The sequence below is a fragment of the Serratia sp. LSHTC3 genome (assembly GCF_057197125.1).
The window spans coordinates 1-54,928 of the sequence record NZ_JBXUNP010000007.1; the positions used below are offsets into that span (position 1 = coordinate 1).

The window sequence follows — 54,928 nt, forward strand, 5'->3', positions numbered from 1 at the left end:
ATACCACGAGCTTTTTCTTCTGGCGCGTTATCGATCTGGTCGAAAGCACGTGCAGAACCGCCGTAGGTTTTAGCCAGAACGGTGGTGATCGCTGCAGTCAGGGTAGTTTTACCGTGGTCAACGTGGCCGATAGTACCAACGTTAACGTGCGGTTTTGTACGTTCAAATTTTTCTTTAGACACGGCTATATTCCTTACTATAGCGCTCTCCCCTTCTGGAGAGAGCACGGGACTTTGGTTTTAACCCTGCGGCTTATTTGCCACGGGCTTCGATTACGGCCTGAGCGACGTTGTTCGGTGCATCATCATACTTCAGGAATTCCATGGTGTATGATGCGCGACCTTTAGTCAGAGAACGCAGCTGAGTTGCGTAGCCGAACATTTCGGACAACGGTACTTCAGCGTGGATCTTAACGCCAGTCACTTCAGATTCCTGACCGCGCAGCATGCCGCGACGACGGCTCAAGTCACCGATAACGTCACCGGTGTTCTCTTCTGGAGTCTCAACTTCAACCTTCATGATAGGCTCAAGCAGAACTGGTTTCGCTTTCTTAAAGCCTTCTTTAAAGGCGATAGACGCGGCCAGTTTAAACGCCAGTTCAGAGGAGTCAACGTCGTGGTAAGAACCGAAGTGCAGACGAATACCCATGTCTACTACCGGGTAACCAGCCAACGGACCAGACTTCAGCTGCTCCTGGATGCCTTTATCAACGGCAGGGATGTATTCGCCAGGAATTACACCACCTTTGATGTCGTTGATGAACTCGTAACCTTTCGGGTTAGAGCCCGGCTCCAGTGGGTACATGTCGATCACAACGTGACCGTACTGACCGCGACCACCAGACTGCTTGGCGTGCTTACCTTCAACATCGGTAATCTTCGCGCGAATCGCTTCGCGGTAAGCTACCTGAGGTTTGCCCACGTTAGCTTCAACGTTGAATTCACGCTTCATGCGGTCAACGATGATGTCGAGGTGCAGTTCACCCATACCGGCGATGATGGTCTGGTTAGACTCTTCGTCAGTCCATACGCGGAATGACGGGTCTTCTTTAGCCAGACGGCCCAGAGCCAGACCCATTTTTTCTTGGTCAGCTTTGGTTTTTGGTTCAACGGCGATAGAGATTACCGGCTCAGGGAATTCCATACGCTCCAGGATGATTGGAGAGTCTGGATCACACAGGGTGTCCCCGGTGGTCACGTCTTTCAGACCGATCGCAGCGGCGATGTCGCCTGCGCGAACTTCTTTGATCTCTTCACGCTTGTTGGCGTGCATCTGAACGATACGGCCGAAACGCTCGCGCGCAGCCTTAACGGAGTTCAGCACGGTGTCGCCGGAGTTAACAACGCCGGAGTACACGCGGAAGAAGGTCAGGTTACCCACGAACGGGTCGGTAGCGATTTTGAACGCCAGCGCAGAGAACGGCTCGTCATCACTTGCGTGACGCTCAGCCGGAGTGTCTTTGCCATCGTCCAGGATACCGTTGATCGCAGGAACGTCAGTTGGTGCCGGCAGGTATTCGATTACCGCATCCAGCATCGCCTGTACGCCTTTGTTCTTGAACGCAGAACCACAGGTAACCAGGATGATTTCGTTGTTCAGCACGCGCTGACGCAGAGCGGATTTGATTTCTTCCTCGGTCAGCTCTTCGCCGCCCAGGTATTTTTCCATCAGCTCTTCGGAAGCTTCCGCAGCGGACTCGATCAGGTTCTGGCGCCATTCTTCAGCCAGATCCATCATGTCAGCCGGCACGTCTTCGTATTCGAAGGTTACGCCTGCGTCTTCTTCGTTCCAGTTGATCGCCTTCATCTTCACCAGGTCGATAACGCCGGTGAATTTGTCTTCTGCGCCGATAGCCAGCTGCAGAGGAACAGGGTTGGCGCCCAGACGAGTTTTGATCTGGCCTACAACTTTCAGGAAGTTAGCGCCCATACGGTCCATTTTGTTAACGAACGCGATACGTGGCACTTTGTATTTGTTAGCCTGACGCCATACGGTTTCAGACTGTGGCTGAACACCACCAACAGCACAGTAAACCATTACCGCGCCATCCAGCACACGCATGGAACGTTCTACTTCGATGGTGAAGTCAACGTGCCCTGGGGTGTCGATGATGTTTACGCGATGCGGTTCGAACTGCTTGGCCATACCAGACCAGAAGGCAGTAGTCGCTGCAGAAGTGATGGTAATACCACGCTCCTGCTCCTGTTCCATCCAGTCCATGGTGGCAGCGCCGTCATGAACTTCACCGATTTTGTGGTTTACACCGGTGTAGAACAGAATACGTTCGGTAGTGGTGGTTTTACCGGCGTCGATGTGAGCACTGATACCGATGTTACGGTAGCGTGCAATGGGTGTTGTACGAGCCATTTGATTCCTCTATTCCTAGGGCGTTCAAGTTCAGTTAACCCAAGCGGGCCGATTTGACGCGCCCGCTTGGTTAGCATGACTACAGCCGGATGATTACCAGCGGTAGTGGGCGAACGCCTTGTTGGCTTCGGCCATACGGTGAACGTCTTCACGCTTCTTAACAGCAGAACCTTTGTTCTCTGCTGCGTCAGACAGCTCGTTCGCCAGGCGCAGAGCCATGGATTTATCACCGCGTTTACGTGCAGCATCAACGATCCAACGCATTGCCAGAGCATTACGACGAACCGGGCGGACTTCAACTGGTACCTGATAAGTAGAACCGCCAACGCGACGCGACTTAACTTCTACAGTCGGGCGAACGTTGTCGAGAGCGACTTCGAAAGCTTCCAGGTGATCTTTACCAGAACGCTGAGCCAGGGTCTCCAGCGCGGTATAGACGATTGCTTCTGCAGTAGATTTTTTACCGTCTACCATCAGGATATTTACAAATTTGGCCAGCAGCTCAGATCCGAACTTAGGATCTGGCAGGATTTTACGTTGGCCGATTACGCGACGACGTGGCATGGAAATACTCCGTTGTTAATTCAGGATTGTCCAAAACTCTACGAGTTTATTTTGACATTAAAGTTAAAACGTTTGGCCTTACTTAACGGAGAACCATTAAGCCTTTGGCTTCTTCACGCCGTACTTGGAACGAGCTTGCTTACGGTCTTTAACACCGGAGCAGTCAAGTGCACCACGGACGGTGTGGTAACGCACACCTGGCAAGTCTTTTACACGACCGCCACGGATCAGGATTACGGAGTGTTCCTGCAGGTTGTGGCCTTCGCCACCGATGTAGGAAGTCACTTCGAAACCGTTGGTCAAACGCACACGGCAAACTTTACGCAGTGCGGAGTTTGGTTTTTTCGGGGTAGTGGTATATACGCGGGTGCATACGCCACGTTTCTGCGGGCAGGCTTCCAGCGCTGGAACGTTGCTTTTAGCAGCCTTCACAGAGCGTGGTTTGCGAACCAGCTGGTTAATTGTTGCCATTAAAAAAGCTCCTGGTTTTTGCTTCGTACTAGCTTCGTAAACATGTGATAAATCCCCTCGTATGCACTACTGGCAAAGTACGAGGACGCAGAATTTTATGGCTGACCAGTATGGGTGTCAAGAAATATACAACATCACTCTCATCACCAGGCCATTTGGCTGCGGTGTTGTTCGGTTAATTCAACGAAGTGATTATAGCCGACGACAGTGATTTTGTGCGAAAAATGACCAACCAATCCCCGGGCTTCCAGGTCGTCCTGCAGCGCATAAAGGGATATGGGGGCGGCGAGCAGCAATTCAAGATGAGCGCTGCCGGCAAGGCCTGCCAGCACGCCGTCCTGCAGCAGCAACAGCGCGTCGCCCTGCGCCGTCAGGCGCAGCAGCGCAGGCAGGTCACATTGGTTTGGCGAATGGCTCAGGGTATACAGCATCAGAGGATCCTAAAACGTCATCACGGCGTCGTAGCCGTCCAGTTCGCGGCGCAGCTCGTCCGGCGCCAGCACCTCGGCGTCCAGCACCCAATCGGTCACCTGGCTCAGTCCGCGTTCCTGCAGTGAAGCCTGGCACAGATAGCACCGCTCCACGTCATACAGCGGCAGCACGCCAAAGGTGGCAATGTAATTGCGCGCCAAAATCTTTTCCGGCTGTTGGCCCGGCAACAGCTGCAATACGCCATCGCCGACAAAAAACACCCCCACATCTTCACTGAGCGCCGACGTGGCGAGCAGCGCATCCAGCCCTTCCCTGCCGCTGGCGCCGCCGTGCGGCCCATGGGTGAAAACAAAAGCGACTCGTTTCATCCTATCCTCAGAACTGCACCAGACGGTCGCAACTTAGCGACGCTTCGGCCAGGGAACCCAACCCGCTCAGGGTAAAACCGGGCTGCAGGTTGGCGCTTGCCAGCCCCTGCTGCGCCGCCTCCTGCTCGTCGGTGACGCCGCGGCGCAACGCGGCGGCCACGCAGACGTTGAGCGCCACGCCGTGTTGCTGAGCCAGCTGCGCCCAAGCGCGCACCAGATCGAACTCGTCGCTGGCGGGTGCGGTCAGCTGGTTGGCGTTCAACACCCCTTCGCGGTAGAAAAAGACGCTGGAAAGCCGGTGTCCTTTCGCCAGCAGGGCCTGAGCGAACTGATAGGCGCTGCTGGCCTGCTGCGTGCCGTAAGCCGGACCGGTGACCAATAGACAATAATCGAGCATCAACGGTCGCTTCCCAACAGATCGCCGCTCTTGAACTGGCGGATGTACAAATACACGGTGTGTTTGGAGATATTCAGGCGATCCGCCACCTGATTGATCGCATCCTTGATGTCGAAGATGCCTTTCTCATAGAGGTTTAGCACTACCTGGCGGTTCTTGGCGTTATTGGATACCGAGCGATCGGCATTCACCTCTTCGATGGTGAACTCCAGCGTCTGCGCCACCAGATCGTCGACTGAAGAGGCGAAATTCACCGACGACGGCACGTCCTGCGTGGCCGGCGGCATAAAGGTCTGCATAATCTGCGAGAACGGCACATCGAGGTTCATGTTGATGCACAGCAGGCCGATTACCCGCTGTTCGCGATTGCGAATGGCGATGGTCACCGACTTCATCAGCACGCCGCTCTTGGCGCGGGTGAAGTAGGCTTTCGACACGCTGCTGTCGTCGCCGGCCATGTCGTGCAGCATGCGCAGCGCCAGGTCGGTGATCGGCGAACCGATTTTACGCCCGGTATGTTCCCCGTTGGCGATGCGCACCGCCGAACTGTTCAGGTCTTCCAGCGCGTGCAATACGATCTCGCAGTGGCCGCCGATCAACATCGCCAGCCCATCGACCACCGCTTCATAGGATTTCAGGATTTCATGATCCGTTTGAGTAAACGGACGTTCATTCAGCAAATCAAGTTCGCTGGCTTCGCTGGATAAAAGCGAATTCGACATCGAAGATACCACCCTCATAGATCGCCTGTGCCAGGGGGCGCAGCTAAAACCGCTCGGACCGGATCGCTGCCGTCGTCGGCACGCCGCAGCGCGGCTGGCTGAGAGCAGCATAAACGGCACGATGACATCCGCGGGCGAGGCGGCCGGGAACAATTTTAGGTACACGCCCTAAGGGGCAGACGCATGACTGATAAGTCAGAATTATTAGTCTAGCAAAGCGGCCGGAGCAAAGTCCTTGCGTTTGCGCGTGGTATTGACGTTAAGCCCGATGCCCGGCAGGCGTCAAGCGTTCAATGGAGAGAGAAGCGGCGGCGGTCGAAATGAAAACCGCCGCGGAGGGCATCCGCGGCGGTGGCAAACAGAGCGACGAGATTATTTCGCTTTAGCGTCTGCTTTCGCGTCAGCCGATTTTTCGGCTTTAGCGTCGGCTTTCGGCGCCGCTTTCACGTCCAGCAGCTCAACGTCGAACACCAGCGTGGAGTTAGCCGGGATGCCCGGAACGCCGGTTTTGCCGTAGGCCAATGCCGGCGGGATCACCAGCTTGATTTTGCCGCCTTTCTTGATGTGCTTCAGGCCTTCGGTCCAGCCCGGGATCACGCCATCCAGACGGAACGACAGCGGCTCGCCGCGGGTGTAGGAGTTATCGAACTCAGTACCGTCGGTCAGGGTGCCTTTGTAGTTTACTACCACGGTGTCGCTGTCTTTCGGTGCTTCACCCGCGCCCGGTTTCTCTACCTGGTACAGCAGGCCGGATTCGGTTTTCTTCACGCCTTTTTCTTTCGCGAAGCTGTCGCGGTACTTGGCGCCTTTGGTTTCGTTGTCCTTGGCGTCCTGTTCCATCTTCGCCTGAGCGGAAGCCTTCACGCGCGCTTCGAAGCCCTGAAGGGTCTTCTCGATGTCGGCGTCGTTCAGCTTGCTCTTGTTGGCGAACGCGTCCTGAACGCCGGCGATCAGCTGATCTTTGTCCAGCTTGATGCCCAGCTTCTCTTGCTCTTTCAGAGAGTTGTCCATGTAACGGCCGAGAGAGGCGCCCAGTGCGTAAGCGGCTTGCTCGTCGTCGTTTTTGAACTTGCCGGTGCTCGGTGCTGCCGCCGCGTCCGCTGGTTTAGCGGCTTCTGCCGGTTTGGCGGCATCGGCTGCCATGACCTGGGTCGCATTCAGAGCAAAAGCCATGGTGGTTGCCAGAAGCGTGACTTTAAACAAAGATTTCATCCATTTCTCCAGTGTCTGAAGCAATGCCCCAAACAATCATTAGGTAAGATAACCGGGCTACTATAGCTGCCTGAAACAAAACAAAACAGTCGCACAGGTAACCAATCGAGTCAAAGTGTGACTCCCGCTTTGCCAAGAAGTTTCCCCCTGTGTGCTACTCGCATGATAAATCAGATTTTTCTTGCAGAATATTCGGCGAGGTTAGCAAAAAACGGCGTATCGGGCGTGCAACTTTTCAGCACTTTACACTGCCGATCGCAACGTTGCGCGCCGCCTGGAGAAATAGCGCGAGCAAACCCGGCGTCAGCTGTTACCATAGCGCCGAATCAGGATTTTATCGCGTCAGAGGTAGCCTCATGCACAACGCCGACATTCAACGCCTGCTACAGCGGCTTGAAGAACTGGAGAGCCGCCAGGCCTTCCAAGAGCTCACCATCGAAGAGCTCAACCAGACCGTCATCCAGCATCAAATGGAAATGCTGAAGATGCGCGAACACCTGCGCATGTTGACCGACAAGCTGCGCTCGACCCAAACCTCAATGATCGCCTCGCAATCGGAAGAAACCCCTCCGCCGCACTATTGAGGGCCCGCTGCGCGGTTATTTCAGGCGTGCCAGCCCGTCGACGGCACGCTCGAGATAGCGGCGCGGGCACCCCAGGTTGATGCGGATAAAACCGCTCCCCTGCGGGCCGAAACCGCTGCCCATCGACGGCGCCAGCTTCGCCACCGCCACCAGCGCCTGCTGTAAGTCAGCATCGTTCAAACCCAGTGCACGGCAATCCAGCCAGGCGAGATAAGTCCCTTCAGCCTGGGTCATCGTGCACCAGGGCGCGGCGGCCGCCAGCGCCTGCTCAAACCAGCGCCGATTCTCCGCCAGGTAGTCGAGCAGCTCATCAAGCCAGGCAGCGCCCCGTTGATAGGCCGCGGTCGCCGCCGTCATCGACAGCGCGTTGAATACATCCAGCCCGTGGGCGTTCAGCCGATCGACAAACGCCTGCCGCAGCCGGGCATTGGGGATCAGGAAATTCGAAATGCGCAGCGAAGAGAGTCCGAAGGTTTTGCTGGCGGACGTCGCCGCAATCACCCGCTCGCGATATTCCTCGTCCAGATGCAACACCGATGTAAACGTCTCGCCGGGCAGCAGCAGATCGGCCCAAATTTCATCGGAGATCACCGTGACATCGTGGGCGTGGCAGATCGCCATGAGCCGCTCCAGTTCCTCGCGGCGCCAGCAACGGCCGGTCGGATTGTGCGGATTGCACAGCAACAACAGCGGCGGTTTGCGCTGCGCCAGGCAGGCGGCCAGCCGGTCGAAATCGATCCGGTATCCCTGCGGGGTTTCCAGCAGCGGATTTTCAATCACCTCTCTGCCGTTCATGGTGACTATCTTGGCGAACGAGCCATAGTACGGCCCCTGCACCACCACGCCGTCCCCCGGCTTGCTGAGCAGTTGGATCAGCATCGCCAACCCCGGCACCACCCCTTCAATCGACGTGAACCACTCGCGCCGCAGCGGCAGGTCGTGCCGCTTGGCAAACCAGTCGATCGCCGCCTGGTAGTAGGCGTCGTCGCGTTCGCTGTAGCCAAAGACGCCGTGGTCCACCCGCTGATGCAGCGCCTGTTGCACCTCCGGCGGGCATGGAAAGTCGAAATCGGACACCCACATCGGCAACAATTCGCTGCCGTCCAGTTGCAGATAGCGGTCGATGAAGTCCCACTTCACGGAGCCGGTATTGTGGCGATCGATGATGGCGTTGAAATGACTCGTCATGTCAGGCTTCCTTACGCTGCAAGTCGTTCTGAGGTTGGAGTTTGGCGATACCGAAGCCGGTGAAGCCATAAATCAGGGCGAACACCACTGCGACATAACATTGGATCGCCCACGGCAGCAGATCGAGCGTGCTCACTCCCAGCGTGGTCGCCATGTAAATACCGGCGGCCGTCCACGGGATCAGCGGCTCGATGACGGTGCCCGCATCTTCGACGGTGCGCGACAGGTTTTTGTTGTCCAGCCCCATGCGTCGATAGGCCCCTTTGAACAGCTCCGCCGGGATCAGCAGCGCCAGCTTGCCGTCGCTGGTCGCGCCGGTCACCAGGATGGTGGTGGCAACGGTAGCGGCGATCAGCTGGCCGGTGGTGTGCACCACTTTCAGCAGCCGGCTGATGATCACCGTCAGCGCGCCGGTCAGCGTCAAGGCGCCGGCGAAGGAAAAGGCGCAGAACACCAGCAGGATCGTACTCATCATCGAGAACATGCCGCCGCGGTTCAGCAGGCGCGGCACATCGGCGACGATCCCTTCAACGTTATGGCCCTGGCTGGCGAACATCGACAGATTGAAACCGTCCATCAACGCATTCAGCCCCTGTTGCAGGCTAAAACCCTGCAGCGCGACGCCGATGGCGATCGCCAGCGCGCAGGCGGCCAGCATGACGGGGATCACCGGCCGTTTGGTCACCGCGCCCCACAGCACCAGCACCGGCGGCAGGATCAACAGCAGATTGAAATGGTACAACCCCTCAAGCGCGCTGACGATTTCGGTCACTTTTTCCGGCGTTGCCACGCTGCCCACCGCGCCGGTGTGGCCGGCGATCAGGTACACCACGGCGGCCAGGATGAAGCTCGGCAGCGTCGTGTACATCAGATGCTGGATATGGCTGTAGAGATCGGTATCCGCGACGATAGCCGCGAAGTTCGTCGAATCGGACAACGGGGAAATTTTGTCGCCGAAGTAGGCGCCGGACACCACCGCCCCGGCCGCGGCGGCCAGCGGCACGTCCAGACCGGCGGCCACGCCCATCAGCGCCACGCCCACGGTGCCGGCCGCCCCCCACGAGGTACCGGTGCACACCGAGATCACGCTGGTGATGAAGAACGCGGCGATCAGAATGTATTGCGGGCTAATCAGCTTCAGCCCCCAATACACCATGTAAGGGATTGTGCCGCTGATCATCCAGGTGCCGATCAGCCCGCCCACGCAGATCAGGATCATGATCACCGGCATTGCCTTAGCCAGCTTGGCCACGATGGCCCCGATGATGTCATCCCAGCGGTAGCCTTGCCACCAGGCCAACGCGGCGGCGATGGCGGCGGAAGCCAGCAGCAGCGGTTCAATGCGCAGGCCAAACTGGCCATAGCCGATGATGAGCAGCAACAGCATGGCCACAATCGGCAGCGTCGCCAGCCCAAGGTTGAGCGTTTTCTTATTATCCATATACGGCTCCTGTTGAAGAGGGGGTACTGCAACAGCGTAATGGCTTCGGTAATCGGAGGATGTGAGCGCAGGCCACTGGCCATGTAATCGGTTTCATGAGATGGCGTTATGTGAGCCGCCTCTCATTCGCCGCGCTTGCTTTGCTCAGTCCTCTCACCATCGGCGACGGAGTCTCGCAGGATAAGTTCGGCCGAAAAGCGGTTGTTCTGCGGCGCGACGTCGCTGCCGCTGTGGATTTGTAGCGCCAGACGCGCGGCGCGGCGGGCCATTTTTTCGATGGGGTAATGCACGGTGGTCAACGCGGGGTGGAGATATTTCGCCAGGGCAATGTCGTCAAAACCGACGATTGACAGCGCTTCAGGCAACTGAACTTGCCGTTGGTGGCAGGTGCGCATCATGCCGGCGGCCATCACGTCGTTGAACGTCACTGCGGCGGTGAAGCGTTGGTCGCTGGCCAGAACGCGCTCGGCCGCCAGTTCGCCCCCTCTTTCATTGAAGGGCACGCTGATGATCCAGCTGCCGGGCACCTCAATGCCGCCGGCGGCCATGGCCTGGCGGTAACCCGCTAACCGCTGCGCGCGGTCGTCGATCGGCAGATCCGTCGTCACGCAGGCGATTCTCCGATGCCCCTGACGAATGAGCAGCTTGGTCGCCGTCTGCGCCGCATTGGCGTTGTCGAGCCAGATGCAACGGTTGGCGATGGCGGGCAGGTAACGGTTGATCAGCACCAGCGCGGGCGTGTGGGCGGCGTAGCGCAGCAGCTCCTCCTCCCCCATGCGCGTGACGTGCGCCACGATGGCTTCGCATCCCTGATTGATGAGAAAGTCGAGGCCGCTTTTTTCCAGTTCGGCCTGATGCCCGCCGCTGCACAACATCAAACGCACGCCGGCCTGTCGCGTGATGTCTTCCACGCCCCGCGCCAGGCGTGAAAAAAACGGATCGTCGAGGTTGCCGGTCAGCAACCCCAGCATATTGCCGCTTCTTTTCGCCAGCGCCAGCGCGGCGGCGTTGCGGTGGTAGTTAAACTCGCGCATCGCCTTCTCGACGCGTTCGCGGGTCACCGGTTCAACGTAGGCGGTATTATTGATCACCCGGCTGACGGTGGCCGTGGAAACGCCGGCGCGCCGCGCAACGTCTTTCATGGTGGCCATGGCATGTCCTGTTGTGCCGTTCGGCGCCCGGTGCGCCGCGCATAAAAAAGGGCAGCCGATGGCCGCCCTCTTGTCTCGTGATCGCGTTCTGCTTAGTGGCAGCCGCAACCGCCGTTACCGCAACCGCCTTTACCGTGGTCGTGACCATGGTCGTGATCGTGGCTGTGGCCGTGACCGCCGCAGCAGCCTTCACCGTGTTCGTGGTGATGGTCGTGCTCGCCGTGTACGTGACCGTGCGCCAGTTCTTCTGCGGTCGCTTCGCGGATCGCGACAACTTCCACGTTGAAGTTCAGGTTTTGGCCGGCCAGCATGTGGTTGCCGTCAACCACCACGTGGTCGCCGTCAACTTCGGTGATTTCAACCGGTACCGGGCCCTGATCGGTGTCAGCCAGGAAACGCATGCCGACCTGCAGTTCGTCAACGCCCATGAAGACGTCTTTCGGTACGCGCTGCACCAGGTTTTCGTCGTAGTTGCCGTACGCGTCGTTCGCGCCGACGTGAACGTCAAAACGATCGCCAACGTCGTGGCCTTCGAGCGCTTTTTCCAGACCTGCGATCAGAGAACCATGCCCGTGCAGATAGTCCAGCGGTGCGCTCACCGGAGACTCATCAACCAAAACACCGTCTTCTGTACGTACTTGGTAAGCCAGGCTGACCACCAAGTCTTTTGCTACTTTCATGATATCTCCTACCGTTGGCTACTAGGACGCGCACCGTTATCGGGATGCGCGCCTTTTCCGGACAGATTGTAACGGAAATCTGCCTCGCTGTACCCTCCGGGATAAAAAAACGCTACTTCGGCTGAAAAATGCCGATCACCTGCTCTTGCGGGCGAACGTGTTTTTCCACCTGTTGCTCGGTCTGGCGCTGGTGATGGCCGCACTTGACGCACTCCACCACTTCCACCTGATCCTCCCGCCACACCGCCAGCGTATCCATGGCGCTACAGCTTGGGCACACCGCCCCGGCGATAAATCTCTTACGTGTTGCAGACATCGTTATGCTCCCGCTTATTCGTATTCATCCCAGCCGTCAAACTGGCGACTTTCTTTTTGCATTTCGCGATGGAACAGCTCTTCCAGCTCGCGCCGCGCCTCTTTCACGCGGGAAATTTGCGCCACGTCGCCCTGATGCGGCGGCATCAGTTCACGCAGCATGCGCATATCCAGGCGGCGGAAATGCTGCTGGGCGCGGAAGGCCTGATGGGGGTGCATGCCCAACTCCATCAACGCCTTGCGCCCCAGTTCCAGCGCGCTGGAGAAGGTTTCGCGGCTGAACTGTTTCACGCCCGCCTGCAGCAACTCATGCGCCTCCACGCGGCCGCGTGCCCGCGCCAGAATACTCAGATTCGGGAAGTGCTGCTGGCACAGCCGCACGATCTCCATGGTGTCTTCCGGCTCATTGCAGGTGATCACGATCGACTTGGCCTTTTCGGCGCCCGCCGCGCGCAACAGCTCCAACTCGGTGGCGTCGCCGTAATAAACCTGATATCCGTAACGCCGCAGCACCCCGACGGCGCTGACGTCGCGTTCCAGTACGGTAATGCGCATTTTGTTGGCCATCAACAGGCGGCCGATCACCTGGCCGAAACGCCCGAAGCCAACGATGATCACCTGAGGATCGTCGTCCTCTACGTACGGCGTCTCCTCGTCTTCGCCTTTGGCGTTATAGCGGCGCGCCAAAATGCGGTCGATGGCCTGCATGAGTAACGGTGTGGTCATCATCGACAGCGTCACTACCACCAACAGCAAAGAGAGTTGATCCGGCTGCAGCACCTTTTGCGCGCCCGCCGCAGAAAACAGCACGAAGGCAAACTCACCGCCCTGGCTGAGCACGCCGGCAAACTGCAGGCGCACCGAACTACGCAGGCCGAACAGGCGCGACACGCCGTAGAGCACGCCAGATTTCACCGCCACCAGCGCCAGTACGCCGATCAACACCTCGGCCAGATGGGTGTAGAGCACGCCGATATTCAACACCATGCCTACCGAGATAAAGAACAGCCCCAGCAGCAGCCCTTTAAACGGCTCGATGGAGATCTCCAGTTCGTGGCGGTATTCGCTCTCCGCCAGCAGCACGCCGGCAATGAAGGTGCCGAGCGCCATCGACAGGCCAAGCGTCTCCATAAACAGCGCCGAGCCGAGCACCAGCAACAGCGCAGCGGCAGTGAAGATCTCGCGCACGCCGGAAGCGGCGATATAGCGGAACAGCGGCCGCAGCAGGAAGCGGCCACCGATCAGCATGCCGCCGAACGCCGCCACCTTGAGCGCGATCTTCGCCCAGTCGTCGCTGGTGCCGCCGGCGCCGGCCAGAATGGGGATCAACGCCAGCGCCGGGATCACCGCCATATCCTGGAACAGCAGCACCGAGAAACCCAACTGCCCGCCTTCGTTGCGATTCATGCCCTTTTCGCGCATCAGCTGCAGCGCCATGGCGGTGGAAGACATCGCCAGGCCGATACCGCCTATCACCGCCGCCTGCCAGGCGAAGTGCGTCAGGTACAGCAACGCGCCCAGCACCGCCGCGGTGATCAACACCTGGCCGGCGCCGGCGCCGAAGATCGAGCGCCGCAGCTCCCACAGCTTGCTGGGGTTCAGCTCCAGGCCGATGATGAACATCAGGAACACCACGCCCAACTCGGAGAAGTGCAGGATCTCGTCAACGTCGCGAATGAAGCCCAATCCCCACGGGCCGATGGCGATACCGGCGATCAGATAGCCCAGCACCGCGCCAATCCCCAGACGACGGGCGATCGGCACCGTCACCACCGCGGCGAACAGGAACAGCAAAATGGCGGTCAGTAAGGTCGATCCTTCCATGATCATCGTCCTCCGTGCGGCAGCGGGTGGCTCAGCCAGTCCCCGTAGGCGTCCGCATGGCTGCGCAGCACCTCCGGCTTTTGCCGCCGCGCCCAATACACCACGAACGGCGTCAACCAATGCATATGGCACATCCCGGCGGTCAGCTCGAACGGCCGCAGGATATCTTCCATCGGATAGTGGTTATAACCGCCGGTACGGTAGGCGCCTTCCGGCTCGCCGGTGGTGATCACCGAGCGCCAGTACTTGCCCGCCAGCGCATTGCCGCCCACGCCGCTGGCGAAGCCGCGCGCCAGCACGCGATCCAGCCACTCCTTCAGCAGCGCCGGGCAGCTGTAGGTATAAAGAGGATGCTGAAACACGATGACCTGGTGCTCACGCAGCAGCTGTTGTTCGTGATGGATATCGATAAAAAAATCAGGATAGTGCGCGTAGAGATCGTGCACGGTGACATGTTCCAACTGCTGCGCCGGTCGAAGCAAAACCCGGTTCGCCACCGAGTCATGAGATTCCGGATGGGCATACAGCAGCAAGACCTTGGGCGGCTGCGACATCATTCCCCTCCAAAGCGTCGTCAGGGTAGCGGTTTTCCGTTACCATGCATCGCAAAGACAAAAACAGCGCGCGGTGCGCGTTCTGTTACCTTAATGATAATTTAACATACTCTGAACATACGGCGCTTTATGATTGTATTCTCCTCGCTACAAATCCGACGCGGCATCCGCGTCCTGCTGGACAACGCCACGGCGACGGTTAATCCAGGTCAGAAGGTCGGCCTGGTGGGCAAAAACGGCTGCGGCAAATCCACGCTGTTGTCGCTGCTGAAGGGCGAGATCGCGGCGGACGGCGGCAGCTTCACCTTCCCCGGCAACTGGGCGCTGGCCTGGGTCAACCAGGAGACGCCGGCGCTGGACGTGCCGGCGATCGAGTATGTTATCGACGGCGACCGCGAGTTTCGCCAGCTTGAAGCCGAGTTGCAGGCGGCCAACGATCGCAACGACGGCCACGCCATCGCCACCCTGCACGGCAAGCTGGACGCCATCGACGCCTGGACCATCCGTTCCCGCGCCGCCAGCCTGCTGCACGGCCTCGGCTTCTCCAACGAACAGCTGCAAAGCCCGGTGCGCGACTTTTCCGGCGGCTGGCGCATGCGCCTCAACCTGGCGCAGGCGCTGGTGTGCCGTTCCGATCTGCTGCTGCTCGACGAACCGACCAACCACCTGGATCTCGATGCGGTGATCTGGCTGGAGCGCTGGCTGAAAAGCTATCCCGGCACGCTGGTGCTGATCTCGCACGACCGCGACTTCCTCGATCCGATCGTCGACAAGATCCTGCATATCGAACAGCAGACGATGAACGAGTACACCGGCAACTACTCGTCGTTCGAACGCCAGCGCGCTACCAAGCTGGCGCAGCAGCAGTCGCTGTATCAGCACCAGCAAGAGAAAGTGGCGCACCTGCAAAGCTATATCGACCGTTTCCGCGCACAGGCCACCAAGGCCAAACAGGCGCAGAGCCGCATCAAGATGCTGGAGCGCATGGAGCTGATAGCCCCGGCGCACGTCGACAACCCGTTCACCTTCAGCTTCCGCCCGCCGGAAAGCCTGCCGAACCCGCTGCTGCGCATGGAAAAAGTCAGCGCCGGGTATGGCGATAAAGTGATCCTGAAGTCAATCAAGCTGAACCTGGTGCCCGGCTCGCGCATTGGCCTGCTCGGCCGCAACGGCGCCGGGAAATCGACGCTGATCAAACTGCTGGCCGGCACCCTGGAGCCGCTGAGCGGCGAGATCGGCCTGGCGAAAGGCATCAAGCTGGGTTACTTCGCCCAGCATCAGCTGGAATTTTTGCGCGCCGACGAATCGCCGCTGCAGCACCTGAGCCGCATCGCCCCAAGGGTGCTGGAGCAGCAGCTGCGCGACTATCTGGGCGGTTTCGGCTTCCAGGGCGACAAGGTCAGCGAAATGACCGAGCGTTTCTCCGGCGGCGAGAAGGCGCGGCTGGTGCTGGCGCTGATCGTCTGGCAGCGCCCGAACCTGCTGCTGCTCGATGAACCGACCAACCACCTGGATCTCGACATGCGTCAGGCGCTGACCGAGGCGCTGATCGATTTCGAAGGCGCGTTGGTGGTGGTATCGCACGACCGTCACCTGCTGCGCTCCACCACCGACGATCTGTACCTGGTGCACGATGGCCAGGTCGAGCCTTTCGAGGGCGATCTCGACGATTATCAGCAGTGGCTTGTCGACCTGCAGCGCCAGGAAAGCCAGCAGGACGCGCCGGAAAAAGAGAGCGGCGGCAACAGCGCGCAGGCGCGCAAGGATCAAAAACGCCGCGAGGCGGAGTTCCGTACGCAAACCCAACCGCTGCGCAAGCAGATCGCCAAGCTGGAACAGCAGATGGAAAAACTGGGCGCCGAACTGGCGGCGGTGGAGGAACAGCTGGCGGATCCCGCGCTGTACGACATCAGCCGCAAGGCCGAGTTGACCGACTGCCTGCAAAAGCAAAGCCAAGCCAAATCCGCGCTGGAAGAGACGGAAATGACCTGGCTGGATGCGCAGGAACAGCTGGAGCAGTTAACGCAGGCGTTCGAAGCCTAAGCCTCAGGCCTTGTAAAAAGGTTTATCCCCCAGAATGGTCGCGCGGTGCATGATGCGCCGCTGCGGCAGATAATCCGCGTTGGCGTAGTGCTGCGTCACGCGGTTATCCCAGATCGCCACGTCATTTTCCTGCCAGCGCCAGCGCACCTGAAACTCCGGCTTAGTGATGTGAGCGAACAGGAAATTCAGTAAAGCATCGCTCTCCTTCGGCTCCACATCCACGATCCGCGTGGTGAACCCTTCATTGACGAACAGCGCCTGTCGGCCGCTGACCGGGTGAGTGCGCACCACCGGATGCAGCAGCGGCGGATTTTTCTGCACCGCCAGTTGCCAACGCTGGTGTTCTTCTTCGCTACCGCGATGTTTGTGCTCCGGGAACGACTTGGTGAAGTCATGCTCTGCGCGCAACCCCGCGAGCAGCGTTCTGAACGGCGCCGACAGCGCTTCGTAGGCCGCGATGCCGCTGGCCCACAGCGTATCGCCGCCGGTGGCAGGCAAGGTCTTGGCCGCCAGGATCGCGCCCAGCGGCGGGTTCTCGATAAAGGTCACGTCGGTGTGCCAGTTGTCGTTGTCCGGCGGATTGTCGTCGTGAGTATCGAGCACGATGATCTCTTCCACGTCGGTGGCATGCGGATAGACCGGATGGATATGCAGATCGCCGAAGCGCCCGGCCAGATCGCGCTGCTGCAACGGCGTGATCGGCTGGTTGCGGAAGAACAGCACCTGATGCTTGAGCAACGCATGATAAAGCTGTTCAAACTGGCCGTCGCCCAACGGCCGGGCCAATTCGACGTTTTCCACCAGCGCCCCGATGTAAGGCCCCAGCGGGGTGATATTCAGACGTTCGTTCATTGCTGTACTCCATGCCACGGGGTCAATCGGCGCTGCAGGGCGCGCAGCCCCAGCTCCAACCCAAATGCAATCACCGCAATCACGCCGATGCCGGCCAACACCACGTCGGTCGCCAAAAACTCACCGGCGGATTGCACCATAAATCCCAGGCCGCGCGTGGCGGCGATCAGTTCGGCGGCCACCAGCGTCGACCAGCCGACGCCCAGCCCGATGCGAATGCCGGTCAGGATCTCCGGCAGCGCGCTCGGCAGCACCACGAAACGCAGCACCTGCCAACGCGTGGCGCCCAACGCGCGGGCGGCGCGCACCCGCACCTGCGCCACGCTGCGCACGCCGGCCACGGCGGAGAGCGTCACCGGCGCGAAAATCGCCAGATAAATCAGCAAGATCTTCGAGGTTTCGCCGATGCCGAACCAAATCACCATCAGCGGCAAATACGCCAACGGCGGCACCGGACGATAGATCTCAATCAGCGGATCGAGGATGCCGCGCACCGTGTCGTTCAACCCCATGGCGATGCCCACCGGAATGCCGACGATCACCGCCGCCAGCAGCGCCACCAAAATGCGCCCCAGGCTGGCCGCCAGATGCTGCCATAGCGTGGCGTCCATAAAGCCTTGCGGGCTGGCGATGGTGATCAGCTGATGTAATACCTGCTGCGGCGCCGGTAGGAACAGCGGGCTGATCAGCTGCAGCGCCGTCACGCCCCACCAGACGATCAACACCGTCAACAGCGTGGCGCCGCTCAACCAAACGTTGCGCGGCACGCTGAAACGGCGCGCCGCTTTGCCCTGCGGCTGGGCTGCAGCCTTCAGAGTGGAATGCAGGCTCATAGCAAGGCCTCGCGCTGTTGGAAAACTTTGCCCAGCACGTATTCGCGCTGCGCGATAAATTCAGGATCGGACTTGATGGCGCGGCAGGCTTCGCCGTCGGCATAGCGCTGGCCGAAGTTCAGCGACAGCCGCTCCACCACCTGCCCCGGCCCCGGCGACAGCAGTAACAGTTCACTGGCGAGGAACACCGCCTCTTCGATATCGTGGGTGATCAGCAGCACCTGTTTGCCGGTATCTCGCCAGATGGTCAACAACAACTCCTGCATCTGCTCGCGCGTGAACGCGTCCAGCGCGCCGAACGGCTCATCCAGCAACAGCAGACGCGGATCGGCGGCCAGGGCGCGGGCAATGCCGACGCGTTGGCGCATGCCGCCGGAAAGCTGCCAGATGAAATGCCGCTCGTAACCGGCCAGCCCCACGCGCTGCAGCATCTGCTCCGCCACCTGGCGGCGCTGCGCCTTGCCGACGCCGGCCAGCTGCAGGCCGAACTCAACGTTGTCCACCACGTTACGCCACGGCAGTAAGCCCTCATGCTGGAACACCACGCCCCGTTCGGCGCCCGGGCCGTGAACGGGCGTTCCATCCAGCGTGATGCTGCCAGCTGAAGGCTCGATAAACCCGGCGATCAAATTCAGCAGCGTGGTCTTGCCGCAGCCCGATGGGCCGAGCACCACCACCAGTTGCCCGGCGGCGATCTGGAACGACACGTCACGCAGCGCGGGCCGCCCCTGATACTCTGCTGAAAGATGATTGACGTTTAGCATCCTGCTTCCTTACGACTGCGGCGCAGCCTGCACCTGTTTCACAAAACGGTCGGTGACGTAAGCGCTGTAGTCGCTGTCGACCTGCGGGATCTTGCCCTGCTGCTTGAGGAATTCGGCGGTATCGCGGATTGCCTTGTCCACCGGCTGGCCGAGTTGGGCGACCTGATCGGCCACCGGCAGATATCGGTTCCCCTTCACCAGTTCCGGCACCTGCGCTTCCGGCACGCCGCTCAGGCGCGCCAGCGTGCTGAGATGGCTCGGATCTTTCAGCCACTGTTCCGGTGCCGCCAGGTAGGCCTTTTGCGCCTGCAGGGCGCTGGCGGCAAAGGCGGTTACTACGTCGGGATGTTTCTCTGCGAAGTCTTTGCGCACCACCCACACGTCCAGCGTCGGCGAGCCCCATTCGCCCACCTGCGCGGAGTCGGTCAGCACCTTGCCCTGTTTGGCCAGTTCGTTGACCACCGGCGCCCAGACGTAAGCGCCGTCGATGTCGCCGCGCTGCCAGGCGGCGGCGATGGCCGGCGGCTGCAGATTGAGGATCTTCACCTGTTCAGGCTTGATGCCCCAATGTTTGAGCGAAGCCAGCAGGCTGTAATGGGTGGTGGAAATAAACGGCACCGCAATGCGCTTGCCGATCAGATCCTGCGGGCTTTTGATGTCATTCTTCACCACCAGCGCTTCGGAACTGCCGAGCTGCGAGGCGATGAGGAACACTTCGATGGGGAGTTTCTGGCTGGCGGCCACCGCCAGTGGGCTGGAGCCGATATTGCCGATCTGCACATCGCCGGAGGCCAGCGCGCGCAGCACGCTGGAGCCGCTGTCGAACTTACGCCAGTCGACGGTCGCGCCGGACTGTTTGGCGAAGCTGTTTTCCGCCTGCGCCACCTTGGCCGGCTCCGCCGACGTCTGGTACGCCACGGTCACGTCCACCGCGTAGGCGCTGGCCGCGCTGAGCGACAACGCCAGCAGCGCCGCGTTGCGTAAAGAAAAGAGTTTGCCCGCCATGTTCCGCTCCGTTGATAAAAATCTGTTCAGTTGCTGACAGTTTTATCTGAGCGATGACGGGCGATAAAAGAATAAAAAAGTCTTCTTTATTACCCTAGGTAATATTAAAACGGATCACAGCGCGATCGTCCCGTGCAAGAACACGTGAGCGTAGCCGCCCAGCAGCGTGCGGTCCCCTTGCAGTTCGCAGAACAGCTCGCCGCCGCGCGCCGAAATCTGCCGGGCGTGCAGCCGATGGCGGCCGAGACGCGCCGTCCAGTAGGGCATCAACGTGCAATGCGCGGAGCCGGTCACCGGATCCTCGCCGCCGTCGAGCGTGAAATAGCGCGAAACGAAGTCCACGGTGTCACCCGGCGCGGTGACGATCACTGCGCGGCCGGCCAATGCGATCAGCGCCGGGATGTCCGGCCGCAGCGCGCGCACCTGCGCCTCGTTTTCAAGCACCACCAGCAGCGCTTTCGCCTGCCACACTTCCTGTGGCTGCACGCCCAGCAGCGCCGCGAGGCCTGCCGGTTCGGCGACTTTCTGCGGCGGCCTGGCGGGGAAATCAAGCACCAGCCGCTCCCCGTCCCGCTCATCGCGCTTGACGAACAGCTCGCCGCCGGCCGATCTGAAGCGAATATCCTTCAGCGCCGGGTTAACCGCGCTGAACATCACATGCGCCGCCGCCAGCGTGCCGTGGCCGCAAAGATCGACCTCGCGTTCCGGGGTAAACCAGCGGATGGCGGTCATGTCGCCGTCATCCCAGACAAAGCTGGTTTCCGACAGGCCGATCTCGTTAGCGATCGCCTGCAGCCGCTCCGCCGGCAGCGGCTGCGTCAGCAGGCAGACCCCGGCCGGGTTGCCGCGCAACCCTTCGCCGGTAAAGGCGACCACGTGATAATAGTTTTCCGCCATCGTTCACTCCTTAATGCCAGATCAGTAACACACAGGCTGCAGTCAACAACCCCATGGAAACGTTGAAGATAACCCAGGCCTTTTTACTGCGCAGCAGGCGACCGATCAGGGTGCCGAACGCCAGCCAGATAATGCCGGCGACGATGTTCACCACCACAATGCCCAGCGCGATCGCCGCAATGGAACCGTTGTACTTATCGCCCGCCAGGCTGAAGCTCGCCACCGCCCCCAGCGCCATCAGCCAGGCTTTCGGGTTGAGGAACTGCAGCAGCCAGCCCTGATACAGCCGCACCGGCTGCGGCGGCGCCACGTCGGTTTCCAGCTTTTCATAGGCGGCGGTGGCGACTTTCCACGCCAGCCACAGCAGGTACAGGCTGCCGAGGATTTTCAGGATCAGGTGCAGCGACGGGTAGACCAGGATCAGGCTGCCGACGCCGAACGCCACCAGCAGCAAGATGCTTTGCATGCCGAGCATGATGCCGACCATCAGCCACAGCGATCGCATAAAGCCGAAGTTAGCGCCGGAGGTGGTCAGCAGCATATTATTGGGGCCAGGCGTGATGGCGGCGACCCACAGGAAGCCCAGCATCGAAAGGAATAAACTCGGTTCCATGGCACGGGTGCTCCTCACCCAAGGCGCTTTTTTGCAGTATCATTGTTAATTCTTGGTATTGAAGCTAACAGTGCGCTAGGGATCTCACAATAGCCGCCCACAACATTTTACTCAGCCTATGCCTAACACCTTTCGCCCTCTGACAGGGGCCAGTAACCCGCACCTGCAAACGCTGTTGCCGCGGCTGGTGCGCCGCCGCGTGTTATTGAAACCGCATTGGCAACGGCTGGAATTGCCCGACGGCGATTTCGTCGATCTCGCCTGGAGCGAGGATCCGGCGCAGGCGCGCGCCAAGCCGCGCGCGGTGCTGTTTCATGGCCTGGAAGGCAGCTTCTACAGCCCCTACGCGCACGGCCTGCTCAACGCCTGGCGCGAGCGCGGCTGGCTCGGGGTGGTGATGCACTTTCGCGGCTGCAGCGGCGTGCCCAACCGCAAGCAGCGCATCTACCACTCCGGTGAAACCGAAGACGCGCGTTTCTTCCTGCGCTGGCTGCGCGACAGCTACGGTGAGGTGCCAACCGCGGCGGTAGGCGTTTCGCTCGGCGGCAACATGCTGGCCTGTTATCTGGCGCAGCAAGGCGCCGACAGCCTGCTGCAGGCGGCGGTGGTGGTCTCGGCGCCGCTGATGCTGGAACCCTGCGCCTACCGCATGGAGCAAGGCTTCTCCCGCGTTTATCAGCGCTACCTGCTGGGGCAGCTGAAACAAAACGCCACCCGCAAGCTGTTGCACTACCCGGACACTCTGCCGCTCAAACTGTCACAGCTGAACGGGTTGCGACGCATTCGCGAATTCGACGACGCCATCACCTCGCGCATTCACGGCTTCAGCGACGCCACCGACTATTATCGCCGCTGCAGCGCCCTGCCGCTGTTGCCGTCTATCCAGACGCCGCTGCTGATCATCCATGCGAAGGACGACCCTTTCATGACCCCTGAGGTGATCCCCGACGTCGCCGGCCTGCCGCGCAATATCGAATATCAGCTGACTGAGTTCGGCGGCCACGTCGGCTTCGTCGGCGGCACGCTGAAAAAACCACACATGTGGCTGGAGCATCGCATTCCGGCCTGGCTTTCCCCTTATCTGGACATTCCGACGTGATTATTCCCTGGCAAGAACTGGCAACCGACACCCTGAACAGCCTGATCGAATCCTTTGTGCTGCGCGAAGGCACCGATTACGGCGAACACGAACGCTCGCTGGAGCAGAAGGTGGAGGACGTGCGCCGCCAGCTGAAAAACGGCGAAGTGGTGCTGGTGTGGTCGGAACTGCATGAGAGCGTCAACATCATGCCGCGCGGCCAATTCCGCGCCGGGCAGGAAGAAATTTAGTGGCGCCCGGTTCTATGACTGACGGAAAAAATCAGGTAACAATGGGACATTGCAAACCAGCGCGCGCCATTTTTTCCTGACATAGAGAGCGTCAACAAGAGCCACAATAATCCCCTGACGCCGGCGCATTCAACACGGAGTGACAACCATCATGTCTGCCAAACATCCCGTTATCGCGGTGACCGGTTCCAGCGGCGCCGGCACCACCACCACCAGCGTGGCGTTCCGTAAAATCTTCCAGCAGCTCAAGATCCGCGCCGCCGAACTGGAGGGCGACAGCTTCCACCGCTATACCCGGCCGGAAATGGACGCGGCGATCCGCAAGGCGCGCGATCTGGGCAGACACATCAGCTATTTCGGCCCCGAGGCCAACGACTTCGGCCTGCTGCAGCAGAGCTTTATCGACTACGGCAAAAACGGCACCGGCCGTTCGCGCAAGTACCTGCACACCTACGACGAAGCGGTGCCCTACAATCAGGTGCCGGGCACCTTCACCCCGTGGGAGCCGCTGCCGGCGCCGACCGACGTGCTGTTCTACGAGGGGCTGCACGGCGGCGTGGTTACTGAGCACCATGACGTGGCCAAACACGTCGATCTGCTGGTCGGCGTGGTGCCGATCGTCAACCTGGAGTGGATCCAGAAGCTGATCCGCGATACCGGCGAACGTGGCCACTCCCGCGAAGCGGTGATGGATTCGGTGGTGCGCTCGATGGAAGACTACATCAACTACATTACGCCGCAGTTCTCGCGCACCCACATCAACTTCCAGCGCGTGCCGACGGTGGACACCTCCAACCCGTTCGCCGCCAAGGCCATTCCCTCACTGGATGAAAGCTTCGTGGTGATCCACTTCCGCGGGCTGGACCAGATCGACTTCCCCTACTTGCTGGCGATGCTGCAGGGATCGTTTATCTCGCACATCAATACGTTAGTGGTGCCGGGCGGCAAAATGGGGCTGGCGATGGAGCTGATCATGGCGCCGCTGGTGCAACGGTTGCTGGAAGGCAAGAAGATCGAATAAATGCGTTGAGCGCGGCGCCGGCCGCGCTCCGCCTCGATTACGCCGGTTGGCGGATCTCGAAGCTGTGGGTTACCGTGGCGGCCTTGTTGAGCATCAGCGCCACCGAGCAGTATTTCTCCGCCGACAGGTTCACCGCACGTTCGACGATCTTGTCGGTCAGATCCTGGCCGGTCACGATGAAGTGCAGGTTGATATGGGTGAACAACCGCGGGGCTTCTTCGCGGCGCTCGGAGGTCAGCTTCACCTCGCAGTCGCGCACGTCGTTGCGCCCCTTTTGCAGGATGGATACCACGTCGATCGCGCTGCAGCCGCCCACCGACATCAGCACCATCTCCATCGGGCTGGGCGCTTTATCACCGGCGTTGCCGTCCATCAGCACCTGGTGGCCGGAGGCCGATTCCCCCAAAAACGTTAACCCTTCCACCCACTTAACTCTTGCCTGCATTCTGGTCACTCCGGTTGATTTCTTAAAATCAGAGTACGCTTTCGCATAGAAACAGGCAACGTAACCTGATGCTAATCATGCTGAAGCGAGACAACACGAGACACCCGCCTTACTCTGTGCTACAAACAGAGCCGCAATAAATCTTTCCGGGACACTGCATTTCAGGGAAACGCCCAGAGAAAGGCTCCTTTACCGGTATGTTAACAGAATGTAGCTTGCAGCGCTTACGGCAAGTTAATATGCTAGAGCGACAGCGTATTTTTATGACACGCCTCAAAACTTGCCGGTAGCCCTCGCTCATAACTGCGGCTACAGGCGGGTTTTACAGGGAACTCTGACCCCTGTGACACAAGGCAGCGATAACAACAGAGGATAACAGCGAATGGTTCTCGGCAAACCGCAAACAGACCCTACTCTCGAATGGTTCCTGTCTCATTGCCATATCCACAAATATCCATCGAAGAGTACGCTGATTCACCAAGGTGAAAAGGCCGAAACGCTTTACTACATCGTGAAAGGCTCCGTCGCGGTGCTGATCAAGGATGAAGAAGGTAAAGAGATGATCCTGTCCTACCTCAACCAGGGGGATTTCATCGGCGAGCTCGGATTGTTCGAAGAAGGCCAGGAGCGCAGCGCCTGGGTTCGCGCGAAAACCGCCTGTGAAGTGGCCGAAATTTCCTACAAGAAATTCCGCCAGCTGATCCAGGTGAACCCGGACATCCTGATGCGTCTGTCCGCCCAAATGGCGAGCCGCCTGCAGGTCACCTCCGAAAAAGTGGGCAACCTCGCCTTCCTGGACGTGACCGGCCGCATCGCGCAAACCCTGCTGAATCTGGCGAAGCAACCTGACGCCATGACTCACCCGGACGGCATGCAGATCAAGATCACCCGTCAGGAGATCGGCCAGATCGTCGGCTGCTCGCGTGAAACCGTTGGCCGTATTCTGAAAATGCTGGAAGATCAAAACCTGATTTCCGCCCACGGCAAAACCATTGTCGTCTACGGCACCCGTTAATCCCCGAAGAAACGGCGCAGTCTGCGCCGTTTTTTTATCTGCTCTCTGCCATGTGGCGCCGCCTGATCTACCACCCGGAAATCAACTACGCACTGCGACAAACGCTGGTGTTGTGTCTGCCGGTGCTGTTCGGCTTGTTAATAGGCCAGCTGCAGCTCGGCCTGATGTTCTCTCTGGTGCCCGCCTGCTGCAATATCGCCGGTCTGGACACGCCGCATAAGCGCTTCTTTAAACGGCTGATCGTCGGCGGCTCGCTGTTCGCCTTCAGCAGCGTGCTGCTGCAACAGGCACTGCTGTGGCACGTGCCGCTGCCGGCGCTGATGCTGGGCCTGGCGCTGCTGCTCGGCATCACCGGCGAAATCAGCCCGCTGCACGCCCGGCTGTTGCCGGCGGCGCTGGTGGCCGCCATTTTCGCCCTCAGCACGGCCGGCACGGTACCCCTCTGGCAGGCGCCGCTGCTGTACGCGATCGGCACCGTCTGGTACGGCTTATTCACCTGGTTCTGGTTCAAGCTGTGGAAAGAACAGCCAATGCGCGAGACGCTCAGCCAGCTCTATCTGGAGCTGGCTGACTATTTCGAAGCCAAATACTCGTTGCTGACCCAGCACACCGATCCGCAAACCGCGCTGCCGCCGCTGCTGGTGCGCCAACAAAAGGTGATGGATCTGATCAGCCTTTTATACCAACAGCTCAATTTCCTGCCGCACGCCAACAACCTCGAACAAAAGCGCCTGCAGCGCGCCTTTCAGGTGGCGATGGATCTGCAGGAGCACATCACCGTCAGCCTGCATCTGCCGGAGGAGGTGCAAAAACTGGTGGAGCAGAGCCAGGCCGAAGCGATCATTCGCCGCAACGCTCAGGTGATCGCCGGCCGGCTGCGCGTGGTGGCGCACGATATTCTCTACCATCAACATTCGAAGCGCTTCTCCATGAGCCACGAACTGGCGGCGCTGGAAAAAATGGCGGCGCAGCATCCCGATAACCCGGTCGGCCAGTTTTGTTATTACCACTTCAGCCGCATCGCTCGCCTGCTGCGCACCCAGCATCCGCTGTACCGCCGCGACCTGATGCCCGGCCAGCACCGCCTGCCGTTTTGGCCGGCGCTGGCCAGCTACCTGTCGTTCAAATCCACCGCCCTGCGCAACGCCGCGCGGCTGGGGGTGACGCTGGCGGTCGGCAGCAGCCTGGGTGCGGTTTTCAACCTGCCGAAGCCTTACTGGATCCTGCTCACCATCATGCTGGTGAGCCAAAACGGGTATAACGCCACCCGGGTGCGTATTCAGCACCGTGCGCTGGGCACGATTGCCGGGCTATTGCTGGCGGCCGGGCTGTTGCAGCTGCAGCTGCCGGAAGGAGAAACGCTGAGCATCATGCTGGTGATCACGCTGCTGGCCTACCTGGTTTCGCGCAAGAACTACGGGCTGTCGGTGATTGGCTTTACGGTCACGGCGGTTTACACCCTGCAGCTGCTGGCGCTGAACGGCTCGCATTTTCTGGTGCCGCGTCTGATCGATACGCTGATAGGCTGCGTGCTGGCGTTCGGCGGCACCATTTGGCTGTGGCCGCAGTGGCAAAGCGGGCTGCTGCGCAAGAATGCCCATCAGGCGCTGGAGAACGATCAAGCCGCGCTGCGGCTGATGCTGAAGCAGCCGGAACCGGATGCCACCGCGTTGGCCTATACCCGCATGCAGGTCAACCAAGCGCACAATGCGCTGTTCACCTCGCTCAATCAGGCGATGCAGGAGCCGGGGTTCGCGTCGAATTATCTGGCGGACATGCGGCTGTGGGTCACTCACAGCCAGTTCATCGTCGAACACCTGAACGCCATGACCATTCTGGCGCGCGAGCACTACATGCTGACGCCGAAACTGGCGGAAGCCTATCTGCAAACCTGTGAAATTGCGCTGCAAAGCTGCCAGCAGCGGTTGGAATACGACGGCCCGAGCAGTGACAACAGCGGCATCATGCAGCCGCCGGATCTGCATCCGGACATGCCCGTCACCGAGATGGAACGTCATTTGCGGCGCATTTTGTCGCACCTGAACGTGATGCATACCATTTCGTCGCTGGCCTGGCGTCAGCGCCCGCACCACGGCATCTGGCTCAAGCGCAAACTGCGCGATCAATAAGGGCGCGGCATGCCGCGCCCCGTTATTCGCCGCACGAGCTTCAGACGTTGATCACATCCTGCACCGCCAGCTCGAACAGCGCCATGCCGGCTTCGATGTCCTGCAGCTCCACCACCAGCGACGGCGCAAAGCGGATCACGTTCGGCCCGGCGTTGAGGATCATCAGCCCACGCGCGGCGGCAGCGGTGAGGAAATCGCGCGCTCTGCCGTGATAATGCGGCGTCAGTTCGGCGCCGATCAGTAACCCCATGCCGCGAATGGCGGTGAAAATACCGTATTTATCGCCGATATCCTGCAAAGCCTGCACATACAGCGCGTGGCGCTGTTCGATGCCGCTCAGCACTTCCGGCGTATTGATCACATCCAACGCCGCCTCCGCCACCGCGCAGGCCAACGGGTTGCCACCGTAGGTGGTGCCGTGAGTGCCCACCTGCATCACCGACGCAATCTCTTCGGTGGTCAGCATGGCGCTGACCGGGAAACCGCCGCCCAACGCCTTGGCGGTGGTAAGAATGTCCGGCGTCACGCCATAATGCATATAGGCGAACAGCTTGCCGCTGCGCCCCATGCCGCTTTGCACTTCGTCGAACACCAGCAGCGCCTGATGTTGGTCGCACAGCTCGCGCACGCCTTTGAGGAAGCCGGCGTCGACCGGCGTAATGCCGCCCTCGCCCTGAATCGGTTCCATCACCACCGCGCAGGTGTGGTCGTCCATCACCGCTTTCACCGCCGCCAGATCGTTGAACGGCACGTGCACGATGTCGGCCGGCTTTGGCCCGAACCCGTCGGAGTATTTGGCCTGCCCGCCCACCGACACGGTGAACAGCGTGCGGCCGTGGAACGCGTTATAGAAAGCGATGATTTTGGTTTTATAGGGGCTGTGGCGGGTGATGGCGTAATGACGCGCCAGTTTGAACGCCGCTTCGTTGGCCTCTGCGCCGGAGTTGGCGAAGAACACCCGATCGGCGAAGGTGGCGTCGATCAGTTTGCTCGCCAGGCGCAGCGCCGGTTCATTGGTAAAGACGTTGCTGGTATGCCACAGAGTCTCACCCTGACGTTTGAGCGCCTCGACCAGCGCCGGATGGCAGTGCCCCAGCGCCGTTACCGCGATGCCGCCGGAAAAATCGATGTACTCTTTTCCCTGCTGATCCCAGACCCGGCTGCCTTGGCCGCGCACCGGCACAAACTGGGCGGGTGCATAAACAGGCAGGATAACCTGGTCAAAGGTGCTGCGGCTCACTGCGGATTTTCCAGTCATTTTTTCGGCTCCACCCTGAAGGTTTTTCAGCGCTATCGTAATGTTAGATTGAAAACATAATCACGAAATATGCATAAAAAACCAATCAAGCGCAAACGCAAAACGCCCGACGAGCGAAAAAAACGCATCGGGATTAACGGTTGAGGAAGTTATCCAGCAGCTGATGGCCCTGCTCGCTGAGCACGCTTTCCGGATGGAACTGCACGCCTTCCAGCGCCAAAGTGCGATGGCGGATGCCCATGATCTCGTCGCGCACGCCGTCGCGTTCGCTCCAGGCGGTCACTTCAAAACAGTCCGGCAGCGTATCGGCTTTCAGCACCAGCGAGTGATAGCGGGTCACGGTCAGCGGATCGTTCAGGCCGCGAAACACGCCGACGCCGAGGTGGCGGATGGCCGACGTTTTGCCGTGCATCACCGCGCGGGCGCGCACCACCTCGGCGCCGAACGCCTGCCCCAGCGCCTGGTGCCCCAGGCACACGCCGAGGATCGGCAGCTTGCCGGCGAAATGACGAATGGCGGCCAGCGAGATACCCGCTTCGTTCGGGGTGCAGGGGCCGGGGGAAATCACCAGATGCTGCGGCGCCAGCCGCTCGATATCGGCCAGCTGCAGCTCATCGTTGCGCTTCACCACCACCTCGGCGCCCAACTCGCAGAAGTACTGGTAAAGGTTATAGGTAAAGGAGTCGTAGTTATCGATCAGCAGCAGCATGTCAGGTCCGGCAGAGAAAAACGCCGCCATAGTTTACTGATTTAACCCGCCGCTGCCGACGATAATTTCCGCTTACTTTTTACGGCCGCCGGTGATCGAGCCCAGCACGCCGCGCAGGATCTGGCGGCCGAGATCGCGCGCCATGCTCTTGGCGGCGGTCTGGACGATGCCGTCGCGTTTGCCGCCGCGCGGGCCGGTGGAACCGAACAACAGCTCGTTCAAACCATCCATCAGGCCGCCGCCCGCCTGCTGTTGTTGCTGTTGCGTCTGCGGTTGTTGCCCCTGCTGCGGGGTGCCGATGGTGGCGAAGCCACCCGACGACAGCTTCTCGTAGGCGGACTCGCGGTCAATCATGTCCTCATAGCGGCCATACAGCGGCGACTTGTTGATCGCGCTGTTCAGCCCTTCCGCGCCGAGCATGCCCATTTTGGATTCCGGCGCGATGACCATCGCACGCTCCACCACGTTCGGCCGGCCCTTCTCGTCGAGGAATGACACCAGCGCTTCGCCCACCCCCAGCTCGGTGATCGCCGTTTCGGCATCGAAGGCCGGATTGGCGCGCAGGGTTTGCGCCGCCGTTTTCACCGCCTTCTGATCGCGCGGCGTGAAGGCGCGCAGCGCATGCTGTACGCGGTTGCCCAACTGGCCCAGCACGCTGTCCGGGATATCCAGCGGGTTCTGGGTGACGAAGTAAATGCCGACGCCTTTGGAGCGGATCAGACGCACCACCTGTTCAATCTTGGTCAGCAGCGCCGCCGGCGCATCGTTGAACAGCAGGTGCGCCTCATCGAAGAAGAACACCAGCTTCGGCTGTTCAGGGTCGCCCACTTCCGGCAGGTGCTCAAACAGCTCGGCCAGCAGCCACAGCAGGAACACCGAATACAGCTTCGGCTGATTGATCAGCTTGTCCGCCGCCAGCAGATTGATCACGCCGTGGCCGTTGGCGTCGGTTTTCATCAGATCGTTGATGTCCAGCATCGGCTCGCCGAAGAACTGGTTGGCCCCCTGCTCTTCCAGCGTCAGCAATCCACGCTGGATGGCGCCGATAGAGGCGGCAGAGATATTGCCGTACTGGGTTTGGAATTGTTTGGCGTTGTCGCCGACGAACTGCACCATGGCGCGCAGGTCTTTCATGTCCAGCAGCAGCAGCGCATTGTCATCGGCGATTTTGAACACCAGCTGCAGCACGCCGCTTTGCACCTCGTTCAAATCCAACAGGCGCCCCAGCAGCAACGGCCCGAGATCGGAAATGGTGGCGCGGATCGGGTGGCCTTTTTCACCGTAAATATCCCACGGGATAATGGTGCAGGCCTGCGGTTGCCAGTCGGTGACGCCAATCGCCGCCAGGCGCGCCTGCAGTTTTTCGGAAGGCACGCCCTCGGCGCCGATGCCGGACAGATCGCCCTTCACATCCGAGAGGAACACCGGCACGCCGATGCGTGAGAACTGTTCGGCCATTTTCTGCAGCGTCACCGTCTTGCCGGTGCCGGTTGCCCCGGTGATCAAGCCGTGGCGGTTGGCCAACGCCGGCAAAATCACCAGATCCTGTTCCGGTTTTCCGTCTTTCATCGCTTTGGCGATAATCCGTGGTTCACTCATTTTCTGTTCCTTTGACGCTGACCGCGGCGCGAAACGCGCCTGTTGATGCAATAAAGCTATAAGCGCCGCGTAACCCCGTCAAGGACAAACAAAAAGGGCACCGTCGGGGCCTGATGAATTCAGATTGCGCTTAGCGTCAGAGCGTCTTTGCTTGAACAATAAAGCACCAGTGTTATAGTGAGCATTACGCTGTATATACGAGGTAAATACCATGTCTGAATCTACCGTGGTAATCCGCGTGGATGACGAGTTAAAAACCGCTTTCGCCAGCGCGGCAAAGGCCGCCGATCGCACGGCTTCGCAACTGCTGCGCGATTTCATGCGCGAGTTTGTCAGCCGCCAGGCGCAGCAGGAAGAGTACGACCAGTGGTTAAAGGAAAAGGTCGAGGTGAGCCGCAAGGCGTTGCGTGAAGGCAAGTTCGCCGACGATGAAGAGGTGGCTGCTTATTTCGCCGAACGCAGAGCTAAATCAACGCAATAAAACACAAAAGGACTTTTGTGAAACTGACATGGACGGTACCCGCCATCGCCGATCGTCTGGCGATTTATGAATGGTTGGAACTTAAAAATCCGGCCGCCGCCGCAGAAAATGATGCAAAAATCGCTGACGCGGCGGCACGCCTCGTGCATCATCCCACCAGCGGGAAAACGGGTCGGATAGCCGGCACGCGCGAGCTGGTCATCTCCCCGTCCTATCTGTTGGTCTATGAATTGGCGGCTCAACGCGTCATCATATTGGCCATCGTGCATACTCGCCGCCGGTGGCCGCCGGCATAGTCACCCCCGCAGCCCCAGTTGCTCCTTCAGCGCCTTCAAATAGCGCCGGCTGACCGGCACCGGATCGCCTGCCGACATGATCATCTCTGCCGCACCGCCCTCTTCGAAGCGGATCTCGCGCACCTGCTCCAGGTTGACCAGATACTGCCGATGGCAGCGCACCAGCGGCGTACGGCTTTCCAGCGTGCGCAGCGTCAATTCGGTGAAACACTCCATGCCGTCGCTGCGCACCACGAATACCCCGCTCAGCTTGGAACGGATCGCCAGCACTTCATCGAACCGCAGCAGATAGATGCGGCTGTGGCCGGTGCAGGGAATGTATTTCAGGTAGCCAGCGCTCTCATCCAGCGCCGTCACGTCTTGCGGCGCACTGCGCTGCCGCAGGCGTTGCAGCGTCTTGCTCAACCGCGTCGGCTCCGCCGGCTTCAGCAGATAGTCGAAGGCGTGCTCCTCAAATGCCTGCACCGCGTATTCGTCGTAGGCGGTCAGAAACACGATGTGCGGCATACGGTTGGGATCCAGCATGCCGACCATTTCCAGCCCGCTGATGCGTGGCATCTGGATATCGAGAAACACCACGTCCGGCTGCAGCCGATGGATCTGGCTGATGGCTTCGATGGCGTTGGCGCACTCGCCGATAATCGAGATCCCCGCTTCAGCTTCCAGCAGGTGGCGCAGGTTGTCGCGCGCGGAAGGTTCATCGTCAACAATCAGTGCGTTTAACATCAGGCTGCCCTCTCCATAGGGACATTAAGCGTAATGCGGGTGTAGGCGTCCGGCCGGCAATCCACCTGCACGCCATAGCCTTCGCCGTAGCGCACGCGAATGCGTTTATCCACCAGGTTCATCCCCAGCCCGCTGCAGTTCGGTTTCGGCTGGAACAGCCCGGCGTTGTCCGTCACCTGCAGCAGCAGATGCTCGCCTTCGTAGCAGGCGCCGATTTCGATGCGGCCTACGCCCAACAGATGCGAGGTGCCGTGCTTGATGGCATTCTCGACGATCGGCTGCAGCGAAAACGCCGGCAGCCGCGCCGCCAGCAGCGCCTCGGGCAGCGATACCGCAATCTCCAGCCGATCGGCGAAGCGCGCTTTCTCTATCTGCAGGTAGGCGTTCACATGTTCAATTTCGTCCGCCAGGCTGACTTCGTCATCCGAGCGCTTGAGGTTTTTACGAAAGAAGGTCGAGAGGGACTGCACCAGATCGCAGGCGCGCTCGCCATCGCGACGGATCACCGCCACCAGGGTATTCAAGGCATTGAACAGGAAATGCGGATTGACCTGCGCATGCAGCAGCTTGATCTCCGACTGCGCCAGCAGCTGCTTGTGGCGCTCGTACTGTCCGGCCATGATCTGCGCCGACAGCAGGCTGGCGATGCCTTCGCCCAGCGTACGGTTGATGGTGCTGAACAGCTGGCTTTTCGGTTCATACAGCTTGATGGTGCCGATGACCCGCTGGTTTTCGCCGCGCAGCGGGATCACCAGCGTCGATCCCAGCTTGCAGGCCGGATTGATCGAGCAGCAGTAAGAGAGCTGATTGCCGTCGGCATAGACCACCTCGTTGTTGTCGATGGCGCGGTGCGAATGCACCGAGGCGATCGGCGTGCCCGGCAGGTGGTGATCGTCACCGATGCCGATAAACGCCAACAGCTTGTCGCGATCGGTGATCGCCACCGCGCCGATGCCCAGCTCCTGATAAATCACCCGGGCGACCTTCATGCTGTTTTCCTGATCGAAGCCCTGCCGCAGGATGCCCTCGGTGCGCTCGGCGATTTTCAGCGCCTTGGAAGAGAAAGCGCTGGTGTATTTCTCGAACATGGCGCGCCTGTCCAGCAGGATTTGCATAAACATCGCCGCGCCGACGGTATTGGCGATCATCATCGGCAGCGCGATGTGTTCCACCAGCTGCAACGCCTCGTTATAAGGGCGCGCCACCGCCAGAATGATCGCCATCTGCAGCACTTCCGCCACCAGCGCCACGCCGCCGACGAACAGCGGATTGAACAGCAGCTCGATGCGCCCCCGGCGCATGGCGATGCTGTGTACGATGCCGCCGACCAGCCCTTCGGACACCGTGGAGATCGCGCAGGCCACGTCGGTCATGCCGCCGAGCGTATACCGGTGCAGGCCGCCGGTCAGCCCGACCAGAAAGCCCACCGACGGCCCGCCCAGCAGCCCGCCCAGAACCGCGCCTATCGCTCGGGTGTTGGCGATCGAATCCTGAATATGCAGCCCGAAATAGGTGCCCATGATGCAGAACACCGAGAAGATCACGTAGCACAGCAGCTTGTGCGGCAAGCGAATGGTCACCTGCATCAGCGGAATGAACAGCGGGGTTTTGCTCAGCAGATAGGCGATAACGAGATAGACGCACATCTGCTGCAACAGCAACAGCACCTGGTTAAATTCATACATGGCAGCAACTCATCCAGAGACAACAAAGGGCGAACGCCGGATTTCCGGTCTGGTTATTGTCTGCCGATTAGAGCATGGGGCGCGGGAGAAAACAGTGATGAAGGCAAGGCTTCGGGAGGAAGGACGGCCGACCCCGGCGGGATCGGCCAAAAAATTTACGGCAGCACCTTGGCCGACAGAATCACCACCGGCTTGGTCGGCACATTCTGGTAAGGGCCGACGTTGCCGGTCGGCACCTGAGCGATCTTGTCCACCACATCCATGCCTTTCACCACTTTGCCGAACACCGCGTAGCCGAAGTCGCGCTGGCCGTGATCCAGGAAGGCGTTATCCGCCACGTTCAGGAAGAACTGGCTGGTGGCGCTGTCCTTGTCGGCGGTGCGCGCCATCGAGATGGTGCCGCGCAGGTTGCGCAGGCCGTTGTCGGCTTCGTTCTTGATCGGCGCCTTGGTGGATTTTTGCTGCATGTCAGCGGTGAAACCGCCGCCCTGGATCATGAAGCCCGGGATCACACGGTGGAAAATGGTGTTGTTGTAGTACCCGCTGTTCACGTAATCGACGAAGTTCTGGGTGGAAACCGGTGCCTTCTGGCTGTCGAGCGCCAATTCGATATTCCCCGCCGAGGTCGTCAGCATGACATGGGTCTCACCGGCGGCGAGTGCGGCTGGTGCCACTGCGGACAGGGAACACAGCGCGACGAAGGTCACTAAAGTACGTTTGAACATTAACGGGTCCTTTCTCTGAGAGACAAACAACGGAAAAGCGCTTTGATTCTAAAGAGCTGTATCGGCAAGTGCCAGCCATTTACCTATATTTACCCAATTACGGGACATATCCTAGGCGGCCCTGAATTTTGCTGCGGAAAGTATGGGCGCAGAAGGCTTTTTTGCCAACCGCATCACGCATTTTTTGCCCCGTGCCGCCCTGGGGCGGTTTTTGCGATCTGCCTCCCAGTTTGCACACGCATTGTCGTTACTCTATATAAATGAGAGCGCTCTCATTATAAAAAGAACGGATATTGAAGCATCCCACGGCGGCATCGCCGCGCAACCCCTGGAGAAATGACGTGAGTGAATTGATGACTGAAGTCAGCCCCGAGTTTGAAAGCACCATCATGGAACTGCTGGTGTTCTCCGGCAGCGCGCGCAGCAATGCGTTGATGGCGTTGCGACAAGCGCGCGCCGGCGACTTCGCCGCCGCGGCCAAACACATGGCCGAATCCAAAGAGTGGGTGAAGAAAGCGCACCTGATCCAGACCGAGCTGATCGGCCTGGACGAAGGCTGCGGCAAGCTGGCGATCAATCTGATCACCGTGCATGCGCAGGATCATCTGATGAACGCCATGGTGATCCAGGATCTGGCCGACGACATGATCGAGCTCTATCGCCGTCAGTCGCTGACGGAGGGCCGCCCATGAGCACGCTCAAAATCGCCGTGATCGGCGGCGGCAGCAGCTACACTCCCGAGCTGGTCGATGGGCTGATCCAGCGCATCGAGGAGCTGCCGGTCACCGAACTGGCGCTGGTGGACGTCGAGCCAGGCCGCCAAAAAGTGGAAACCATCGCCGCCCTGACGCGCCGCATGCTGGCGCGCCATGGGCTGGAACAGGTGAAGGTCAGCGTGCACTTCACGCTGGACGAAGCGATTCGCGGCGCCGCTTTCGTGCTGACCCAGTTCCGCGTCGGGCAACTGCCGGCGCGCGCCGCCGACGAACGGCTGGGCCTCAAATACCAGCTGCTCGGCCAGGAGACCACCGGCGTCGGCGGCTTCGCCAAAGCGCTGCGCACCATTCCGGTGATGCTGGATATCGCCCGCCGGGTGGAAAAGCTGGCGCCGGACGCCTGGATAATCAACTTCACCAACCCGGCCGGTATCGTCACCGAGGCGGTGTCTCGCTTTACCAAAGCGAAGATCATCGGCCTGTGCAACGTGCCGATCAGCATGCATCACATGATCGCCAACATGCTGCAGGCGCCTTACGCCGACGTGCAGCTGCAGTTCGCCGGCCTGAACCACATGGTCTGGGTGCATCAGGTCACGCAGCAGGGGCGCGACGTCACCGCCAAGGTGATCGACATGCTGTGCGACGGCGCGGCGCTGACCATGAACAACATCAAGGAAGAGCCCTGGCAGCCGGACTTCCTGCGCGCGCTCGGCGCGATCCCATGCCCGTACCACCGCTATTTTTACCAGACCCGTGAGATGCTGGCGGAAGAGATGGCCGCCGCCGGCGAGCGCGGCACCCGCGCCGAACAGGTGATGCAGGTGGAGAAAGAGCTGTTCGAGCTGTATGCCGATCCGCAGTTGAACAGTAAGCCGGAACAGCTCAGCTTCCGCGGCGGTTCTTTCTATTCCGAGGTTGCGCTGGAGCTAATTCGTGCTATCCATAATAATCTCGGCACGCAATTAGTGGTCAACACCGCAAACCGCGGCGCAATCCATGGCCTGCCGGACGATGCTGTGATAGAAATCAACTGTATCGTCGATGCCCAAGGCGCGCATCCGCTGACGTTCGGCCCGCTGTCGGAGCCGATGCAGGCGCTGACGCAGCAGGTGAAAGCCTACGAACGCCTGACCATCGAGGCCGCGGTGCACGGCGATCGCCGCAGCGGCTTGCTGGCGCTGATCGCCAACCCGCTGGTGGGCAACGCCAATCTGGCGCAGCCGTTGCTGGACGAGGTGTTGACGATAAACGCGCCGTATTTGCCGCAGTTCAGGTAAGCGCCTGCGCGCGGTATGACAGGGGTTCGGCGCGCCGAACCCATTTTTTTAGCCGTAATCAGGAGTTGGACGATGGTGACACTGGAAGATGTCGCGGCGCTGGCGGGCGTATCGCGCGCCACCGTATCGCGGGTAGTGAACGGCGACAGCAACGTCAAGGCGCCGACCCGCGAGAAGGTTGAACGCGCCGTCGCCCAGCTCGGTTACACCCCCAATCCGGCGGCCCGCGCGCTCGCCTCCAGCCACAGCAATACCCTCGGGCTGGTGACCACGTCGTATCGCGGCGGCTTCTTCGGCGCGCTGATGGACTTCGTGCAAACCGAGGCCGAATCCCACGGCAAGCAGCTGCTAGTGACCCAGGGCCGCAACAGCGCCGAAAACGAATGGCAGGCGGTGCAGCGGCTGTTCAGCCTGCGCTGCGACGGCGTGATCCTGCACGTGCGTTTTCTCAGCGACGATCGGCTGCGCCAGCTGGCGGCGGAGCAACGTCATTTCGTGTTGCTCGATCGTCTGGTGCCGGGGCTGGAAGACCGCTGCGTCACCTTCGATCATCCGCTCGCCAGCCGCATGGCGACCCAGCAACTGCTCGATGCCGGGCACCGGCGCATCGCCTGCATCAGCGGGCCGCGCGAGCGCCCGTCGAGCCGCCTGCGGTTGCAAGGGTTTGAAGAGGCGATGCAGGCGGCGAATATCGAGCCGGTGGCCTGTCTGGAGGGCGTTTACGATCTGGAAAGCGGTTACCGCTGCGCCGATCGCCTGCTGCAGCAAGCCGCACGGCCCAGCGCCATCTACTGCTGCAACGAAGAGATGGCGATCGGCGCGCTGCTGGCGATCAACGAGCACCGCCTGCGGGTGCCGCAGGATATCTCCTTGATCTGTTACGACAGCGGCGAACGCGCGCCTTTTGTACGCCCGGCGTTGAGCAGCGTACATTTTCCCATCAGCGAGATGGCCCAATACGCGGCGCGCAGGCTGATCGACCCCACCACCCCGGCGCACCCATTTGAGCCGACGATCGTCAACCGTGATTCCATTGTGACGGTACGCAAATAGATCACAATAATGCGTACCCTCCCTTCATAGGTTGCATCAAAAAATCGACAACCATCACAAAAAATCCCGTTGTCTGTGCTAGGATCCGCCCCCTGGTGGCCTGATCGGGACTTTTTTCTGCGTTTGCCAGGAAAAGCCAGCGGCCTTATGCCAGCGTTAAAACCTCTAACAGACATATTCAGGCCTATACAATGAATGACAGTAACCGCATACGGCTTACCTGGATCAGCTTCTTTTCGTACGCGCTGACCGGTGCTTTAGTGATCGTCACAGGGATGGTGATGGGAAACATTGCAGAGTACTTTAATCTGCCGGTTTCCAGCATGAGTAACACCTTTACTTTCCTCAACGCCGGTATTTTGATTTCGATCTTCCTCAATGCCTGGCTGATGGAAATCATCCCGCTGAAGCGTCAGCTGATCTTCGGCTTTGTCCTGATGGTGCTGGCGGTCGCAGGGCTGATGCTCGGCAAGAGCCTGACCATGTTCTCGCTGTGCATGTTTATCCTTGGCGTGGTTAGCGGTATCACCATGTCGATCGGCACCTTCCTGATCACCCACATGTATGCCGGCCGCCAGCGCGGTTCGCGCCTGTTGTTCACCGATTCCTTCTTCAGCATGGCCGGGATGATCTTCCCGATCGTCGCCGCGATGCTGCTGGCTCGCCATATCGGCTGGTACTGGGTTTACGCCTGCATCGGCCTGCTGTACGTGGCGATCTTCGTGCTGACCCTGTGCTCCGAATTCCCGGTGCTGGGCAAGAAAGGCGCCGATGCCGGTCAACCGGTCGAGAAAGAAAAATGGGGCATCGGCGTGCTGTTCCTGTCGATCGCCGCGCTGTGCTACATCCTCGGCCAGCTGGGCTTCATTCAGTGGGTGCCTGAGTACGCCACCAAGTCGTTCAACATGGACATCGGCCAGGCCGGTAAGCTGGTGAGCGACTTCTGGACCTCTTACATGGTCGGCATGTGGGTGTTCAGCTTCATCCTGCGCTTCTTCGATCTGCAGCGCATCGTTACCGTACTGGCCGCGCTGGCTACCGGCGCGATGTACCTGTTCGTCAGCACCGACAATCCGGAACACCTGGGCTACTACATCATGGCTCTGGGCTTCGTTTCCAGCGCCATCTATACCACGTTGATCACCCTCGGCTCGCTGCAGACCAAGGTCTCCTCGCCGAAGCTGGTCAACTTTATCCTGACCTGCGGCACCATCGGCACCATGCTGACCTTCGTGGTCACCGGCCCGATCGTGGCGAAAGGCGGCGCGCACGCGGCGCTGACCACCGCCAACGGCCTGTACCTGGCGGTATTCGTGATGTGTCTGCTGCTGGGCTTCGTGACCAAGCACCGCAGCCACGGTCACGTGACGCACTGATTTCTTCGCATCAAATTCATCAAGGGCGCCCGCAAGGCGCCCTTTTTTTGCGCCTTAGCGCCGAAAATCCACCGTCTCATCCTGCTGCAAATGCAGCGTGGTTTCCGCCGGCCGCGTTTCGGCGATCACCGCCCCCTGGCGAATCGAATAACGCACCGGCGTCTGGCGGCGCACCGCGTCGAAACCGCTTTCCGCCGGCAGGATCACCAGGTTGGCGCTGTTGCCGGCCGCCAGGCCATAGTCGCTGAGGTTAAGGGTGCGCGCACTGTGGCTGGTGATCAGCTTCAGCCCGTCGTCGATTTGGCCATAGCCCATCAGCTGGCACACGTGCAGCCCCATATGCAGCACCTGCAGCATGTTGGCGGTGCCGAGCGGATACCAGGGATCGAACACGTCGTCGTGGCCAAAGCAGACGTTGATCTCCGCCTCCAGCATCTCCTTCACCCGCGTCACGCCGCGCCGTTTCGGATAGCTGTCGAAACGCCCCTGCAGGTGAATGTTCACCAGCGGATTGGCGACAAAGTTGATGCCGGACATTTTCAGCAGGCGGAACAGCCGCGAGGCGTAAGCTCCGTTGTAAGAGTGCATCGCCGTGGTGTGGCTGGCGGTGACTTTCGCCCCCATCTCCAGCTTCAGCGCCAGCGCCGCCACGGTCTCGACGAAGCGCGATTGCTCGTCGTCGATCTCATCGCAGTGCACGTCCACCAGCCGATCGTATTTTTGCGCCAGCGCGAACGCCTTGTGCAGCGACTCCACGCCGTATTCGCGGGTGAATTCGAAATGCGGAATGGCGCCCACCACGTCGGCCCCCAGCCGCAGCGCCTCTTCAAGCAGCGCTTCGCCGTTGGGATAAGAGAGGATCCCCTCCTGCGGGAAGGCGACGATCTGCAGCGTCACCCAGGGCGCCACCTCCTGCTTCACCTCCAGCATGGCGCGCAGCGCGGTCAGCGTGGGATCGGAAACGTCGACGTGGGTGCGCACATACTGCACGCCGTTGGCGATCTGCCACTTGAGCGTTTGCCAGGCGCGCTGCTTGACGTCTTCATGAGTCAACAGCGCCTTGCGTTCGGCCCAGCGCTCAATGCCCTCGAACAGCGTGCCGGACTGGTTCCAGGCCGGCTGACCGGCGGTTTGCGTGGTATCTAGGTGAATATGCGGTTCGACGAACGCCGGCAGCGCCAGCCCGCCCTGCGCATCCAACACGTCGCTGCGCCACTCCAGCCCTTCCGGTTGCGGCACCAGATGCGCGATGCGCCCCTGCTCGATCGCCAGTTGCCACAACCCTTCATGCCCGCTTAAACGCAGGTTATCGATAAACTTCAATGGACGTTTCGCCACCCTTCACCTCTGCCGTTGCGCTGGTTTTCTTCATCATACTGGCAGCGGATCGCGCTGACAAAGTCACCGTTTCATGCCTACCCCCTGCGTTTACTCCCTGCGGGGTAATTTGCATGCAAACTGACTCGCTTCAGCTAAAGGTGAATAAAATCCGCAACTTATCAAAAAACGTGAAAAATCATCTATATACCACGTTAGAGGTATATGAGAGTGTGATTGATTTGCATCAATAAATTGCCCCTCGGGAGAGATAAGGTAAGCCTAGGAAACCCGAATTTTGAGGCAATAATGAGCAGAGTCAAACTTGCCGTCGTCGGCAATGGCATGGTCGGCCACCGGTTCATCGAAGATCTGTTGGATAAAGCAGACAAAGACCAATTCGACATCACCGTATTTTGCGAAGAGCCGCGCATCGCTTACGATCGCGTGCACCTTTCCTCCTACTTCTCGCACCACACCGCCGAAGAGCTGTCGCTGGTGCGCGAAGGCTTTTACGAAAAACACGGCGTGAAGGTGCTGATCGGCGAGCGCGCTATCACCATCAATCGCGACGAGAAGGTCATCCACTCCAACACCGGCCGCACCGTTTATTACGACAAGCTGATCGTGGCCACCGGCTCTTACCCGTGGATCCCGCCGATTAAAGGCTCGGATAGCCAGGACTGCTTCGTTTACCGCACCATCGAAGACCTGAACGCCATCGAAGCCTGCGCGCGCCGCAGCAAGCGCGGCGCGGTAGTCGGCGGCGGACTGCTGGGGCTGGAAGCCGCCGGCGCGCTGAAAAGCCTGGGGGTGGAAACGCACGTGATCGAGTTCGCTCCGGTGCTGATGGCCGAACAGCTCGACCCGATGGGCGGCGACCAGCTGCGCCGCAAGATCGAGCGCATGGGCGTCAAGGTGCACACCGGCAAAAACACCCAGGAGATCGTCAACGGCGGCGGCACGTCGCGCAAAACCCTGCATTTCGCCGACGGCAGCCTGCTGGAGGTGGATTTCATCGTGTTCTCCACCGGCATCCGCGCCCAGGACAAGCTGGCGCGCCAATGCGGGCTGGAGATTGGCCGCCGCGGCGGCACCGCCATCAACGACAGCTGCCAGACGTCTGATCCGGACGTGTACGCCATCGGGGAGTGCGCCGCCTGGCGCGATCGCACCTTCGGCCTGGTGGCGCCGGGTTACAAAATGGCGCAGGTGGCCGCCGATCACCTGCTGGGCCGCGAAAACGGCTTCCAGGGCGCCGACATGAGCGCCAAGTTGAAACTGCTGGGCGTAGACGTCGGCGGCATCGGCGATGCCCACGGCCGCACCGAGGGCGCCCGCAGCTACGTCTATCTGGATGAAAGCAAAGAAGTCTACAAACGCCTCATCGTCAGCGCCGACAACAAAACCCTGCTCGGCGCGGTGCTGGTGGGCGACACCAGCGACTACGGCAACCTGCTGCAGCTGGCGCTGAACGGCATCGCGCTGCCGGAAAACCCGGACGGCCTGATCCTGCCGGCCCATGCGGGCAGCAAACCGGCCATCGGCGTGGATTCGCTGCCGGAAAGCGCGCAGATCTGCTCCTGCTTCGACGTCAGCAAAGGCGACATCATCCAGGCGGTCAACAAAGGCTGCCACACCGTGGCGGCGCTGAAGGCCGAAACCAAGGCCGGCACCGGCTGCGGCGGCTGCATCCCGCTGCTCACCCAGGTACTGAACGCCGAGCTGAGCAAGCAAGGCATCGAGGTCAACCACCACCTGTGCGAACACTTCGCCTATTCGCGCCAGGAGCTGTTCCACCTGATCCGCGTCGAAGGCATCAAGTCGTTCGAGGCGCTGCTGACCAAATACGGCAAAGGCTACGGCTGCGAAGTCTGTAAACCAACCGTCGGCTCGTTGCTGGCTTCTTGCTGGAACGAGTACATCCTCAAGCCGCAGCATACGCCGCTGCAGGATACCAACGACAACTTCCTCGGCAATATCCAGAAAGACGGCACCTACTCGGTGATCCCGCGCTCCGCCGGCGGCGAAATCACCCCGGACGGCCTGCTGGCCATCGGCCAAATCGCCAAGGAGTACAACCTCTACACCAAAATGACCGGTTCGCAGCGCATCGGCATGTTCGGCGCGCAGAAAGACGACCTGCCGGCCATCTGGCGCAAGCTGCTCGCCGCCGGCTTTGAAACCGGCCACGCATACGCCAAGGCGCTGCGCATGGCGAAAACCTGCGTCGGCAGCACCTGGTGCCGCTATGGCGTCGGCGACAGCGTCGGCTTCGGCGTCACGCTGGAGCACCGTTACAAAGGCATCCGCACCCCGCACAAAATGAAGTTCGGCGTCTCGGGCTGCACCCGTGAATGCGCTGAAGCACAGGGTAAGGACGTCGGCATCATCGCCACCGAGAACAGCTGGAACCTGTATGTCTGCGGCAACGGCGGCATGAAACCGCGCCACGCCGATCTGCTGGCCGCCGATCTCGATCGCGAGACCCTGGTGCGTTACCTAGACCGCTTCATGATGTTCTATATCCGCACCGCCGATAAGCTGCAGCGCACCTCGGTGTGGCTGGAGAGCCTGGAAGGCGGCATCGATTACCTGCGCAAAGTGATCGTCGACGACAAGCTCGGCATCAACGCGCAGTTGGAAGCCGAGATCGCCCGCCTGCGCGACGCGGTGGTCTGCGAATGGAAAGAGACCGTCGAGCACCCGGAAACGCAGCTGCGCTTCGCCCACTTCATCAACAGCCCGCTGCGCGATCCGAACGTGCAGGTGGTGGCCGAACGCGACCAGCACCGCCCGGCGCGCCCGGACGAGCGCATTCCCGTCACCCTGATCGATACCGAGGAGAGTCACGCATGAGCCAGTGGATTACCGTTTGTCCCGTCGCCGACATTCTGCCCGGCACCGGCGTGTGCGCCCTGATCGGCGATCGGCAGGTGGCGGTGTTCCGCCCCTATGCCGACGAACAGGTGTTCGCCATCAGCAATATCGATCCGTTCGCCCAGGCCAGCGTGCTGTCGCGCGGCCTCATCGCCGAGCATCAGGGCGAATTGTGGGTCGCCAGCCCGCTGAAGAAACAGCGTTTCCGCCTGTACGACGGCCACTGTCTGGAAGATGACAGTCGTTCCGTCGCCAGCTTCGCCAGCCGGGTGGTCGACGGCATCGTGCAAGTCGCGGCATAACCTTTCGGGAGGCAACATGTTTACCGATACGATCAACAAATGCGCCGCCAACGCGGCGCGCATCGTCCGCCTGGCGAAGGAGAGCCCGCTCGGCTTTTGGATCAGTTCGGCGATGGCGGGCGCCTACGTCGGCCTCGGCATCATCCTGATCTTCACCCTCGGCAACCTGGTCGACCCAAGCATACGGCCGCTGGTGATGGGCGCCACCTTCGGCATCGCGCTGACGCTGGTGATCATCGCCGGTTCCGAGCTGTTCACCGGCCATACGATGTTCCTGACGCTCGGCGTCAAAGCCGGCACCATCCGCCAGAGCCAGATGTGGGCGGTGCTGCCGCAAACCTGGCTCGGCAACCTGCTCGGCTCGGTGCTGGTGGCGCTGATGTATTACTACGGCGGCGGCAGCCTGCTGCCGGTGGATACCAGCCTGGTGCACAGCGCCGCGCTGGCGAAAACCACCGCGCCGGCCGAAGTGCTGTTCTTCAAGGGCGTGCTGTGCAACTGGCTGGTTTGTCTGGCTATTTGGATGGCGATCCGCGTTGAAGGCGCCGCCAGGTTCATCGCCATTTGGTGGTGCCTGCTGGCCTTTATCGCCTCGGGTTACGAACACTCCGTCGCCAACATGACGCTGTTCGCCCTCTCCTGGTTCGGCAACCACAGCGAGGCCTACACCCTCGCCGGCATCGGCCACAACCTGCTGTGGGTGACGCTGGGCAACATCCTGTCCGGCTCGGTGCTGATGGGCCTGGGGTATTGGTACGCCACGCCGCGCGCCGAACGCCCGCAGGCGGCGAAAGCCGCCGCACGTCAGACCGCCTGAGTTTTCGGGGGCGCCTTTCGCCCCCACCCTGATGACCCCGAGGAGTGCCGATGGATTACCTGCCGATTTTCTGCCAACTGCAACACAAAGCCTGCCTGCTGGTCGGCGGCGGCGAAATCGCCGAACGCAAAGCGCGCCTGCTGCTGGACGCCGGCGCGGCGCTGACCGTCAACGCCCTGGACTTCACCCCGCAGTTCCGCCAATGGGCGGAAGAAGGCCTGGTGACGCTGGCCGAGGGCGAATTCAGCCCGAGCCTGTTGGCGGAAAAATGGCTGGTGATCGCCGCCACTGACCGGCTGGAGGTCAACGCGCGGGTGTACCAATGCGCCAACCAGCAGCGGGTGTTCTGCAACGTGGTCGACGACCCGAAACGCGCCAGCTTTATCATGCCGTCGATTATCGACCGTTCGCCGATCATGGTGGCGGTGTCCTCCGGCGGCAAAGCGCCGGTGTTGGCGCGGCTGCTGCGCGAGAAGCTGGAAGCGATGCTGCCGCAACACCTCGGCAAGCTGGCCCAGCTGGGCGGCTCGCTGCGGCAGCGGGTAAAACAACGCTTCAGCGGCCTCGGCGCACGCCGTCGCTTCTGGGAACGGTTGTTCGCTCACGATCGGCTGGCGCAATCGCTGGCCAACGGCGACGCCGCGCTGGCCGAACGCCAGCTCGAACAGCTGTTCAGCGAACAGCCGGCAGATCGCGGTGAAGTGGTGCTGGTGGGCGCCGGGCCGGGCGATGCCGGTTTGCTGACGCTGAAAGGGCTGCAACAGATCCAGCAGGCCGACGTGGTGGTTTACGACCGGCTGGTCTCCGAAGAGATCATGGCGCTGGCGCGCCGCGACGCCGAGCGCATCTTCGTCGGCAAACGCGCCGGGCACCACTGCGTGCCACAGGAACAGATCAACCAAATTCTGCTACAGCAGGCGCTGCAAGGCAAACGCGTGGTACGGCTGAAGGGCGGCGATCCCTTTATCTTCGGCCGCGGCGGCGAAGAGCTGGAGACGCTGGCGGACGCCAACGTGCCGTTCTCGGTGGTGCCGGGCATTACCGCCGCCTCCGGCTGTTCCGCCTACAGCGGCATCCCGCTCACCCACCGCGACCATGCGCAGAGCGTCCGCCTGGTGACCGGCCACGCCAAGGCCGACGGTGGATTGGACTGGGCGACGCTGGCCGCCGGGCAACAGACGCTGGTGTTCTATATGGGGCTGTCGCAAGCGGCGGAAATCCAGCGCCGGCTGATCGCGAACGGACTGCCGGCCGCCACGCCGGTGGCGCTGGTGGAAAACGGCACCTCTTGCCGCCAGCGGGTGATCGAAGGCGAGCTCCACCAACTGGGCGCCTTGTCCCTGCAGGCCGCCAGCCCCAGCCTGATCATCGTCGGCAGCGTGGTCAGCCTGCGCAGCAAGCTCAATTGGTTCGCCAGCGAGGAATCGCCCGCCAGCCTGGCGCAAATGGCGTAATACCGACGTAAAAAAAGCGGCCTTAGGCCGCTTTTTTTATTTGCGCCGGCGTTACGCCTGCGGCGGTACGAAACCGACGGCCTGGTAGACCTTCGCCAGGGTTTCCTGTGCGCGTGCACGGGCCTTGGCGGCGCCGTCGCGCATCACCTGCTGCAGATAGGCTTCGTCGTTGCGGAAGCGGTGGTAGCGCTCCTGCAGCTCAGCCAGCATGCCGGAGACGGCTTCCGCCACCGCGCCTTTCAGGTGGCCGTACATCTGGCCTTCAAACTCGGCTTCCAACTGCGCAATGCTCTTGCCGGTCACGCCGGCGAGGATATCCAGCAGGTTGGAGACGCCCGCCTTGTTGACCACGTCGTAACGCACGACAGGCGGCTCTTCCGAGTCGGTCATTGCGCGTTTGATCTTCTTGGTCACCGCTTTCGGATCTTCCAGCAGGCCGATCACGTTGTTGCGGTTGTCGTCCGACTTGGACATCTTCTTGGTCGGCTCCTGCAGCGACATCACGCGCGCGCCGGATTTAGGAATAAACGGCTCCGGCACTTTGAACACGTCGCCGTACAGCGCGTTGAAACGCTGGCCCACGTCGCGGCTCAGCTCCAGGTGCTGTTTCTGATCTTCGCCCACCGGCACCTGGTTGGTTTGATACAGCAGGATATCCGCCGCCATCAGCACCGGATAGCTGAACAGCCCGGCGTTGATGTTCTCCGCGTAGCGCGCGGATTTGTCCTTGAACTGCGTCATGCGGCTCAGTTCGCCGAAATAGGTGTAGCAGTTCAGCACCCAGCTCAGCTGCGTGTGCTCAGGCACGTGCGACTGCACAAAGATGGTGCTTTTTTCCGGATCGATGCCGCAGGCCAGGTACAGCGCCAGCGTATCCAGCGTGGCCTTGCGCAGCTTCTCGGCGTCCTGGCGCACGGTGATGGCATGCAGATCGACGATGCAGTAGATGCAGTCGTAGTCGTCCTGCATCTGCACCCACTGACGCAGCGCACCCATGTAGTTGCCGATGGTCAGTTCGCCGGACGGCTGCGCGCCGCTAAATACGATGGGCTTACTCATGTTTAAATTTCCTGATTCTCTAAAGATGACAGCCCAAGAGCGGGCAACAAATCGGCGAAGCGCTCCAACACCCGATCGGGGTGGCTCAGGGCGATCGATTCACCGTAGTTATAACCGTAGGTAAAGCCGACGCTCGGGCAACCGGCGCCCTGCGCGGCTTGAATATCGTTGCGTGAGTCGCCGACGAACAGCAGTTCATGCGCGCGCAGGCCAAGCTTGCCGAGCACCAGGTACAACGGCGCCGGGTGCGGTTTCTTTTCCGTCACGTCGTCGCCACCGATCACCAGCGAGAAATAGTCGCCAATGCCCAACGCTGCCAGCAGCGGCGCCACGAACGGCGTCGGCTTGTTGGTCACCAGCGCCATCGGGTAACCGTGCGCGGCCAGGCGGGCCAGCGTCTCTTGCACCTGTGGGAACAGACGGCTGCCGCTGTCGACGGTCTGCGCGTAGAAATGGTCGAAGCGTTCACGCAGCCGGCTGCACTGCTCCGGCGTGCCTTCCGCCTCCGCCCAACGCAGCGCGCGCTGCACCAGCACGTCGGCGCCGTTGCCGATCCAGGTGCCAACCCGCTCCTCACCCGCTTGCGGCAGGCCCATCTCTTCCAGCGCCATATCGATGGCGGCCGCCAGACCCGGCGCGCTGTCGACCAGCGTGCCGTCCAGATCGAAGGCCAATGCGCGGATCGAGCCGAAATCAGCCATGGGTAACCTTCGCCAGCTCGCTGCGCATTTCGTCAATCACCTTGCGGTAGTCCGGCTGGCCAAAGATGGCGGAACCGGCGACGAACATATCAGCGCCTGCGGCGGCGATTTCGGCGATGTTATCCACTTTCACCCCGCCGTCGACTTCCAGGCGGATATCGCGACCGCTGTCGTCGATCAGTTTGCGTACCTGGCGCAGCTTGTCCAGAGTGCCGTGGATAAACGACTGGCCGCCGAAGCCCGGGTTGACCGACATCAGCAGGATCACGTCAATTTTATCCATCACGTAATCGAGGTAGCTTAGCGGCGTCGCCGGGTTGAACACCAGGCCGGCCTTACAACCGTGCTCTTTGATCAGCTGAATGGTGCGATCGACATGTTCGGAAGCTTCGGGGTGGAAAGAGATATAAGACGCGCCGGCCTTGGCGAAATCTGGCACGATGCGATCTACCGGCTTGACCATCAGATGCACGTCAATCGGCGCGGTAATGCCGTAGTTGCGCAGCGCTTCGCACACCATCGGACCGATGGTCAGATTGGGCACGTAGTGGTTGTCCATGACGTCGAAGTGCACCACGTCGCCGCCTGCGGCCAGCACGTTAGCGGTATCTTCACCTAACCGGGCAAAATCTGCCGACAGAATGGACGGGGCAATCAAAAACTTTTTCATCCGCTTCTCCAAACGTAGGGTCGAGTTGTTATGCGCCGGGGTGCCCCCGGCTTAGCGATACAACGCCAAAAGCTCGTTCACTTTGCTGCGGCCGAGAATATTGCGGCTGATCGTGCGGCGCGCTTTCACCACATACAGCGCAGCATGCTGGTACCAGTCGCGCGTCAGCTCGGTATCGTGATTGGAGATCAATACCGGTACCTGGCTCTCTACCGAGAGCTGGTGCGCCAGATGCGCCAAACTCTGCTGATCGGCAATGCTGAAGCTGTTGGTGTGGTAAGCGGTGAAATTCGCCGTCGCCGACAGCGGCGCGTAAGGCGGATCGCAATACACCACGGCACCGGCCACGGCCTTCGCCATGGTATCGCGGTAATGCTCGCAGACAAAAGTGGCATTGCGCGATTTTTCGGCAAACCAGTAGAGCTCTTCTTCCGGGAAGTACGGTTTCTTGTAGCGGCCGAACGGCACGTTAAACTCGCCGCGCAGGTTATAGCGGCACAGGCCGTTATAGCAGTGACGGTTCAGGTACAGGAACAGCAGCGCCCGGCGGTAAGGCTCGGTGCTAGTATTGAACTCTTCTCGCAGCAGGTAAAACTGATCCGAGTTATTGAATTCATCGGCGAAAAGCGTGCGGGCATCGCGCACGAAGTCATCCGTGCGCAGCTTAACGATGTTATACAGGTTGATAAGATCGCTATTGATGTCGGCGAGAATGTAGGCGTCGTAATCCGTATTCAGAAAGACGGATCCCGCACCCACGAAGGGCTCGATTAAGCAGTCTCCCGCCGGCAGATGGCGACGAATCTCATCTACCAGCGGGTATTTTCCACCAGCCCATTTTAAAAAAGCGCGGTTTTTCTTCATGCCGTCAATTAGCTACTTATACAATTCAGAGCGGCGGATTGTACTCTGTTTCAGACAGCACATCAGCGCACAAATTTAAATGATTTATTTTTTAAGATCTTGCTGCACTTGGTGTACAGGTCGGACCCACGGTTTTTTCGCCTGCACATCCGCCGGCAACGAAGCAATGGCGCGCTTCGCTTCTGCGGAAGAAGCATAGTTGCCGCTCACCAGTACGTACCACGGCTTGCCGTCACGCTTGGTGGCGTACACCAGGTAATTCTGCAGCTTCTGCTGTTTGGCGTAGGCGTTCAGCGTATCGGAACGCGAAGCGCTGCTCAGCTGCAAGGTATAGTGGCTGCCCGGCGCAGACTGCACAGAGCTGCCGCTGCTGGCGACCGCTCCCGCTTTCGCGGTGGAAGACGGCCTGGCCGGCGGCGTATACACCGTGGTCGGTGATTTATGCTGCGTTGCGGTCGGTTTGGCGGCGGCAGTTTTCGCCGGCGTTTTATGCTGTTGCGGCGCGGTTCCCTGCACAGGACGCGTCGCTTCGCGCGCTGCGGCACCGCTCATCACCGTCGCCGGTGCGGTCGGCAACGTCGACGCTGCGCCGGTCATGCCTTGGGTCGCCGCATCCACCTGTCCCTGCTGCTGCGACAACGCATCCGCCATGTTGCCCGGCAAATCGACGCGCTGCTGCGCACCGCCCTGCTGAGGCTGCGTTTGCGCTTCGGTCGGCGTGCCGGAGATCGGCGGAACGCTGACGTTCTGCGGTTGCTGCGGCTGAGTCGCGCTCACGCCGTTGTTATCGTGGGTATCCGTGGTACCGCCCGGCACGCCGTTGTTGGCGGTAGTCAGCGACGAAGAACCGGACAGGTTGATATCGCGGGCTCCGCCGTTTTGCGCGCCGTTCTCCTGAGCCGCTTCATGTTTGGTCGGCGCCTTCAGGGCGGAACCGATGCCGATAATCAGCAGCAGCAGCACCAAAATGCCGATGCCAATCATCAAATGTTGGCGTGAAACGGCGAAGCGCGGCGCGGCGGCCGGCTTGCGCGAGCGCGTAGGGCGACGATCGCTGCTATCAGGTCTGAGATCGTCTTCCGGTTTAAACTCGTCCATCTGAAACCCTCCAACTAGAGGCAAAAGCCCACCACCGTAGACCTACCGTGGCACGGGCAGATTAACCCGATGATGGCAAAGCGACACCCGTCGTGCTCTGCTCACTGTATTAATATAGATGCAAATGGCGGCTAAGCCACTGTTACTTAGTCCGATTTAATTACGCGTCTGCTCAGGCAGGCAGGCGGCGATCGACGCCAACACCAGCTCATGCCCTACGCCTCCGCGCACTTCCGCCGCACCGATCGCGGTCGGCAGCACCAGGCGCAGTTCACCCGCCAGCACTTTCTTGTCGCGCAGCATGTGCGGCAGATAGGATTCCGGCGTCATTTCCTGCGGCCCGCAGACCGGCAAGCCGGCGCGCAGCAGCAGCGTTTTGATGCGTTCGATATCTTCAACGGAGAACTGGCCGAGACGGTGCGCGGTTTCCGCCGCCATCACCATGCCCGCAGCCACCGCTTCGCCGTGCAGCCATACGCCGTAGCCCATTTCGGCTTCGATGGCGTGGCCGTAAGTATGGCCCAGATTCAGCAAGGCGCGCAGGCCGCTTTCGCGTTCGTCGGCGGCCACCACCTCGGCCTTGAGCTCACAGCAGCGGCGGATACAGTAGGCTAACGCCTGCATATCCAGCGCCATCAGCGCATCGATGTTGTTTTCCAACCAGACGAAGAACTCGCGATCGAGGATGATCCCGTATTTGATGACTTCTGCCAGGCCGGAAGAGAGTTCACGCGCCGGCAAGGTTTTCAGGCAATCCAGATCAACCACCACCGCAGCGGGTTGATAGAAAGCGCCGATCATGTTTTTGCCGAGCGGGTGGTTGACGGCGGTCTTGCCGCCCACGGAAGAGTCCACCTGCGACAACAGCGTGGTGGGAACCTGAATAAAGCGCACGCCGCGTTGGTAGCACGCGGCGGCAAAGCCGGTCAGATCGCCGACAACGCCGCCGCCGAGGGCGATCAGCGTGGTATCGCGCCCGTGCGGTTTTTCCAGCAGCGCCGAAAACACCTGCTCCAACACCGCCAGAGATTTGTACTGCTCACCATCGGGAAGGATCACCTGATCCACCACGACGCCGCCCTGCTCCAACACCTGCCGGACACGCTCAAGATAAAGCGGCGCCAGGGTCTGGTTGGTGACCAACATCGCTTGCTCACCCGCCTTCAACGGCATAAAAGAAGCCGGATCGTTAAACAATCCGGCGGCGATGGTAATCGGGTAGCTGCGCTCCCCAAGCGTTACAGTAATTCTCTCCATGTCGCGCTCAGTTCTCTGTATGGTGCGGCGGTGGTTGATCCCCGCTGCGGCGGGGAACACAAATCAGTTTTCCGCATTGGCCGACGGCGAACGCGGAAAGCGGCAATCAGTTGCTTTCCAGCATGTTGATGATCTGGTTGGCAACCACTTTAGCGCTCTGATCGTCGGTGCGGATGGTGACATCGGCAATCTCTTCATACAACGGATTGCGCTCTTTCGCCAAGGCTTCCAGCACTTCACGCGGCGGAGAATCGACCTGCAGCAGCGGGCGTTTTTTATCACGCTGGGTACGAGCAAGCTGCTTCTCGATCGTGGTTTCCAGATAGACCACCACACCGCGCGCGGACAGACGGTTGCGCGTTTCGCGCGACTTCACCGAACCGCCGCCGGTCGCCAACACAATCCCTTGTTTTTCCGTCAGTTCATTAATGACTTTTTCTTCACGATCGCGGAAACCTTCTTCCCCTTCCACGTCGAATACCCAGCCCACGTCAGCTCCGGTACGTCGCTCAATTTCTTGATCGGAGTCGAAGAACTCCATATTGAGTTGCTGAGCTAACTGACGGCCAATAGTGCTTTTGCCGGCACCCATAGGCCCAACCAGAAAGATATTGCGTTTCTCTGCCATGTTTTTCGGTATTACTAAGACAATTCGTTAATGTTAACCCGCCCCGCCAATCAAATCAGCGGCGGGACCTAAACTGAAACCTCATGAGCGATAGTGCGAGATCAGACGAAAAATTATCTCAACACTCTTGGTAGTTTGGCAACCGAATAAATCGCAATCCACGCCGCGGGAGGGAAACCATATGTTTTTAACGGCGTCTTGACGCTAACAAAAAACCTCGGTGCTCAATTCGGTAACCCTTGTAAGCTAAATCGGCCGCAGCGTCAAACGCAGATCCCCCCAAGGAGATAAAAAAGTGTATCTGCTCATCAACTTTAGGAGATTTGCCGCCCGGCCGACAGGCCGCCGCTTATCCCTTAATCAGAGTCGGCGTAATGAAGATCACCAGCTCGCGTTTTTGCTGTTGTGCGCCGCTTTGTCGGAACAAGCCTCCCAATAACGGCACATCCCCCAACCCCGGCACCTTGTCCGCCGTCTTGCCGCTATGCCGTTGAAAAATACCGCCGAGCACCAGGGTTTCACCGTTTTTCACCGTGATCTGCGTCTTAATCTCCTGTTTATCGATGGTCAGTGCCTCACCCGCCCCGCGGCTGATAGCGCGCCCCGGCATATTTTGGCTGATGTGCAGCGTCAGCGTGATGCGCCCGTCCGGCAACACTTTCGGTGTCACCTCCATGCCCAGCACCGCCTCTTTGAACTCGATGGCAGTCGCACCGCTGGCGCCGCTTGACACTTCGTAAGGGATCTCGGTTCCCTGCTTGATACTGGCGGTTTGCAGGTGCGCCGTCAGCAGGCGTGGACTGGCGATGATCTCCACCTGATTCTCCTGCTCCAGCGCCGTCAGCTCCAGGCTCAGCAAGCGCCCGCTGATGCGCGCCAGATGGAAACCGGCGTTCACCGCGCTGCGCTCCAGCGGCAGGTTGACACCGACATTGCCCGGCCGCAACGGCCGCGCCGGCCTGTCGTCGGGCGCCAACCCCCAACGCACGCCAAGCTCACGCAGGCTTTCGCGGTTGATGGTCACGATATGCGCCGCCAGTTGCACCTGCGCCAGCGGCGCGTCCATTTCCGTTACCCGCTTTTTCAACTGCGTCAGGATTGGCGCGGTGTCGCGCAGCAGCAGCGTATTGGTGCGTTTATCCGCCAACACGCTGCCACGCTCGCTCAGCAACGCGCCACGTTGGGCGTTGAGGCTTTCGGCAATTTCCGCCGCATCGCCGTTCTGTAACGTCAAGGTCAGGCTGTGCAGCGGTTGCCGCTGCGCCAACGCCTCTCGCTGCTGCCTTTTTTCCTGTGCGTCCGGCTCCGGCGAGATCAGTATCACGTTGCCTTCCCGCGTCATCGCCAGTTTGCCCATGCGCAGGGTCAACGCCAGCGCCTGCGGCCAGGGCACATTCTCCAGCCGCAGCGTCAGGTTGCCGCTCACGCCGGGCGCGGCGATCAGGTTCATCTGCCGATAATCCGCCAACGCCTGCAGGATGACCGTGACCGGCGCATCCTGAAATTCCAGGGAAACCCGCTGTTTATCCTGCGCCTGCGCGGTGCCGAGCGCCAGGCACCACAGCGCCAAGCCCAATCCAGCACATCCTTTCATGGTTTGCCATCCTTGTTGTCCATCATGAGCGAGACGTCGCCCTGGCTCGCCGGGCAATCTGGTTCGGCCGTCAGCGCCGTTAACGTCAGGCTACGCGCCTGCACCTGCGTCACCAGCCAGCGCTCGGCCAGCACCCGTTGCTGCGGCCGCAGGCGCAACCATTGCCCCGCCGGCGTCACCACCCAGCCATAGCGCAGCGTCGGTTGCCCGATGACGCCTTTCAGTCGCCAGCCCGCCGGCGACGCCTCCGTTTGGGCACAAGCAGGCATCGGCAGCGGCGCAAACGGGTCGCGCGGCTCAGCGCACAATGCCCATGGCCATAGCAACCACCACCAACGGCCGAGCCTTTTACTCATTGGGTTGATCCTCGGTGGCATCCTGCAAAACCAACCGCGCCGTCATGCCAAGGGACGGCGTCTCCACGCTCAGCTGCTCAAGGCGTAAATCGGTGGGCAGCGTCTCCAGCAGCGCCAGCAAACCGGCGTAGTCAATGCGCAAGCTCAGCGTTTGCCGCGGCGGTTTTTCCTGCCGCTGCCAGCGCAACAACGCGCCTCCCGCCCGTTGCAGCACGCTCGCCAGATCGCCGGTGGTGGACGGAGGTAGCGGCGCCGCCGGGATAGCGGTTTCCGGCACCTCGTCCAGTTGGCGTTGCACCATGGCGATCTGTTGCAGCAGGCGCTGTTGCCGCTCCGCCGCGCTTTCCCGCTGACGCCATTCGTCTTGCAGCATCCAGCCGCCGCCCAACAGCGCCAACGTGCCGATACCCAACCCTTGCGACAGCAGTAATAGCCAGCCCGGCAAGCTCAGCCAGAGGCGCAGCCCGGAGGACAAACGGTTATCCATCACGCCCCCACTGCGCCGCCAGATGAAAGGTGTACAGGCCGTCGTCGCGTTGCGCCACCTCAGCCAAACGCAACCGCGGCAACGCAGGCATCCCCGCCAGCCGCCGTTCGAACTGCGTGATGGCCGCAGGAGAGCGGCTCAATCCGCGCAGCCGCAGGCCGTTCACCGCATCACTCTCCATCGCCGTGAGCCACAGCGGTGGAGGAATGCTGGAGGACAATTGCTGCAGCAGCTGAAAATAACGCCGGTTATGTTGGGCATTGCTCGCCTGCCGTTCGGCGCGGGCGCGCTGCAGCGCCCGCTGCGCCCGCTCTTGCTGTTGCT

Annotated in this window: 58 protein-coding genes (1 of these 58 cut by a window edge); 17 read left to right on the forward strand and 41 right to left on the reverse strand. The window is 60.6% G+C overall.

The window, feature by feature from the left end; translation table 11 throughout:
* From AC2CGI_RS21335 to fkpA, 9 genes are all read right to left on the reverse strand, one after another.
* Positions 1-182 (reverse strand): GTP-binding protein (locus AC2CGI_RS21335; RefSeq protein WP_010287081.1); only part of this gene is annotated, 182 nt, incomplete at its 3' end.
* A gap of 70 nt (positions 183-252) precedes the next feature.
* The gene (gene fusA, locus AC2CGI_RS21340) at positions 253-2,367 is read right to left on the reverse strand and encodes an elongation factor G (RefSeq protein WP_004930429.1); all 2,115 of its coding nucleotides are present in this window, start codon (positions 2,365-2,367) and stop codon (positions 253-255) included.
* A gap of 93 nt (positions 2,368-2,460) precedes the next feature.
* Complete coding sequence (gene rpsG, locus AC2CGI_RS21345) at positions 2,461-2,931, reverse strand: 30S ribosomal protein S7 (protein ID WP_004956203.1); 471 nt, start codon at positions 2,929-2,931, stop codon at positions 2,461-2,463.
* Between the two features lie 96 nt (positions 2,932-3,027).
* Positions 3,028-3,402, reverse strand: coding sequence for a 30S ribosomal protein S12 (rpsL, locus tag AC2CGI_RS21350; protein WP_004930426.1), 375 nt, complete (start codon positions 3,400-3,402; stop codon positions 3,028-3,030).
* A 143-nt stretch (positions 3,403-3,545) separates the two neighbouring features.
* Entirely contained in the window at positions 3,546-3,833 is a 288-nt protein-coding gene (tusB, locus tag AC2CGI_RS21355) for a sulfurtransferase complex subunit TusB (RefSeq protein ID WP_004930424.1), read from the reverse strand.
* A gap of 9 nt (positions 3,834-3,842) precedes the next feature.
* Positions 3,843-4,202: a sulfurtransferase complex subunit TusC gene (tusC, locus tag AC2CGI_RS21360; protein WP_044029960.1), complete on the reverse strand. Its 360-nt coding sequence runs from the start codon at positions 4,200-4,202 to the stop codon at positions 3,843-3,845.
* A 7-nt stretch (positions 4,203-4,209) separates the two neighbouring features.
* On the reverse strand, positions 4,210-4,599 hold the full coding sequence (gene tusD / locus AC2CGI_RS21365) for a sulfurtransferase complex subunit TusD (protein WP_075684680.1): 390 nt from the start codon (positions 4,597-4,599) through the stop codon (positions 4,210-4,212).
* Positions 4,599-5,321: a helix-turn-helix transcriptional regulator gene (locus AC2CGI_RS21370; RefSeq protein WP_004930418.1), complete on the reverse strand. Its 723-nt coding sequence runs from the start codon at positions 5,319-5,321 to the stop codon at positions 4,599-4,601. Before AC2CGI_RS21370 ends, tusD begins: the two co-directional genes overlap by 1 nt.
* Before the next feature lie 372 nt (positions 5,322-5,693).
* Positions 5,694-6,533, reverse strand: a complete 840-nt coding sequence (gene fkpA, locus AC2CGI_RS21375) for an FKBP-type peptidyl-prolyl cis-trans isomerase (protein ID WP_015379270.1) — start codon at positions 6,531-6,533, stop codon at positions 5,694-5,696.
* Between the two features lie 356 nt (positions 6,534-6,889).
* Here fkpA and AC2CGI_RS21380 point away from each other — a divergent pair, with 356 nt between their 5' ends.
* Positions 6,890-7,117 carry a SlyX family protein gene (locus AC2CGI_RS21380; protein WP_004930414.1) on the forward strand — a complete coding sequence of 76 codons (228 nt, stop codon included), beginning with the start codon at positions 6,890-6,892 and terminating at the stop codon, positions 7,115-7,117.
* 15 nt (positions 7,118-7,132) lie between these two features.
* Here AC2CGI_RS21380 and AC2CGI_RS21385 read toward each other — a convergent pair whose 3' ends face one another.
* The 7 genes from AC2CGI_RS21385 to kefG form a co-directional block, all read right to left on the reverse strand.
* A complete protein-coding gene (locus AC2CGI_RS21385) occupies positions 7,133-8,305 on the reverse strand; it encodes a MalY/PatB family protein (RefSeq protein WP_021504789.1) in 1,173 nt (390 codons plus the stop codon).
* A 1-nt stretch (position 8,306) separates the two neighbouring features.
* Positions 8,307-9,746 (reverse strand): Na+/H+ antiporter NhaC, encoded by a 1,440-nt coding sequence (nhaC, locus tag AC2CGI_RS21390; protein ID WP_015379272.1) that lies wholly within the window; start codon positions 9,744-9,746, stop codon positions 8,307-8,309.
* A gap of 122 nt (positions 9,747-9,868) precedes the next feature.
* Positions 9,869-10,897 carry a LacI family DNA-binding transcriptional regulator gene (locus AC2CGI_RS21395; protein ID WP_015379273.1) on the reverse strand — a complete coding sequence of 343 codons (1,029 nt, stop codon included), beginning with the start codon at positions 10,895-10,897 and terminating at the stop codon, positions 9,869-9,871.
* 92 nt (positions 10,898-10,989) lie between these two features.
* A complete protein-coding gene (slyD, locus tag AC2CGI_RS21400; RefSeq protein WP_004930407.1) occupies positions 10,990-11,577 on the reverse strand; it encodes a peptidylprolyl isomerase in 588 nt (195 codons plus the stop codon).
* Positions 11,578-11,689: 112 nt separating this feature from the next.
* Entirely contained in the window at positions 11,690-11,893 is a 204-nt protein-coding gene (locus AC2CGI_RS21405) for a YheV family putative zinc ribbon protein (RefSeq protein ID WP_015379274.1), read from the reverse strand.
* Between the two features lie 14 nt (positions 11,894-11,907).
* Positions 11,908-13,716, reverse strand: coding sequence for a glutathione-regulated potassium-efflux system protein KefB (kefB, locus tag AC2CGI_RS21410; protein ID WP_015379275.1), 1,809 nt, complete (start codon positions 13,714-13,716; stop codon positions 11,908-11,910).
* A gap of 2 nt (positions 13,717-13,718) precedes the next feature.
* Positions 13,719-14,270, reverse strand: coding sequence for a glutathione-regulated potassium-efflux system ancillary protein KefG (kefG, locus tag AC2CGI_RS21415; RefSeq protein WP_004930395.1), 552 nt, complete (start codon positions 14,268-14,270; stop codon positions 13,719-13,721).
* A gap of 129 nt (positions 14,271-14,399) precedes the next feature.
* On the opposite strand from kefG, the gene AC2CGI_RS21420 reads away from it, so the two are divergent.
* Positions 14,400-16,313 (forward strand): ABC transporter ATP-binding protein, encoded by a 1,914-nt coding sequence (locus AC2CGI_RS21420; RefSeq protein WP_015379276.1) that lies wholly within the window; start codon positions 14,400-14,402, stop codon positions 16,311-16,313.
* A 3-nt stretch (positions 16,314-16,316) separates the two neighbouring features.
* Here the strand turns inward: AC2CGI_RS21420 and tauD are convergent, their stop codons facing one another.
* From tauD to AC2CGI_RS21450, 6 genes are all read right to left on the reverse strand, one after another.
* Positions 16,317-17,165 carry a taurine dioxygenase gene (gene tauD / locus AC2CGI_RS21425; protein WP_015379277.1) on the reverse strand — a complete coding sequence of 283 codons (849 nt, stop codon included), beginning with the start codon at positions 17,163-17,165 and terminating at the stop codon, positions 16,317-16,319.
* Positions 17,162-17,998, reverse strand: coding sequence for a taurine ABC transporter permease TauC (gene tauC / locus AC2CGI_RS21430; protein WP_033631937.1), 837 nt, complete (start codon positions 17,996-17,998; stop codon positions 17,162-17,164). Before tauC ends, tauD begins: the two co-directional genes overlap by 4 nt.
* A complete protein-coding gene (gene tauB, locus AC2CGI_RS21435) occupies positions 17,995-18,762 on the reverse strand; it encodes a taurine ABC transporter ATP-binding subunit (RefSeq protein ID WP_015379279.1) in 768 nt (255 codons plus the stop codon). The genes tauC and tauB overlap by 4 nt, the downstream gene beginning before the upstream one ends.
* Positions 18,763-18,771: 9 nt before the next feature.
* Positions 18,772-19,767, reverse strand: a complete 996-nt coding sequence (gene tauA / locus AC2CGI_RS21440) for a taurine ABC transporter substrate-binding protein (RefSeq protein WP_004930383.1) — start codon at positions 19,765-19,767, stop codon at positions 18,772-18,774.
* A 114-nt stretch (positions 19,768-19,881) separates the two neighbouring features.
* Positions 19,882-20,664: a PhzF family phenazine biosynthesis protein gene (locus tag AC2CGI_RS21445; protein ID WP_015379280.1), complete on the reverse strand. Its 783-nt coding sequence runs from the start codon at positions 20,662-20,664 to the stop codon at positions 19,882-19,884.
* Positions 20,665-20,674: 10 nt separating this feature from the next.
* On the reverse strand, positions 20,675-21,277 hold the full coding sequence (locus tag AC2CGI_RS21450) for a LysE family translocator (protein WP_076741264.1): 603 nt from the start codon (positions 21,275-21,277) through the stop codon (positions 20,675-20,677).
* A 118-nt stretch (positions 21,278-21,395) separates the two neighbouring features.
* Between AC2CGI_RS21450 and AC2CGI_RS21455 the strand changes: the two genes are divergently transcribed.
* The 3 genes from AC2CGI_RS21455 (at position 21,396) to AC2CGI_RS21465 (ending at position 23,627) form a co-directional block, all read left to right on the forward strand.
* A complete protein-coding gene (locus AC2CGI_RS21455) occupies positions 21,396-22,376 on the forward strand; it encodes a hydrolase (RefSeq protein WP_004930377.1) in 981 nt (326 codons plus the stop codon).
* Entirely contained in the window at positions 22,373-22,606 is a 234-nt protein-coding gene (locus tag AC2CGI_RS21460) for a YheU family protein (RefSeq protein WP_004930376.1), read from the forward strand. The genes AC2CGI_RS21455 and AC2CGI_RS21460 overlap by 4 nt, the downstream gene beginning before the upstream one ends.
* 151 nt (positions 22,607-22,757) lie before the next feature.
* Entirely contained in the window at positions 22,758-23,627 is an 870-nt protein-coding gene (locus AC2CGI_RS21465) for a phosphoribulokinase (RefSeq protein WP_075684676.1), read from the forward strand.
* A 37-nt stretch (positions 23,628-23,664) separates the two neighbouring features.
* Here the strand turns inward: AC2CGI_RS21465 and AC2CGI_RS21470 are convergent, their stop codons facing one another.
* On the reverse strand, positions 23,665-24,072 hold the full coding sequence (locus tag AC2CGI_RS21470; RefSeq protein ID WP_004930372.1) for an OsmC family protein: 408 nt from the start codon (positions 24,070-24,072) through the stop codon (positions 23,665-23,667).
* 382 nt (positions 24,073-24,454) lie between these two features.
* Between AC2CGI_RS21470 and crp the strand changes: the two genes are divergently transcribed.
* Positions 24,455-25,087, forward strand: a complete 633-nt coding sequence (gene crp, locus AC2CGI_RS21475) for a cAMP-activated global transcriptional regulator CRP (protein WP_004090925.1) — start codon at positions 24,455-24,457, stop codon at positions 25,085-25,087.
* A 50-nt stretch (positions 25,088-25,137) separates the two neighbouring features.
* Entirely contained in the window at positions 25,138-27,216 is a 2,079-nt protein-coding gene (locus AC2CGI_RS21480; protein ID WP_076741265.1) for a YccS/YhfK family putative transporter, read from the forward strand.
* Positions 27,217-27,256: 40 nt separating this feature from the next.
* Here AC2CGI_RS21480 and argD read toward each other — a convergent pair whose 3' ends face one another.
* The 3 genes from argD to AC2CGI_RS21495 form a co-directional block, all read right to left on the reverse strand.
* Positions 27,257-28,474, reverse strand: a complete 1,218-nt coding sequence (argD, locus tag AC2CGI_RS21485; protein ID WP_076741266.1) for a bifunctional acetylornithine/succinyldiaminopimelate transaminase — start codon at positions 28,472-28,474, stop codon at positions 27,257-27,259.
* Between the two features lie 133 nt (positions 28,475-28,607).
* Positions 28,608-29,183, reverse strand: coding sequence for an aminodeoxychorismate synthase component II (locus tag AC2CGI_RS21490; protein WP_076741292.1), 576 nt, complete (start codon positions 29,181-29,183; stop codon positions 28,608-28,610).
* A gap of 72 nt (positions 29,184-29,255) precedes the next feature.
* Entirely contained in the window at positions 29,256-30,782 is a 1,527-nt protein-coding gene (locus tag AC2CGI_RS21495; RefSeq protein ID WP_004930359.1) for a helicase HerA-like domain-containing protein, read from the reverse strand.
* Between the two features lie 211 nt (positions 30,783-30,993).
* Here AC2CGI_RS21495 and AC2CGI_RS21500 point away from each other — a divergent pair, with 211 nt between their 5' ends.
* Complete coding sequence (locus tag AC2CGI_RS21500; RefSeq protein ID WP_004930356.1) at positions 30,994-31,263, forward strand: hypothetical protein; 270 nt, start codon at positions 30,994-30,996, stop codon at positions 31,261-31,263.
* Between the two features lie 17 nt (positions 31,264-31,280).
* Complete coding sequence (locus AC2CGI_RS21505; RefSeq protein ID WP_015379287.1) at positions 31,281-31,559, forward strand: type II toxin-antitoxin system RelE/ParE family toxin; 279 nt, start codon at positions 31,281-31,283, stop codon at positions 31,557-31,559.
* Here AC2CGI_RS21505 and btsR read toward each other — a convergent pair whose 3' ends face one another.
* The 3 genes from btsR to ppiA all read right to left on the reverse strand — a co-directional run bounded on the left by btsR (position 31,560) and on the right by ppiA (position 34,695).
* On the reverse strand, positions 31,560-32,285 hold the full coding sequence (gene btsR, locus AC2CGI_RS21510) for a two-component system response regulator BtsR (protein ID WP_004930351.1): 726 nt from the start codon (positions 32,283-32,285) through the stop codon (positions 31,560-31,562). It abuts the gene before it with no gap.
* Complete coding sequence (locus AC2CGI_RS21515) at positions 32,285-33,970, reverse strand: sensor histidine kinase (RefSeq protein ID WP_076741267.1); 1,686 nt, start codon at positions 33,968-33,970, stop codon at positions 32,285-32,287. The genes btsR and AC2CGI_RS21515 overlap by 1 nt, the downstream gene beginning before the upstream one ends.
* 155 nt (positions 33,971-34,125) lie before the next feature.
* Positions 34,126-34,695 (reverse strand): peptidylprolyl isomerase A, encoded by a 570-nt coding sequence (gene ppiA, locus AC2CGI_RS21520; RefSeq protein ID WP_015379288.1) that lies wholly within the window; start codon positions 34,693-34,695, stop codon positions 34,126-34,128.
* A 353-nt stretch (positions 34,696-35,048) separates the two neighbouring features.
* On the opposite strand from ppiA, the gene AC2CGI_RS21525 reads away from it, so the two are divergent.
* The 4 genes from AC2CGI_RS21525 (at position 35,049) to tsgA (ending at position 39,120) form a co-directional block, all read left to right on the forward strand.
* Positions 35,049-35,387, forward strand: coding sequence for a PTS lactose/cellobiose transporter subunit IIA (locus AC2CGI_RS21525; protein ID WP_004930342.1), 339 nt, complete (start codon positions 35,049-35,051; stop codon positions 35,385-35,387).
* On the forward strand, positions 35,384-36,691 hold the full coding sequence (locus AC2CGI_RS21530) for a 6-phospho-beta-glucosidase (RefSeq protein ID WP_075684673.1): 1,308 nt from the start codon (positions 35,384-35,386) through the stop codon (positions 36,689-36,691). The genes AC2CGI_RS21525 and AC2CGI_RS21530 overlap by 4 nt, the downstream gene beginning before the upstream one ends.
* 72 nt (positions 36,692-36,763) lie before the next feature.
* The gene (locus AC2CGI_RS21535) at positions 36,764-37,744 is read left to right on the forward strand and encodes a LacI family DNA-binding transcriptional regulator (RefSeq protein WP_076741268.1); all 981 of its coding nucleotides are present in this window, start codon (positions 36,764-36,766) and stop codon (positions 37,742-37,744) included.
* Positions 37,745-37,935: 191 nt separating this feature from the next.
* A complete protein-coding gene (gene tsgA, locus AC2CGI_RS21540; protein WP_004930336.1) occupies positions 37,936-39,120 on the forward strand; it encodes an MFS transporter TsgA in 1,185 nt (394 codons plus the stop codon).
* A 54-nt stretch (positions 39,121-39,174) separates the two neighbouring features.
* Here the strand turns inward: tsgA and AC2CGI_RS21545 are convergent, their stop codons facing one another.
* Entirely contained in the window at positions 39,175-40,443 is a 1,269-nt protein-coding gene (locus tag AC2CGI_RS21545; protein ID WP_275543235.1) for a cytosine deaminase, read from the reverse strand.
* A 303-nt stretch (positions 40,444-40,746) separates the two neighbouring features.
* Between AC2CGI_RS21545 and nirB the strand changes: the two genes are divergently transcribed.
* From nirB to cysG, 4 genes are read left to right on the forward strand one after another with little or no spacing between them, the layout of a single operon-like run.
* Complete coding sequence (gene nirB / locus AC2CGI_RS21550) at positions 40,747-43,296, forward strand: nitrite reductase large subunit NirB (RefSeq protein ID WP_484593969.1); 2,550 nt, start codon at positions 40,747-40,749, stop codon at positions 43,294-43,296.
* Positions 43,293-43,619, forward strand: coding sequence for a nitrite reductase small subunit NirD (gene nirD, locus AC2CGI_RS21555; protein WP_075684670.1), 327 nt, complete (start codon positions 43,293-43,295; stop codon positions 43,617-43,619). The genes nirB and nirD overlap by 4 nt, the downstream gene beginning before the upstream one ends.
* 16 nt (positions 43,620-43,635) lie before the next feature.
* Entirely contained in the window at positions 43,636-44,436 is an 801-nt protein-coding gene (nirC, locus tag AC2CGI_RS21560) for a nitrite transporter NirC (RefSeq protein WP_021504771.1), read from the forward strand.
* Between the two features lie 50 nt (positions 44,437-44,486).
* The gene (gene cysG, locus AC2CGI_RS21565; protein ID WP_021504770.1) at positions 44,487-45,890 is read left to right on the forward strand and encodes a siroheme synthase CysG; all 1,404 of its coding nucleotides are present in this window, start codon (positions 44,487-44,489) and stop codon (positions 45,888-45,890) included.
* Between the two features lie 51 nt (positions 45,891-45,941).
* On the opposite strand, the gene trpS is transcribed toward cysG, so the two are convergent.
* The 11 genes from trpS to AC2CGI_RS21620 all read right to left on the reverse strand — a co-directional run.
* The gene (trpS, locus tag AC2CGI_RS21570; RefSeq protein WP_004930324.1) at positions 45,942-46,949 is read right to left on the reverse strand and encodes a tryptophan--tRNA ligase; all 1,008 of its coding nucleotides are present in this window, start codon (positions 46,947-46,949) and stop codon (positions 45,942-45,944) included.
* 2 nt (positions 46,950-46,951) lie between these two features.
* Complete coding sequence (locus tag AC2CGI_RS21575; protein ID WP_076741271.1) at positions 46,952-47,650, reverse strand: phosphoglycolate phosphatase; 699 nt, start codon at positions 47,648-47,650, stop codon at positions 46,952-46,954.
* Positions 47,643-48,320 carry a ribulose-phosphate 3-epimerase gene (gene rpe / locus AC2CGI_RS21580; RefSeq protein WP_004930320.1) on the reverse strand — a complete coding sequence of 226 codons (678 nt, stop codon included), beginning with the start codon at positions 48,318-48,320 and terminating at the stop codon, positions 47,643-47,645. Before rpe ends, AC2CGI_RS21575 begins: the two co-directional genes overlap by 8 nt.
* Before the next feature lie 51 nt (positions 48,321-48,371).
* On the reverse strand, positions 48,372-49,184 hold the full coding sequence (gene dam, locus AC2CGI_RS21585; RefSeq protein ID WP_004930319.1) for an adenine-specific DNA-methyltransferase: 813 nt from the start codon (positions 49,182-49,184) through the stop codon (positions 48,372-48,374).
* Between the two features lie 84 nt (positions 49,185-49,268).
* The gene (locus AC2CGI_RS21590) at positions 49,269-50,282 is read right to left on the reverse strand and encodes an SPOR domain-containing protein (protein ID WP_015379296.1); all 1,014 of its coding nucleotides are present in this window, start codon (positions 50,280-50,282) and stop codon (positions 49,269-49,271) included.
* A 156-nt stretch (positions 50,283-50,438) separates the two neighbouring features.
* Positions 50,439-51,539 carry a 3-dehydroquinate synthase gene (aroB, locus tag AC2CGI_RS21595; RefSeq protein ID WP_015379297.1) on the reverse strand — a complete coding sequence of 367 codons (1,101 nt, stop codon included), beginning with the start codon at positions 51,537-51,539 and terminating at the stop codon, positions 50,439-50,441.
* A gap of 106 nt (positions 51,540-51,645) precedes the next feature.
* Positions 51,646-52,167 carry a shikimate kinase AroK gene (aroK, locus tag AC2CGI_RS21600; RefSeq protein WP_004391482.1) on the reverse strand — a complete coding sequence of 174 codons (522 nt, stop codon included), beginning with the start codon at positions 52,165-52,167 and terminating at the stop codon, positions 51,646-51,648.
* Between the two features lie 349 nt (positions 52,168-52,516).
* Positions 52,517-53,761 (reverse strand): DNA uptake porin HofQ, encoded by a 1,245-nt coding sequence (hofQ, locus tag AC2CGI_RS21605; protein ID WP_015379298.1) that lies wholly within the window; start codon positions 53,759-53,761, stop codon positions 52,517-52,519.
* The gene (locus AC2CGI_RS21610) at positions 53,758-54,117 is read right to left on the reverse strand and encodes a HofP DNA utilization family protein (protein ID WP_015379299.1); all 360 of its coding nucleotides are present in this window, start codon (positions 54,115-54,117) and stop codon (positions 53,758-53,760) included. Before AC2CGI_RS21610 ends, hofQ begins: the two co-directional genes overlap by 4 nt.
* Positions 54,110-54,604: a hypothetical protein gene (locus AC2CGI_RS21615; protein ID WP_015379300.1), complete on the reverse strand. Its 495-nt coding sequence runs from the start codon at positions 54,602-54,604 to the stop codon at positions 54,110-54,112. The genes AC2CGI_RS21610 and AC2CGI_RS21615 overlap by 8 nt, the downstream gene beginning before the upstream one ends.
* Positions 54,597-54,928 carry the 3' portion of a PilN domain-containing protein gene (locus tag AC2CGI_RS21620; protein WP_015379301.1) on the reverse strand. Its footprint extends 208 nt past the window's final position, so only the last 332 of its 540 coding nucleotides appear in the window; the start codon falls outside the window, past its right edge — the gene reads right to left on this strand; its stop codon occupies positions 54,597-54,599. The genes AC2CGI_RS21615 and AC2CGI_RS21620 overlap by 8 nt, the downstream gene beginning before the upstream one ends.

What these genes read in the sequence shown, in the direction of transcription:
- AC2CGI_RS21490 (WP_076741292.1), bottom strand. Translation starts at nt 29,183, where the DNA reads ATGCTGCTGCTGATCGATAACTACGACTCCTTTACCTATAACCTTTAC.
- AC2CGI_RS21405 (WP_015379274.1), bottom strand. Translation starts at nt 11,893, where the DNA reads ATGTCTGCAACACGTAAGAGATTTATCGCCGGGGCGGTGTGCCCAAGC.
- AC2CGI_RS21465 (WP_075684676.1), top strand. Translation starts at nt 22,758, where the DNA reads ATGTCTGCCAAACATCCCGTTATCGCGGTGACCGGTTCCAGCGGCGCC.
- AC2CGI_RS21380 (WP_004930414.1), top strand. Translation starts at nt 6,890, where the DNA reads ATGCACAACGCCGACATTCAACGCCTGCTACAGCGGCTTGAAGAACTG.
- AC2CGI_RS21525 (WP_004930342.1), top strand. Translation starts at nt 35,049, where the DNA reads ATGACTGAAGTCAGCCCCGAGTTTGAAAGCACCATCATGGAACTGCTG.
- AC2CGI_RS21515 (WP_076741267.1), bottom strand. Translation starts at nt 33,970, where the DNA reads ATGTATGAATTTAACCAGGTGCTGTTGCTGTTGCAGCAGATGTGCGTC.
- dam (WP_004930319.1), bottom strand. Translation starts at nt 49,184, where the DNA reads ATGAAGAAAAACCGCGCTTTTTTAAAATGGGCTGGTGGAAAATACCCG.
- AC2CGI_RS21445 (WP_015379280.1), bottom strand. Translation starts at nt 20,664, where the DNA reads ATGGCGGAAAACTATTATCACGTGGTCGCCTTTACCGGCGAAGGGTTG.
- hofQ (WP_015379298.1), bottom strand. Translation starts at nt 53,761, where the DNA reads ATGAAAGGATGTGCTGGATTGGGCTTGGCGCTGTGGTGCCTGGCGCTC.
- fusA (WP_004930429.1), bottom strand. Translation starts at nt 2,367, where the DNA reads ATGGCTCGTACAACACCCATTGCACGCTACCGTAACATCGGTATCAGT.
- AC2CGI_RS21500 (WP_004930356.1), top strand. Translation starts at nt 30,994, where the DNA reads ATGTCTGAATCTACCGTGGTAATCCGCGTGGATGACGAGTTAAAAACC.
- AC2CGI_RS21470 (WP_004930372.1), bottom strand. Translation starts at nt 24,072, where the DNA reads ATGCAGGCAAGAGTTAAGTGGGTGGAAGGGTTAACGTTTTTGGGGGAA.
- AC2CGI_RS21590 (WP_015379296.1), bottom strand. Translation starts at nt 50,282, where the DNA reads ATGGACGAGTTTAAACCGGAAGACGATCTCAGACCTGATAGCAGCGAT.
- btsR (WP_004930351.1), bottom strand. Translation starts at nt 32,285, where the DNA reads ATGTTAAACGCACTGATTGTTGACGATGAACCTTCCGCGCGCGACAAC.
- AC2CGI_RS21530 (WP_075684673.1), top strand. Translation starts at nt 35,384, where the DNA reads ATGAGCACGCTCAAAATCGCCGTGATCGGCGGCGGCAGCAGCTACACT.
- nirC (WP_021504771.1), top strand. Translation starts at nt 43,636, where the DNA reads ATGTTTACCGATACGATCAACAAATGCGCCGCCAACGCGGCGCGCATC.
- nirB (WP_484593969.1), top strand. Translation starts at nt 40,747, where the DNA reads ATGAGCAGAGTCAAACTTGCCGTCGTCGGCAATGGCATGGTCGGCCAC.
- AC2CGI_RS21395 (WP_015379273.1), bottom strand. Translation starts at nt 10,897, where the DNA reads ATGGCCACCATGAAAGACGTTGCGCGGCGCGCCGGCGTTTCCACGGCC.
- tsgA (WP_004930336.1), top strand. Translation starts at nt 37,936, where the DNA reads ATGAATGACAGTAACCGCATACGGCTTACCTGGATCAGCTTCTTTTCG.
- tauA (WP_004930383.1), bottom strand. Translation starts at nt 19,767, where the DNA reads ATGGCGGGCAAACTCTTTTCTTTACGCAACGCGGCGCTGCTGGCGTTG.
- argD (WP_076741266.1), bottom strand. Translation starts at nt 28,474, where the DNA reads ATGACTGGAAAATCCGCAGTGAGCCGCAGCACCTTTGACCAGGTTATC.
- nhaC (WP_015379272.1), bottom strand. Translation starts at nt 9,746, where the DNA reads ATGGATAATAAGAAAACGCTCAACCTTGGGCTGGCGACGCTGCCGATT.
- kefG (WP_004930395.1), bottom strand. Translation starts at nt 14,270, where the DNA reads ATGTCGCAGCCGCCCAAGGTCTTGCTGCTGTATGCCCATCCGGAATCT.
- AC2CGI_RS21535 (WP_076741268.1), top strand. Translation starts at nt 36,764, where the DNA reads ATGGTGACACTGGAAGATGTCGCGGCGCTGGCGGGCGTATCGCGCGCC.
- AC2CGI_RS21420 (WP_015379276.1), top strand. Translation starts at nt 14,400, where the DNA reads ATGATTGTATTCTCCTCGCTACAAATCCGACGCGGCATCCGCGTCCTG.
- aroB (WP_015379297.1), bottom strand. Translation starts at nt 51,539, where the DNA reads ATGGAGAGAATTACTGTAACGCTTGGGGAGCGCAGCTACCCGATTACC.
- AC2CGI_RS21610 (WP_015379299.1), bottom strand. Translation starts at nt 54,117, where the DNA reads ATGAGTAAAAGGCTCGGCCGTTGGTGGTGGTTGCTATGGCCATGGGCA.
- ppiA (WP_015379288.1), bottom strand. Translation starts at nt 34,695, where the DNA reads ATGTTCAAACGTACTTTAGTGACCTTCGTCGCGCTGTGTTCCCTGTCC.
- AC2CGI_RS21455 (WP_004930377.1), top strand. Translation starts at nt 21,396, where the DNA reads ATGCCTAACACCTTTCGCCCTCTGACAGGGGCCAGTAACCCGCACCTG.
- cysG (WP_021504770.1), top strand. Translation starts at nt 44,487, where the DNA reads ATGGATTACCTGCCGATTTTCTGCCAACTGCAACACAAAGCCTGCCTG.
- trpS (WP_004930324.1), bottom strand. Translation starts at nt 46,949, where the DNA reads ATGAGTAAGCCCATCGTATTTAGCGGCGCGCAGCCGTCCGGCGAACTG.
- aroK (WP_004391482.1), bottom strand. Translation starts at nt 52,167, where the DNA reads ATGGCAGAGAAACGCAATATCTTTCTGGTTGGGCCTATGGGTGCCGGC.
- rpsL (WP_004930426.1), bottom strand. Translation starts at nt 3,402, where the DNA reads ATGGCAACAATTAACCAGCTGGTTCGCAAACCACGCTCTGTGAAGGCT.
- tusB (WP_004930424.1), bottom strand. Translation starts at nt 3,833, where the DNA reads ATGCTGTATACCCTGAGCCATTCGCCAAACCAATGTGACCTGCCTGCG.
- crp (WP_004090925.1), top strand. Translation starts at nt 24,455, where the DNA reads ATGGTTCTCGGCAAACCGCAAACAGACCCTACTCTCGAATGGTTCCTG.
- AC2CGI_RS21615 (WP_015379300.1), bottom strand. Translation starts at nt 54,604, where the DNA reads ATGGATAACCGTTTGTCCTCCGGGCTGCGCCTCTGGCTGAGCTTGCCG.
- AC2CGI_RS21385 (WP_021504789.1), bottom strand. Translation starts at nt 8,305, where the DNA reads ATGACGAGTCATTTCAACGCCATCATCGATCGCCACAATACCGGCTCC.
- tusD (WP_075684680.1), bottom strand. Translation starts at nt 4,599, where the DNA reads ATGCTCGATTATTGTCTATTGGTCACCGGTCCGGCTTACGGCACGCAG.
- slyD (WP_004930407.1), bottom strand. Translation starts at nt 11,577, where the DNA reads ATGAAAGTAGCAAAAGACTTGGTGGTCAGCCTGGCTTACCAAGTACGT.
- AC2CGI_RS21480 (WP_076741265.1), top strand. Translation starts at nt 25,138, where the DNA reads ATGTGGCGCCGCCTGATCTACCACCCGGAAATCAACTACGCACTGCGA.
- rpe (WP_004930320.1), bottom strand. Translation starts at nt 48,320, where the DNA reads ATGAAAAAGTTTTTGATTGCCCCGTCCATTCTGTCGGCAGATTTTGCC.
- AC2CGI_RS21370 (WP_004930418.1), bottom strand. Translation starts at nt 5,321, where the DNA reads ATGTCGAATTCGCTTTTATCCAGCGAAGCCAGCGAACTTGATTTGCTG.
- tauB (WP_015379279.1), bottom strand. Translation starts at nt 18,762, where the DNA reads ATGCTAAACGTCAATCATCTTTCAGCAGAGTATCAGGGGCGGCCCGCG.
- AC2CGI_RS21495 (WP_004930359.1), bottom strand. Translation starts at nt 30,782, where the DNA reads ATGAGTGAACCACGGATTATCGCCAAAGCGATGAAAGACGGAAAACCG.
- nirD (WP_075684670.1), top strand. Translation starts at nt 43,293, where the DNA reads ATGAGCCAGTGGATTACCGTTTGTCCCGTCGCCGACATTCTGCCCGGC.
- kefB (WP_015379275.1), bottom strand. Translation starts at nt 13,716, where the DNA reads ATGGAAGGATCGACCTTACTGACCGCCATTTTGCTGTTCCTGTTCGCC.
- fkpA (WP_015379270.1), bottom strand. Translation starts at nt 6,533, where the DNA reads ATGAAATCTTTGTTTAAAGTCACGCTTCTGGCAACCACCATGGCTTTT.
- tauC (WP_033631937.1), bottom strand. Translation starts at nt 17,998, where the DNA reads ATGAGCCTGCATTCCACTCTGAAGGCTGCAGCCCAGCCGCAGGGCAAA.
- AC2CGI_RS21575 (WP_076741271.1), bottom strand. Translation starts at nt 47,650, where the DNA reads ATGGCTGATTTCGGCTCGATCCGCGCATTGGCCTTCGATCTGGACGGC.
- tusC (WP_044029960.1), bottom strand. Translation starts at nt 4,202, where the DNA reads ATGAAACGAGTCGCTTTTGTTTTCACCCATGGGCCGCACGGCGGCGCC.
- rpsG (WP_004956203.1), bottom strand. Translation starts at nt 2,931, where the DNA reads ATGCCACGTCGTCGCGTAATCGGCCAACGTAAAATCCTGCCAGATCCT.
- tauD (WP_015379277.1), bottom strand. Translation starts at nt 17,165, where the DNA reads ATGAACGAACGTCTGAATATCACCCCGCTGGGGCCTTACATCGGGGCG.
- AC2CGI_RS21450 (WP_076741264.1), bottom strand. Translation starts at nt 21,277, where the DNA reads ATGGAACCGAGTTTATTCCTTTCGATGCTGGGCTTCCTGTGGGTCGCC.